General features: G+C 33.3%; 50 protein-coding genes, 1 riboswitch and 1 other annotated feature. Of the genes, 42 read left to right on the top strand and 8 right to left on the bottom strand.

Annotated features, from left to right (window positions below; translation table 11 throughout):
* Positions 1-216: 216 nt before the first annotated feature.
* A complete protein-coding gene (gene pdxR / locus ACVBFA_RS09595) occupies positions 217-1,581 on the bottom strand; it encodes a MocR-like pyridoxine biosynthesis transcription factor PdxR (RefSeq protein WP_002475570.1) in 1,365 nt (454 codons plus the stop codon).
* A 96-nt stretch (positions 1,582-1,677) separates the two neighbouring features.
* On the opposite strand from pdxR, the gene pdxS reads away from it, so the two are divergent.
* Together pdxS and pdxT are read left to right on the top strand one after the other, a co-directional pair.
* Positions 1,678-2,565, top strand: a complete 888-nt coding sequence (gene pdxS, locus ACVBFA_RS09590) for a pyridoxal 5'-phosphate synthase lyase subunit PdxS (RefSeq protein WP_001830030.1) — start codon at positions 1,678-1,680, stop codon at positions 2,563-2,565.
* 2 nt (positions 2,566-2,567) lie between these two features.
* Positions 2,568-3,125: a pyridoxal 5'-phosphate synthase glutaminase subunit PdxT gene (pdxT, locus tag ACVBFA_RS09585; protein ID WP_032603020.1), complete on the top strand. Its 558-nt coding sequence runs from the start codon at positions 2,568-2,570 to the stop codon at positions 3,123-3,125.
* Positions 3,126-3,700: 575 nt separating this feature from the next.
* On the opposite strand, the gene ACVBFA_RS09580 is transcribed toward pdxT, so the two are convergent.
* Complete coding sequence (locus tag ACVBFA_RS09580; RefSeq protein WP_126122428.1) at positions 3,701-4,915, bottom strand: NupC/NupG family nucleoside CNT transporter; 1,215 nt, start codon at positions 4,913-4,915, stop codon at positions 3,701-3,703.
* A 157-nt stretch (positions 4,916-5,072) separates the two neighbouring features.
* Between ACVBFA_RS09580 and ACVBFA_RS09575 the strand changes: the two genes are divergently transcribed.
* The 28 genes from ACVBFA_RS09575 to tuf all read left to right on the top strand — a co-directional run bounded on the left by ACVBFA_RS09575 (position 5,073) and on the right by tuf (position 36,852).
* A complete protein-coding gene (locus ACVBFA_RS09575) occupies positions 5,073-5,534 on the top strand; it encodes a CtsR family transcriptional regulator (protein ID WP_001832288.1) in 462 nt (153 codons plus the stop codon).
* Positions 5,535-5,554: 20 nt separating this feature from the next.
* A complete protein-coding gene (locus ACVBFA_RS09570; protein ID WP_002475503.1) occupies positions 5,555-6,118 on the top strand; it encodes a UvrB/UvrC motif-containing protein in 564 nt (187 codons plus the stop codon).
* A complete protein-coding gene (locus ACVBFA_RS09565) occupies positions 6,108-7,115 on the top strand; it encodes a protein arginine kinase (RefSeq protein WP_080033635.1) in 1,008 nt (335 codons plus the stop codon). The genes ACVBFA_RS09570 and ACVBFA_RS09565 overlap by 11 nt, the downstream gene beginning before the upstream one ends.
* A 13-nt stretch (positions 7,116-7,128) precedes the next feature.
* Positions 7,129-9,582, top strand: a complete 2,454-nt coding sequence (locus ACVBFA_RS09560) for an ATP-dependent Clp protease ATP-binding subunit (RefSeq protein ID WP_126122429.1) — start codon at positions 7,129-7,131, stop codon at positions 9,580-9,582.
* A gap of 708 nt (positions 9,583-10,290) precedes the next feature.
* The gene (gene radA, locus ACVBFA_RS09555; protein ID WP_002458651.1) at positions 10,291-11,664 is read left to right on the top strand and encodes a DNA repair protein RadA; all 1,374 of its coding nucleotides are present in this window, start codon (positions 10,291-10,293) and stop codon (positions 11,662-11,664) included.
* Positions 11,665-11,717: 53 nt separating this feature from the next.
* The gene (locus ACVBFA_RS09550; protein ID WP_002486699.1) at positions 11,718-12,776 is read left to right on the top strand and encodes a PIN/TRAM domain-containing protein; all 1,059 of its coding nucleotides are present in this window, start codon (positions 11,718-11,720) and stop codon (positions 12,774-12,776) included.
* A gap of 410 nt (positions 12,777-13,186) precedes the next feature.
* Entirely contained in the window at positions 13,187-14,641 is a 1,455-nt protein-coding gene (gene gltX, locus ACVBFA_RS09545) for a glutamate--tRNA ligase (RefSeq protein ID WP_038813067.1), read from the top strand.
* Positions 14,642-15,049: 408 nt separating this feature from the next.
* Positions 15,050-15,679: a serine O-acetyltransferase gene (gene cysE / locus ACVBFA_RS09540; protein WP_172952487.1), complete on the top strand. Its 630-nt coding sequence runs from the start codon at positions 15,050-15,052 to the stop codon at positions 15,677-15,679.
* The gene (gene cysS / locus ACVBFA_RS09535; RefSeq protein WP_002486692.1) at positions 15,663-17,063 is read left to right on the top strand and encodes a cysteine--tRNA ligase; all 1,401 of its coding nucleotides are present in this window, start codon (positions 15,663-15,665) and stop codon (positions 17,061-17,063) included. The genes cysE and cysS overlap by 17 nt, the downstream gene beginning before the upstream one ends.
* Positions 17,064-17,067: 4 nt before the next feature.
* Positions 17,068-17,454 (top strand): Mini-ribonuclease 3, encoded by a 387-nt coding sequence (locus ACVBFA_RS09530; protein WP_002486691.1) that lies wholly within the window; start codon positions 17,068-17,070, stop codon positions 17,452-17,454.
* Between the two features lie 7 nt (positions 17,455-17,461).
* Positions 17,462-18,211, top strand: a complete 750-nt coding sequence (gene rlmB / locus ACVBFA_RS09525; RefSeq protein WP_002458646.1) for a 23S rRNA (guanosine(2251)-2'-O)-methyltransferase RlmB — start codon at positions 17,462-17,464, stop codon at positions 18,209-18,211.
* Positions 18,208-18,735, top strand: a complete 528-nt coding sequence (locus ACVBFA_RS09520) for an NYN domain-containing protein (protein WP_126122430.1) — start codon at positions 18,208-18,210, stop codon at positions 18,733-18,735. Before rlmB ends, ACVBFA_RS09520 begins: the two co-directional genes overlap by 4 nt.
* 69 nt (positions 18,736-18,804) lie before the next feature.
* The gene (locus tag ACVBFA_RS09515; protein ID WP_126122431.1) at positions 18,805-19,380 is read left to right on the top strand and encodes a sigma-70 family RNA polymerase sigma factor; all 576 of its coding nucleotides are present in this window, start codon (positions 18,805-18,807) and stop codon (positions 19,378-19,380) included.
* 123 nt (positions 19,381-19,503) lie between these two features.
* A complete protein-coding gene (gene rpmG / locus ACVBFA_RS09510) occupies positions 19,504-19,647 on the top strand; it encodes a 50S ribosomal protein L33 (protein ID WP_001832285.1) in 144 nt (47 codons plus the stop codon).
* A gap of 62 nt (positions 19,648-19,709) precedes the next feature.
* The gene (gene secE / locus ACVBFA_RS09505) at positions 19,710-19,892 is read left to right on the top strand and encodes a preprotein translocase subunit SecE (RefSeq protein ID WP_002438679.1); all 183 of its coding nucleotides are present in this window, start codon (positions 19,710-19,712) and stop codon (positions 19,890-19,892) included.
* A 10-nt stretch (positions 19,893-19,902) separates the two neighbouring features.
* Entirely contained in the window at positions 19,903-20,451 is a 549-nt protein-coding gene (gene nusG / locus ACVBFA_RS09500) for a transcription termination/antitermination protein NusG (protein ID WP_002458643.1), read from the top strand.
* A 330-nt stretch (positions 20,452-20,781) separates the two neighbouring features.
* A complete protein-coding gene (gene rplK, locus ACVBFA_RS09495; protein ID WP_001832298.1) occupies positions 20,782-21,204 on the top strand; it encodes a 50S ribosomal protein L11 in 423 nt (140 codons plus the stop codon).
* 213 nt (positions 21,205-21,417) lie between these two features.
* A complete protein-coding gene (gene rplA, locus ACVBFA_RS09490; RefSeq protein ID WP_001832314.1) occupies positions 21,418-22,113 on the top strand; it encodes a 50S ribosomal protein L1 in 696 nt (231 codons plus the stop codon).
* Between the two features lie 87 nt (positions 22,114-22,200).
* Positions 22,201-22,348, top strand: a sequence feature (ribosomal protein L10 leader region).
* Positions 22,349-22,387: 39 nt separating this feature from the next.
* The gene (rplJ, locus tag ACVBFA_RS09485; protein WP_001832306.1) at positions 22,388-22,888 is read left to right on the top strand and encodes a 50S ribosomal protein L10; all 501 of its coding nucleotides are present in this window, start codon (positions 22,388-22,390) and stop codon (positions 22,886-22,888) included.
* A 37-nt stretch (positions 22,889-22,925) separates the two neighbouring features.
* Complete coding sequence (gene rplL, locus ACVBFA_RS09480; protein ID WP_001832283.1) at positions 22,926-23,294, top strand: 50S ribosomal protein L7/L12; 369 nt, start codon at positions 22,926-22,928, stop codon at positions 23,292-23,294.
* 191 nt (positions 23,295-23,485) lie between these two features.
* A complete protein-coding gene (locus ACVBFA_RS09475) occupies positions 23,486-24,094 on the top strand; it encodes a class I SAM-dependent methyltransferase (protein WP_126122435.1) in 609 nt (202 codons plus the stop codon).
* A 215-nt stretch (positions 24,095-24,309) separates the two neighbouring features.
* A complete protein-coding gene (gene rpoB, locus ACVBFA_RS09470; RefSeq protein WP_237638984.1) occupies positions 24,310-27,861 on the top strand; it encodes a DNA-directed RNA polymerase subunit beta in 3,552 nt (1,183 codons plus the stop codon).
* A 158-nt stretch (positions 27,862-28,019) separates the two neighbouring features.
* A complete protein-coding gene (gene rpoC / locus ACVBFA_RS09465) occupies positions 28,020-31,616 on the top strand; it encodes a DNA-directed RNA polymerase subunit beta' (protein WP_002445736.1) in 3,597 nt (1,198 codons plus the stop codon).
* Positions 31,617-31,942: 326 nt separating this feature from the next.
* Positions 31,943-32,203 carry a ribosomal L7Ae/L30e/S12e/Gadd45 family protein gene (locus tag ACVBFA_RS09460; RefSeq protein ID WP_002475490.1) on the top strand — a complete coding sequence of 87 codons (261 nt, stop codon included), beginning with the start codon at positions 31,943-31,945 and terminating at the stop codon, positions 32,201-32,203.
* A 90-nt stretch (positions 32,204-32,293) separates the two neighbouring features.
* Positions 32,294-32,707 (top strand): 30S ribosomal protein S12, encoded by a 414-nt coding sequence (gene rpsL, locus ACVBFA_RS09455; protein ID WP_001833079.1) that lies wholly within the window; start codon positions 32,294-32,296, stop codon positions 32,705-32,707.
* Positions 32,708-32,777: 70 nt separating this feature from the next.
* On the top strand, positions 32,778-33,248 hold the full coding sequence (gene rpsG / locus ACVBFA_RS09450) for a 30S ribosomal protein S7 (protein ID WP_001137495.1): 471 nt from the start codon (positions 32,778-32,780) through the stop codon (positions 33,246-33,248).
* Between the two features lie 119 nt (positions 33,249-33,367).
* Positions 33,368-35,449, top strand: coding sequence for an elongation factor G (fusA, locus tag ACVBFA_RS09445; RefSeq protein ID WP_001832287.1), 2,082 nt, complete (start codon positions 33,368-33,370; stop codon positions 35,447-35,449).
* Positions 35,450-35,667: 218 nt separating this feature from the next.
* Positions 35,668-36,852 carry an elongation factor Tu gene (gene tuf / locus ACVBFA_RS09440; RefSeq protein WP_001832289.1) on the top strand — a complete coding sequence of 395 codons (1,185 nt, stop codon included), beginning with the start codon at positions 35,668-35,670 and terminating at the stop codon, positions 36,850-36,852.
* 124 nt (positions 36,853-36,976) lie between these two features.
* Here the strand turns inward: tuf and ACVBFA_RS09435 are convergent, their stop codons facing one another.
* The gene (locus tag ACVBFA_RS09435) at positions 36,977-38,146 is read right to left on the bottom strand and encodes a M20 family metallopeptidase (protein ID WP_002494717.1); all 1,170 of its coding nucleotides are present in this window, start codon (positions 38,144-38,146) and stop codon (positions 36,977-36,979) included.
* A gap of 576 nt (positions 38,147-38,722) precedes the next feature.
* Between ACVBFA_RS09435 and ACVBFA_RS09430 the strand changes: the two genes are divergently transcribed.
* Positions 38,723-39,232, top strand: coding sequence for a GNAT family N-acetyltransferase (locus tag ACVBFA_RS09430; RefSeq protein ID WP_126122432.1), 510 nt, complete (start codon positions 38,723-38,725; stop codon positions 39,230-39,232).
* Between the two features lie 254 nt (positions 39,233-39,486).
* Positions 39,487-40,437 (top strand): ornithine cyclodeaminase family protein, encoded by a 951-nt coding sequence (locus tag ACVBFA_RS09425; RefSeq protein ID WP_126122433.1) that lies wholly within the window; start codon positions 39,487-39,489, stop codon positions 40,435-40,437.
* A gap of 87 nt (positions 40,438-40,524) precedes the next feature.
* Here ACVBFA_RS09425 and ACVBFA_RS09420 read toward each other — a convergent pair whose 3' ends face one another.
* Positions 40,525-40,734 (bottom strand): hypothetical protein, encoded by a 210-nt coding sequence (locus tag ACVBFA_RS09420; RefSeq protein WP_002475516.1) that lies wholly within the window; start codon positions 40,732-40,734, stop codon positions 40,525-40,527.
* A 260-nt stretch (positions 40,735-40,994) separates the two neighbouring features.
* Here ACVBFA_RS09420 and ACVBFA_RS09415 point away from each other — a divergent pair, with 260 nt between their 5' ends.
* The 6 genes from ACVBFA_RS09415 to ACVBFA_RS09390 all read left to right on the top strand — a co-directional run bounded on the left by ACVBFA_RS09415 (position 40,995) and on the right by ACVBFA_RS09390 (position 48,274).
* Positions 40,995-41,951 carry an NAD-dependent epimerase/dehydratase family protein gene (locus ACVBFA_RS09415; RefSeq protein ID WP_002445742.1) on the top strand — a complete coding sequence of 319 codons (957 nt, stop codon included), beginning with the start codon at positions 40,995-40,997 and terminating at the stop codon, positions 41,949-41,951.
* 458 nt (positions 41,952-42,409) lie between these two features.
* Positions 42,410-43,486 carry a branched-chain amino acid aminotransferase gene (locus ACVBFA_RS09410; protein ID WP_002458636.1) on the top strand — a complete coding sequence of 359 codons (1,077 nt, stop codon included), beginning with the start codon at positions 42,410-42,412 and terminating at the stop codon, positions 43,484-43,486.
* A 271-nt stretch (positions 43,487-43,757) separates the two neighbouring features.
* On the top strand, positions 43,758-44,474 hold the full coding sequence (locus ACVBFA_RS09405) for an IspD/TarI family cytidylyltransferase (protein ID WP_126122434.1): 717 nt from the start codon (positions 43,758-43,760) through the stop codon (positions 44,472-44,474).
* A complete protein-coding gene (locus tag ACVBFA_RS09400; protein WP_002445745.1) occupies positions 44,467-45,498 on the top strand; it encodes an alcohol dehydrogenase catalytic domain-containing protein in 1,032 nt (343 codons plus the stop codon). Before ACVBFA_RS09405 ends, ACVBFA_RS09400 begins: the two co-directional genes overlap by 8 nt.
* Before the next feature lie 16 nt (positions 45,499-45,514).
* Positions 45,515-47,209 carry a CDP-glycerol glycerophosphotransferase family protein gene (locus ACVBFA_RS09395; protein WP_447158816.1) on the top strand — a complete coding sequence of 565 codons (1,695 nt, stop codon included), beginning with the start codon at positions 45,515-45,517 and terminating at the stop codon, positions 47,207-47,209.
* A 369-nt stretch (positions 47,210-47,578) separates the two neighbouring features.
* Entirely contained in the window at positions 47,579-48,274 is a 696-nt protein-coding gene (locus tag ACVBFA_RS09390) for an HAD family hydrolase (protein ID WP_002491423.1), read from the top strand.
* A gap of 88 nt (positions 48,275-48,362) precedes the next feature.
* Here ACVBFA_RS09390 and ACVBFA_RS09385 read toward each other — a convergent pair whose 3' ends face one another.
* From ACVBFA_RS09385 to ACVBFA_RS09370, 4 genes are all read right to left on the bottom strand, one after another.
* Positions 48,363-49,667: an NtaA/DmoA family FMN-dependent monooxygenase gene (locus ACVBFA_RS09385; protein WP_002486817.1), complete on the bottom strand. Its 1,305-nt coding sequence runs from the start codon at positions 49,665-49,667 to the stop codon at positions 48,363-48,365.
* A gap of 48 nt (positions 49,668-49,715) precedes the next feature.
* The gene (locus tag ACVBFA_RS09380) at positions 49,716-50,468 is read right to left on the bottom strand and encodes a 3-oxoacyl-ACP reductase (protein WP_002486827.1); all 753 of its coding nucleotides are present in this window, start codon (positions 50,466-50,468) and stop codon (positions 49,716-49,718) included.
* A 100-nt stretch (positions 50,469-50,568) separates the two neighbouring features.
* Positions 50,569-50,668, bottom strand: a riboswitch (TPP riboswitch).
* A 154-nt stretch (positions 50,669-50,822) separates the two neighbouring features.
* A complete protein-coding gene (locus ACVBFA_RS09375; protein ID WP_002458630.1) occupies positions 50,823-51,485 on the bottom strand; it encodes a deoxynucleoside kinase in 663 nt (220 codons plus the stop codon).
* A complete protein-coding gene (locus ACVBFA_RS09370; RefSeq protein WP_002456016.1) occupies positions 51,478-52,095 on the bottom strand; it encodes a deoxynucleoside kinase in 618 nt (205 codons plus the stop codon). Before ACVBFA_RS09370 ends, ACVBFA_RS09375 begins: the two co-directional genes overlap by 8 nt.
* A gap of 66 nt (positions 52,096-52,161) precedes the next feature.
* Between ACVBFA_RS09370 and tadA the strand changes: the two genes are divergently transcribed.
* The 4 genes from tadA to sdrG all read left to right on the top strand — a co-directional run.
* The gene (tadA, locus tag ACVBFA_RS09365) at positions 52,162-52,668 is read left to right on the top strand and encodes a tRNA adenosine(34) deaminase TadA (RefSeq protein WP_447158815.1); all 507 of its coding nucleotides are present in this window, start codon (positions 52,162-52,164) and stop codon (positions 52,666-52,668) included.
* A gap of 167 nt (positions 52,669-52,835) precedes the next feature.
* Positions 52,836-53,714, top strand: coding sequence for a Cof-type HAD-IIB family hydrolase (locus ACVBFA_RS09360; protein WP_126122395.1), 879 nt, complete (start codon positions 52,836-52,838; stop codon positions 53,712-53,714).
* Positions 53,715-53,718: 4 nt separating this feature from the next.
* Positions 53,719-54,285 (top strand): NADPH-dependent FMN reductase, encoded by a 567-nt coding sequence (locus tag ACVBFA_RS09355; RefSeq protein ID WP_126122396.1) that lies wholly within the window; start codon positions 53,719-53,721, stop codon positions 54,283-54,285.
* Positions 54,286-54,727: 442 nt separating this feature from the next.
* Positions 54,728-57,373, top strand: a 2,646-nt coding sequence (sdrG, locus tag ACVBFA_RS09350; RefSeq protein ID WP_447158814.1) for an MSCRAMM family adhesin SdrG, incomplete at its 3' end; no start/stop codon positions are given.

Genomic DNA, 57,373 nt, shown 5'->3' with positions numbered 1-57,373 from the left:
TTAATCGAGACCGGAAGGTCTCTTTTTTTTTATATGAAAAGAGTTCTAAAAAAGAAAGTATTGATAAATAAATTAGCTACTTAATAACTTTTATAAGAGGTAATTTCATTTGTGGCTTATAAAGGTTAAGTAGCATATCTAACCTTAAATGCTTTAATTACTGTAATGTTTCGTAACAATAATTAAAGCATTTTAAAGTTTCTTAAAGTCTAGTATTTATATGACGAGTGAATGAATTAATGCATTAACATGGTCTTCTAATTCTTCTTTTTTTATCCCCCCAAATCCTAAAATAAATTTTGGATAAGCTTTAGAATAATTTTCGTAATGATAAGGTTTTAATTTTAAATTATTTTTTTTCGCATTTTTTAAACATTGTTTCATCGACAATCCATTATTAACAGTTATTGTAAAATGCATTCCAGTTAGTGCGCCTTCAATCTTTATTTGAGTATTGTATGGCTTTAATCGTTTTAAAATATAATCAAGTTTATCTCTATAAATCTTTCGCATTTTATTCAAATGTCTTTCAAATTTCCCACTTATCATGAATTGAGCAACCATGTGTTGAATGTGCACTGGCACTGTATTTCCCTCTTTATATTTTTGATTATTATATTTGTTCATTAAATTTTGTGGCAAAACAATATATGCAATCCTACAGCTTGGATATAAAGATTTTGAGAAAGTACTAATATAAATGACTTTTCCTTTTGTGTCTAAACTTTGTAATGCAGGTATGGGTTTGCCAAAATATCTAAATTCTGAATCATAATCATCTTCAATAATATATCTTTGCTTTGCTTGATGCGACCAATTGATTAATTGCGTTCTTTTTTTTAAATTGGTGACATAACCAGTTGGAAATTGATGAGAAGGTGTTATATATAAAATATTGTTATTTGTATGTAAAATAGGATCGATTTGTATTCCATTTTGTTCAACTGGTACCTGAATATAACTTATACCTTTTTTATCAAGCGTATGTTTAATTGGTGGATAACTTGGCTGTTCAATAATAAACTCTTCTTTTTTTAGTAAATTGGTTATCATATCGAGTAACTGGCTTGTTGATGATCCAATAATAACTTGATTTGGGTGACAAGTGACGCCACGACTATTAAATAAGTAATGTGAAATTTGTTGCCTTAAAATATATTCTCCTTGACGCTCACCTCGTTGTAATAGTGATAGCTGATGATCTTCAAAAACGTCTTTCGCATATTTTCTAAAAATATGCATAGGAAAACTTTCAGAATCAATTTCAGCTAAATTAAAAGCATATTTATATTGTCGTTGCTTCTTTTCTAAGTTATCAGTGTTTAATTGATTTGTTTGTCGATGTATCACTGGCAATGATTCTATATCGGAAACGAAGTATCCAGATCTAGGTTTCGAATAAATGAAACCTTCATCTACAAGTAATTGATATGCATGTTCTATTGTAGTGTGGCTAACAGATAAATAGTTACTTAACTGTCGTTTAGATGGAAATCTATCATTTGATTGATATTGACCTTCGATAATTTGATTTTTTAACTTTTCATATAACGATAAATAAAGTGGTTGATTTACTTTCAATTAACTGACCCCTATCTTTATGTACAAATTGAACCTTTTTAAATATCAGTTTATCTCGTAAAATATATTTAATCAATAAGAAAAGGGGTAAGTAGTATGTCTAAAATAGTAGGATCAGATCGAGTGAAAAGAGGAATGGCTGAAATGCAAAAAGGCGGTGTCATTATGGACGTCGTTAATGCAGAACAAGCGAAAATTGCTGAAGAAGCCGGAGCTGTTGCCGTAATGGCATTAGAGCGTGTACCATCAGATATTCGTGCTGCTGGTGGTGTTGCACGTATGGCAAATCCTAAAATAGTTGAAGAAGTTATGAATGCTGTTTCAATTCCTGTTATGGCTAAAGCCAGAATTGGTCATATTACAGAAGCGAGAGTTTTAGAATCGATGGGTGTTGACTATATAGATGAGTCTGAAGTACTAACACCTGCAGACGAAGAATATCATTTAAGAAAAGATCAATTTACAGTTCCTTTTGTGTGTGGCTGTCGTAACTTAGGTGAAGCAGCACGACGCATTGGTGAAGGTGCGGCGATGTTGCGTACGAAAGGTGAACCTGGTACTGGTAATATAGTTGAAGCTGTTCGTCATATGCGACGTGTTAATTCTGAAGTTAGCCGTTTAACAGTTATGAACGATGATGAAATTATGACATTTGCAAAAGATTTGGGTGCACCTTATGAAGTATTAAAACAAATTAAAGATAATGGACGTCTTCCTGTAGTTAATTTTGCAGCTGGTGGTGTTGCTACGCCTCAGGATGCAGCACTAATGATGGAATTAGGTGCAGATGGTGTATTTGTTGGTTCAGGTATATTTAAATCTGAAGATCCTGAAAAATTTGCTAAAGCTATCGTTCAAGCTACTACACATTATCAAGATTATGAGTTAATTGGAAAATTGGCAAGTGAGCTAGGTACGGCTATGAAAGGTCTAGATATTAATCAAATTTCACTAGAAGAAAGAATGCAAGAGCGTGGTTGGTAATGATTAAAATTGGTGTTTTAGCCTTACAAGGTGCTGTACGTGAACATATTCGTCATATTGAATTAAGTGGTTATGAAGGCATTGCTATAAAAAGAGTAGAGCAGCTAAATGAAATTGATGGTCTAATATTACCTGGTGGCGAGTCAACAACATTACGTCGTTTAATGGATTTATATGGATTTAAAGAAAAGTTACAACATTTAGATATGCCAATGTTTGGAACATGTGCTGGATTAATCGTTCTTGCAAAAAATGTTGAAAATGAGTCTGGTTATTTAAAGAAATTAGACATAACTGTTGAGCGTAATTCATTCGGTAGACAAGTCGATAGCTTTGAATCTGAACTTGATATTAAAGGGATAGCAAATGATATTGAGGGAGTATTTATTAGAGCACCTCATATTGCTAAAGTGGATAACGGAGTGGAAATACTTAGTAAAGTTGGAGATAAAATAGTAGCCGTCAAACAAGGACAATATCTCGGTGTTTCTTTCCATCCAGAACTAACTGATGATTATCGTATCACTAAGTATTTTATTGAACATATGATTAAACATTAATCATTTTGTAATATTTGATTTTCAAATTACTTTCTATCAAATTTAACAATTTATTTTGAAAGAAGTTTTATAAATTGTAGATTATTTTACTCTACGTATGCGATAACGATTGCTTGTTCTAATTATTTGTCAAAATTCTAATATTTAAATCATTTAAAACATACTAAGATTAGCTATGAAGAAATCTATGACGATAGATTTTTTCATAGCTATTTTTTATAGTTATAGAGAGAAGTAGACTGTCCAGACCCTTGGATTTTAAATCCGTATAAAAAACAAGTCAGCTTTACTCTCGCCTTTTGAAATTCGTTTGTAGTATGTTGGGTTCTTGAAACCGTGTATAGGAAAATGAAATGAGAAAGGTTAAGTAAAGTAATGCTTATTTTAATTATAAGTACTTGACTAATCGTAGGAAGAAGTCTGGGACAAACACTTGTCTCAGGCTTTTTCAATACATTGACAGATTGAGTGTCATTGAAGAAGCTCGGAATTTAGAAAAATGTATCTTTACGATTTGAATTAAAATAAAAGCAAGAGAAACAAAACGTTACTCTTGCTTAAATCTACGTATGTTATTAGATGAAGAATCCTGCAATAGCCGCTGATATAAACGAAACAAGTGTTGCACCAAATAATAATTTTATTCCGAAACGAGCAACAACGTCACCTTTTTCATCATTCAATGATTTAATAGCTCCTGAAATAATACCAATTGAACTAAAGTTTGCGAATGATACTAAGAAGACAGAGGTAATTCCTTTAGCATGTTCCGATAATCCAGTAGCTTTACCTAAATCTTGCATTGCTACAAATTCATTAGATAGTAATTTTGTAGCCATTACTGAACCAGATTGAACTGCATCTTGCCATGGTATTCCAGTTAAAAAAGCGAAAGGTGCAAAAATAAATCCAATAAGCGTTTGGAAGTTCCATTTAATAGCACCGCCAGACACAAAGCTTAAGATTCCACTCACCATTCCATTTAATAAAGCAATAATTGCAATATAACCTATTAGCATTGCGCCTACAATAACTGCCACTTTAAATCCATCTAGTATATACTCCCCAAGCATTTCAAAGAAAGATTGTTTTTTTGTTTCGTTCTCATCAATTAATAATTTGTCGTCTTCCTCATTGACTTTATAAGGATTAATGATAGATGCAATGATAAAACCACCAAACAAGTTAAGCACTACTGCAGTCACAACATATTTTGGTTCAATAAGTGTAAAATAAGCGCCTATAATTGATGCTGATACCGTTGACATCGCTGAAGCAGTTAATGTATATAAGCGTTGTTTAGGTATGTAAGGTAATTGTTTTTTTAATGAGATAAAGACTTCAGATTGTCCTAGAATTGCTGCTGCGACCGCATTGTAAGATTCTAAACGGCCCATTCCATTAATCTTTGAAATTAAAAATCCCAGTAAGTTAATAATTAGTGGCAGTATTCGTGTATATTGTAATATACCTATCAATGCTGAAATAAAAACAATAGGTAACAAAACGCTAAAGAAGAATGGTGGTTGTTTAGGATCAACAAATTTAAAGCCACCAAATACAAAATTGACACCGACCGCTGCTTTAGCTAATAAATAATTAAAACCATCTGAAATACTCCCAATAACTGAAATTCCCAAATTAGTTTTGAGTAATATAAATGCAAATATTAATTGAATTACTAATAGTAATCCAACATATCGCCAGCGAATATTTTTTCTGTCTGAACTAAATAAAACTGCTAGTGCTAAAAAGAAAATGATTCCTAATATCCCAATCACAATATGCATATTTTTTCATTCCTTTAAATTTTTTCTATTTTCTATCATACAACAAAATGAACACGCTAACATCATTAATTTGAAATTTTAAAATCAAATTGGTTGAAAAAGGTCAAAGATGGTCATATAATATAGTCAAAGAAGGTCAAAAAAAGAGGTGATATCTATGCACAATATGTCCGACATCATAGAACAATACATTAAGCGGTTATTTGAAGAAGCAGATGAAGATGTTGTAGAAATACAACGCGCTCATATTGCTCAACGTTTCGATTGTGTTCCTTCTCAACTTAACTATGTTATTAAGACACGTTTCACCAATGAACATGGTTATGAAATTGAAAGTAAACGTGGTGGCGGTGGCTACATTCGAATCACTAAAATTGAAAATAAAGATGCAACAGGTTATATTAATCACTTACTACAATTAATAGGTCCATCTATTTCTCAACAACAAGGGTATTATGTCATAGATGGTTTGTTAGATAAAGGTTTGATTAATGAAAGAGAAGCTAAAATGATACAGACCATTATCGATAGAGAAACTTTAAAAATGGATGTTGTTGCACGCGATATTATAAGAGCTAATATCTTAAAACGATTACTACCAGTTATTAATTATTACTAGGTTAGGTGAGGTGTTTAAAATTGCTTTGTGAAAATTGCCATTTTAATGAAGCGGAAGTTAAACTTACTGTTAAAGGTATAGATAGTACGCATGAAAAATGGGTATGTTCAGTATGTGCCCAAGGAGAAAATCCCTGGTTACATTCTAACGATGATAATACGTATCATACACACCAAGACGATATAGAAGAAGCATTTGTGGTGAAACAGATACTTCAACACCTTGCTGCAAAACATGGTATTAATTTTCATGAGATGGCATTTAAAGAAGAAAAAAGATGCCCAACATGTCAGATGACACTTAAGGATATTGCACATGTTGGTAAGTTTGGGTGTGCTGATTGTTATGCTACGTTTAAAGAAGACATCATTGATATAGTTCAACGTGTTCAAGGTGGTCAATTTGAGCATGTAGGAAAAACACCACAATCATCGTATAAGAAACTTGCAATAAAAAAGCAAATTGAAGAAAAATCAAAATATCTAAATAAATTGATAAATGATCAAGAGTTTGAAGAGGCAGCGATTGTTCGTGATGAAATTAAAGCTTTAAAAAGTGAAAGCGAGGTGTCTCATGATGAGTAATATCCATACTAATATTAGTGAGTGGATGAAGATGTCTGAGGAGACACCTGTTATTATTTCTTCTAGAATACGATTAGCTAGAAATCTTGAAAATCATGTCCATCCACTTATGTTCCCTTCAGAGCAAGAAGGATATCGAGTGATTAATGAAGTTCAAGATGCGCTTCCCAACTTAACTTTGAATCGATTAGATACGATGGATCAACAAAGTAAAATGAAATTGGTTGCGAAACATCTTGTAAGTCCTGAACTAGTGAAACAACCTGCTTCAGCAGTAATGTTAAATGATGATGAATCGGTAAGTGTCATGATAAACGAAGAAGATCATATACGAATACAGGCTCTAGGAACTGATTTATCGCTAAAGGATTTATATCAACGTGCTTCTAAAATCGATGATGAATTAGATAAAGCGTTAGACATTAGTTATGATGAGCATTTAGGATATTTAACTACCTGTCCTACTAATATTGGTACAGGAATGCGTGCAAGTGTGATGTTACATTTACCTGGACTCTCCATTATGAAAAGAATGAACAGAATTGCACAAACAATTAACCGTTTTGGATTTACAATTCGAGGTATATACGGAGAAGGGTCACAAGTATATGGTCATATTTATCAGGTTTCAAATCAACTTACATTAGGAAAAACAGAAGAAGACATCATCGATAGCTTAACTGAAGTCGTAAATCAAATTATAAATGAAGAAAAGCAAATAAGAGAAAGACTTGATAAACACAATCCTGTAGAGACACTAGATAGAGTTTATCGATCATTAGGTGTACTACAAAACAGTAGAATTATTTCTATGGAAGAAGCCTCATATCGTTTAAGCGAAGTGAAACTAGGTATTGATTTGAATTATATTTTGCTTGAAAATTTTAAATTTAATGAATTAATGGTAGCAATACAGTCGCCATTTTTAATAGATGACGAAGATAATAGAACAGTAAATGAAAAAAGAGCTGATTTATTAAGAGAGCATATAAAATAGGAGGTATTTATACATGTTATTTGGTAGATTGACAGAGCGTGCACAACGTGTGTTGGCACATGCACAAGAAGAAGCAATTCGTTTGAACCATTCTAATATTGGAACAGAACATCTTTTGCTTGGTTTAATGAAAGAGCCAGAAGGTATAGCTGCAAAGGTATTAGAAAGTTTTAATATTACTGAAGATAAAGTCATCGAAGAAGTTGAAAAACTTATCGGTCACGGTCAAGAGCAAATGGGCACACTACATTATACACCGAGAGCAAAAAAAGTAATTGAACTGTCTATGGATGAAGCTCGAAAGCTACATCATAACTTTGTAGGAACAGAGCATATTCTATTAGGTTTAATTAGAGAAAATGAAGGTGTTGCAGCACGTGTGTTTGCAAACCTAGATTTAAATATTACTAAAGCACGTGCCCAAGTTGTAAAAGCTTTAGGAAGTCCAGAAATGAGTAATAAAAATGCGCAAGCTAATAAGTCTAATAACACGCCTACTTTAGATGGATTAGCTAGAGATTTAACTGTTATTGCTAAAGATGGAACGTTAGATCCAGTTGTAGGACGAGATAAAGAGATTACTCGTGTAATTGAAGTTTTAAGTCGTCGTACTAAAAATAATCCTGTGCTAATTGGTGAACCCGGTGTTGGTAAAACAGCAATTGCTGAGGGACTTGCGCAAGCAATTGTTAAAAATGAAGTACCAGAAAATTTAAAAGACAAACGTGTAATGTCATTAGATATGGGTACAGTCGTAGCTGGCACTAAATATCGTGGTGAATTTGAAGAAAGATTGAAAAAAGTAATGGAGGAAATTCATCAAGCTGGTAATGTTATTCTATTTATCGATGAACTTCATACTTTAGTTGGTGCTGGTGGCGCAGAAGGAGCAATTGATGCATCTAATATTTTAAAACCTGCTTTAGCTCGCGGAGAATTGCAATGTATAGGTGCCACAACATTAGATGAATATCGTAAAAATATAGAAAAAGACGCTGCACTAGAACGTCGTTTCCAACCAATTCAAGTGGATGAACCTACAGTTGAAGACACGATTGAAATCTTAAAAGGATTACGTGACCGTTATGAGGCTCATCACAGAATTAATATTTCAGATGAAGCTTTAGAAGCGGCTGCTAAATTGAGTGATCGCTATGTTTCAGATCGTTTCTTGCCCGATAAAGCCATTGACTTAATTGATGAGGCAAGTTCAAAAGTTAGACTTAAAAGTCATACAACTCCAAGTAATTTAAAAGAGATTGAACAAGAAATTGATAAAGTAAAAAATGAAAAAGATGCTGCAGTTCATGCCCAAGAATTTGAAAATGCCGCTAATTTAAGAGATAAGCAATCTAAACTTGAAAAGCAATATGAAGATGCTAAAAATGAATGGAAAAATGCACAAGGTGGTTTAGATACTGCCTTATCTGAAGAAAATATCGCTGAAGTAATAGCTGGTTGGACGGGTATTCCTCTAACTAAAATTAATGAAACTGAATCAGATCGTTTATTGAATCTTGAAGATACACTTCATAAACGTGTCATTGGACAAAACGATGCTGTGAATTCAATTAGTAAAGCTGTTCGAAGAGCTCGTGCTGGTCTTAAAGATCCAAAACGTCCAATCGGTAGTTTTATTTTCTTAGGACCTACAGGTGTCGGTAAAACTGAATTAGCACGTGCTTTAGCTGAATCTATGTTTGGTGAAGATGATGCAATGATTCGCGTAGATATGAGTGAATTTATGGAGAAACATGCTGTCAGTCGATTAGTTGGTGCACCTCCAGGATATGTAGGACATGATGACGGCGGTCAATTGACTGAAAAAGTTAGACGTAAACCATACTCTGTCATTTTATTTGATGAAATTGAGAAAGCACATCCTGACGTTTTTAATATTCTTCTACAAGTTTTAGATGATGGTCATTTAACAGATACTAAAGGTCGTACTGTGGACTTCCGTAATACTGTGATTATTATGACTTCTAATGTGGGAGCTCAAGAATTACAAGACCAACGCTTTGCTGGTTTCGGAGGTGCTTCAGAAGGTAGTGACTACGAAACTGTCAGAAAAACAATGATGAAAGAATTAAAAAATTCATTCCGACCAGAATTTTTAAACCGTGTTGATGACATTATTGTCTTCCATAAACTTACAAAAGATGAATTAAAAGAAATTGTTACAATGATGGTAAATAAACTTACACACCGTCTTTCAGAGCAAAATATTAATATTGTTGTTACTGATAAAGCGAAAGAAAAAATTGCAGAAGAAGGATATGATCCTGAATATGGTGCTAGACCACTCATTAGAGCAATTCAAAAAACGGTTGAAGATAATTTAAGTGAATTGATTTTAGATGGAAATAAAATTGAAGGTAAAGAAGTAACAATTGATCATGATGGTAAAGAATTTAAGTATGATATTCATGAAAGTACAACCAAAAAAGAAACAACAGAATCATAATTAAATTTTTATAACTTTAATTTCACATATTGAATTACTACAATTATAACGTTAAATATTAAATTAAAAAGAGTGAGATAGAAAGCTTAAGTAATTCGCTGTCTCACTTGGCAATGAGGACTAGAGTTGAAAATTGAGATTAGACTAAGTACAACTCGGTTGTCAATTGCCAATAAATAAAATGCCTGGGACAATCGTTGTCTCAGGCATTTTATTTACTAAGATAAGTAACACAGAATGAGGGAAATCAATTTAAAATTTTTAATGATGTACTTAACAATATTTGTTAATCATAATATTTTAGTTCATTACTAAATAATGAATCGCTTTTAATCATTGGTTCACATATTAAATGAAAACAGTATTATGAGATTTTTCATAGGTTATTGTTTTATTTCTTATTAATTATCGATGACATGATTATCTTTATAATATTGCTTTTTTATAAAATTAATAGACCGCTAAATCAAAGGTTCCTAGTTTTTATTTAAAAATTCACTTATATTTTTGCTGAATCATCATTAAGGTAATTGCCAGAATGTATAAACAGATAAGCATATGATAAATGTTATAGGTTCATTATAGAAATATTATGAAAGGGTTATAGACTTATAAGTGTGTTATCAACATCATTATTTATTTTTAATTTGTCAGATTCAACTTGTCAGTTTAAAATAGATTTGTTCATATTAAATCGGAGGTGTCTCAATGGCCAAGAAAAAAGTAATATTCGAATGTATGGCATGTGGCTATCAATCTCCTAAGTGGATGGGTAAGTGCCCTAACTGCGGCGCGTGGAATCAAATGGAAGAAATAGTAGAAAAGGTTGCTCATCCTAAACATGGTGTAAAAACAAAAGAAACAGCAGGTAAGGTACAAAAGTTAAATAGTGTTAAGCATGAAGCTACCCCTAGACTACTTACAGAATCAAAGGAATTTAACCGCGTTTTAGGTGGAGGTATTGTAAGTGGTTCATTAGTACTAATAGGTGGAGACCCAGGTATTGGTAAGTCGACTTTATTGCTACAAATTTGTGCTGCGCTGTCACAAAATAAGAATGTTTTATATATTACTGGTGAGGAATCTATTAATCAAACTAAGTTGCGCGCTGATCGTTTGGAAGAAGATTCTAGTCATCTTAATGTTTTAGCCGAAACTGATTTAGAAGTGATACATCAAACTGTAAAAGAAGAGAGACCTGACTTACTTGTTGTTGATTCGATTCAAACAATCTATCATCCGGAAATTAGTTCTGCACCTGGATCGGTATCACAAGTAAGAGAGAGTACACAAAGTTTAATGAACATTGCTAAACAGATGAATATTGCCACATTTATTGTGGGACACGTAACAAAAGAAGGACAAATCGCCGGACCAAGATTATTGGAACATATGGTTGATACAGTTCTTTATTTTGAAGGAGACGAGCATCACGCTTATCGTATCCTTAGAGCAGTAAAAAATAGATTTGGTTCTACAAATGAGATGGGGATTTTCGAAATGAAGCAAAGTGGATTAAAAGGTGTACTTAATCCTTCTGAAATGTTTTTAGAGGAACGTTCTACAAATGTTCCGGGCTCTACAATCGTCCCCACTATGGAAGGAACAAGACCACTACTCATTGAAGTCCAAGCGCTTGTTACACCAACTACATTTAATAATCCTAGACGAATGGCTACAGGTATAGATCATAATCGATTAAGTTTACTTATGGCGGTTCTAGAAAAAAAGGAAAACTATTTACTCCAACAACAAGATGCCTATATTAAAGTAGCAGGTGGCGTCAAATTAACAGAACCTGCTGTTGATTTAAGTATTATTGTTGCGACAGCATCAAGTTTTAAAGATCAAGCTGTTGATGGATTAGATTGTTTTGTGGGTGAAGTTGGATTAACAGGTGAAGTACGCAGAGTATCTCGCATAGAGCAACGTGTTCAAGAAGCGGCCAAACTAGGGTTTAAAAGAGCTATTATTCCACAGACAAATATTGGAGGTTGGACATTCCCAGAAGGCATCCAAGTCGTTGGTGTTTCATCAGTACATGAAGCTTTAAAATATGCATTACATTCAAAACCGAGATAAGCCGTATTATTAAGCCATACTACGATATAACATCAATGGAAGGAGGATATAAGTTGAATATAACAAAAGCAATTGTTGTAGCAATCTATATCATTGTTGGTGCAGCTCTTGGTGTTATAATTATACCTGAAGTTGTTAAAGATCTTGGCATTCATCACCATGCGGTTATCACTAATTATTATGTAGATAGTTTCATAGGCATTATTATATTTTTTATTATATTTGGATTATTCATTAATAAAGTAACATATGCTTTTAAACAATTTGAACAATTAATCATGAGACGCAGTGCGGTAGAAATATTATTTGCTACAATTGGTTTAATTATTGGTTTATTTATTTCAGTGATGGTTTCTTTTATCTTAGAAATGATAGGTAATTCCATATTAAATCACTTTGTACCTATGATTATCACTATTATTTTATGTTATTTAGGCTTTCAATTTGGTCTGAAAAAAAGAGATGAAATGCTTATGTTTTTACCAGAGAATATGGCACGTTCGATGTCTAATAATACACGAAGAGCGACACCTAAGATTGTAGATACAAGTGCAATTATCGATGGAAGGATATTAGATATTATACGTTGCGGATTTATCGATGGTGATATATTAATACCACAAGGCGTTATAAATGAATTACAAGTTATAGCGGATGCTAAAGATAGCGTGAAACGTGAAAAAGGTCAAAGAGGATTAGATATTTTGAATCAACTTTATGATTTAGATTACCCTACACGCGTTATACATCCAACTCAATCCCATAGTGATATAGATACATTATTAATTAAATTAGCACAACAGTATCACGCACATGTGATTACGACTGATTTTAATTTAAATAAAGTATGTCATGTTCAAGGAATTACTGCACTCAACGTTAATGATTTATCGGAAGCAATCAAACCTAATGTACATCAAGGCGACCAGTTAAGTATTTTATTAACGAAGATAGGTAAAGAGCCAGGACAAGGCGTAGGATATTTAGATGATGGTACAATGGTGGTTGTTGATAACGCGAAGAGTTACATTGGTCAACAAGTTGATTTAGAGGTCGTAAGTTTGTTACAAACATCATCAGGAAGAATTGTTTTTGCGAAATTTGTTGACTGAAAATTTTATAGATTATCTTTGTTAGAATAAGGGTTTCATGTGAAACGTACCTTACGAATTTAGGTGCTATATTTAATTGAAATATTTCAAATTGGTTTTATTTAACAAGGTTATACATATTAAACATGTGACTTATCAAAGAGGCCTTTAAGTGCTACAATATTATTGAAATGTTAGGTGGATTAGAATATTCAATATTTAATCAAGTTATTCATCAAGGTATACTTTAGCGTATCCTTATCGTTTGAATAACTTTTTTAAAATTAAACGACTTACAATAAACTACTGCATTTATTTGCATATTTTGTTAGTGGTCATAGTTATCATTTTATTGATGTATAATTTGCAAAGTATTTTAATTAATATTTGGCTATTTATTATCCACACAATTAATAGTAGGAGTGAAAATAATGAGTGAACGTATCAGAGTAAGATATGCGCCAAGTCCAACAGGATATTTGCATATTGGTAATGCAAGAACAGCATTATTCAATTATTTATTTGCTAAACATTATAATGGTGATTTTGTTGTTCGCATAGAAGATACAGATAGTAAACGTAATTTAAAAGATGGTGAATCTTCACAATTCGATAATCTAAAATGGTTAGGTTTGGATTGGGATGAATCCGTCGATAAAGATAAAGGTTTTGGACCTTATCGTCAATCTGAACGTGCAGAAATCTATAATCCACTAATTCAACAGCTATTAGAGGAAGACAAAGCATATAAATGTTATATGACTGAAGAAGAGTTAGAAGCAGAGCGTGAAGCTCAAATTGCCCGTGGAGAGATGCCAAGATATGGTGGACAACATGCGCACTTAACAGAAGAACAGCGTCAACAGTACGAAGCGGAAGGGCGTAAACCATCAATTCGTTTCCGTGTGCCTAAAGATCAAACATATACGTTCAATGACATGGTTAAAGGAGAAATTTCCTTTGAATCTGACAATATCGGAGACTGGGTAATTGTAAAAAAAGATGGTGTTCCGACTTATAATTTTGCAGTTGCCGTAGATGATCATTATATGCAAATATCAGATGTTATACGTGGTGATGACCATGTTTCGAATACACCTAAGCAGTTAATGATATATGAAGCATTTGGATGGGAAGCACCTCGTTTTGGTCATATGTCACTCATTGTTAATGAAGAGCGTAAAAAGTTAAGCAAGCGGGATGGTCAAATCCTACAATTTATCGAGCAATATCGTGATTTAGGATATCTTCCAGAAGCATTATTTAACTTTATTACATTATTAGGTTGGTCACCTGAAGGTGAAGAGGAAATCTTTTCTAAAGAAGAATTTATAAAGATTTTTGATGAAAAACGCTTGTCTAAGTCTCCAGCTATGTTCGATAGACAAAAACTTGCTTGGGTTAACAACCAGTATATGAAAACAAAAGATACAGAAACAGTATTTGAACTTGCATTACCTCATTTAATCAAGGCTAATCTTATACCTGAAAACCCATCAGAAAAGGATAGAGAATGGGGACGTAAATTAATAGCGTTGTATCAAAAAGAAATGAGTTACGCTGGTGAAATTGTTCCATTATCAGAAATGTTCTTCCATGAAATGCCGGAACTAGGAAAAGATGAACAAGAGGTATTACAAGGAGAACAAGTGCCAGAACTAATGAACCACTTATATGGTAAATTAGAATCTTTAGAATCATTTGAGGCAACTGAAATTAAAAAAATGATTAAAGAAGTTCAAAAAGAAACTGGTATTAAAGGTAAACAATTATTTATGCCTATTCGTGTTGCTGTTACTGGACAAATGCATGGTCCTGAATTACCTAACACAATTGAAGTATTAGGCAAAGATAAAGTATTGTCACGCTTAAAAAAACTTGTTTAAATAAATAGGATTAGTTATTTATTTAATAAATATTAAGTCATAAAGTGTTTACGACTTGAAATTTTACAAGTGACAACATATGATTATAAATATAAAATGATTCAAAGGATTAGTAGTTAAATGTTTATGTGTCAGAGAGTGTGCGGGAGCTGTGAGCACATCATAAATATTAATGAATGCACCTTTGTTAATAAAAATAAATAATTGAGATGAGAATAGTAATAAATCAAATATGAGTATTGCTATTAAATGAAGAGTGGAACCGTGCGAGAGCGCCTCTAGCAACAAATGTTAGAGGTGCTCTTTTCATATTTTTAAACTATGCTATCAGTGATATTCCGTGTAGTGATTTAAACGTGTTGAAATTAATTTGATTAGACTAAGGGGGAGACGTTCGTGTTAAAAAGAATGAGAGACGATATAAAGATGGTGTTTGAACAGGATCCTGCAGCGCGATCGACTTTAGAAGTAATAACTACTTACGCTGGATTACATGCAGTTTGGAGTCACTTAATTGCCCATAAATTATATAAAAATAGACGTTATGTAGCAGCCAGAATGATTTCTCAATTATCACGTTTTTTCACCGGAATCGAAATACATCCAGGTGCAAAAATTGGTAAGCGTTTATTTATCGACCATGGCATGGGTGTAGTTATTGGAGAAACATGTACAATTGGTGATAATGTCACTATTTATCAAGGAGTTACTTTAGGTGGTACAGGTAAAGAAAAAGGAAAGCGCCATCCTGATATTGGTGATAATGTGTTGATAGCAGCTGGATCTAAGATATTAGGTAATATAAAAATTGAATCAAATGTGAATATTGGAGCTAATTCTGTAGTATTACAGTCAGTTCCTAGTTATACAACTGTAGTAGGTATACCAGGTCACATTGTTAAACAAGAAGGTAGACGTATTGGTAAAACATTTGATCACCGTAACTTACCTGATCCACTTTTTGAACAAATTAAACACTTAGAAAGACAACTTGAAAAAGCTAAGAATGGAGAGATTCAAGATGATTACATTATATAATACCTTAACACGTCGGAAAGAGACGTTTGAGCCCATTGAACCAGGTAAGGTCAAAATGTATGTATGTGGGCCGACAGTTTACAATTATATTCATATTGGAAATGCACGACCAGCTATTAATTATGATGTAGTCAGAAGATATTTCGAATATAAGGGATATGAGGTCATTTATGTTTCTAATTTCACAGACGTTGATGATAAACTCATTAATCGCTCTAAAGAACTCAATGAAAGTGTTCCTGAAATTGCTGAAAAGTATATTAAAGCTTTTTATGAGGACGTTGGTGCTTTGAATGTGAAAAAGGCTACATCTAATCCGCGTGTGATGCACCATATGGGTGAAATTATTGATTTTATCAAGGAATTAGTAGATGAAGGTTATGCATATGAAAGTGACGGTGATGTCTATTTTAGAACACGTCAATTTGATGGATATGGTAAGTTAAGTCATCAATCATTAGATGATTTGAAAGTTGGCGCTCGTATTGAAGCTGGAGAACAAAAAGAAGATGCGTTAGATTTTACTTTATGGAAGAAAGCTAAGCCAGGGGAAATTAGTTGGAATAGTCCGTTTGGTAAAGGTAGACCAGGTTGGCACATTGAATGTTCGGTAATGGCTTATCATGAACTAGGACCTACAATAGATATTCACGCAGGTGGTTCAGATTTACAATTTCCGCATCATGAAAATGAAATTGCTCAATCAGAGGCTCATAATCATGCTCCTTTCGCAAATTATTGGATGCATAATGGTTTTATTAATATTGATAATGAGAAAATGAGTAAGTCTCTAGGAAATTTCATTTTAGTTCACGATATCATTAAAGAAGTCGATCCAGACGTATTACGATTCTTTATGATTAGTGTGCATTATCGTAGCCCAATAAACTACAATTTAGAATTAGTAGGTGCGGCGCGAAGTGGTCTTGAACGTATACGTAATAGCTACAAGTTAATTGAGGAAAGAGAAGAAATTGCTACAGATTTGGAAGAACAATCAGAATATATACAACAAATAGATAAAATACTAAATCAATTTGAAACAGTAATGGATGATGACTTTAATACTGCTAATGCAGTAACTGCATGGTATGACTTAGCTAAACTTGCAAATAAATATGTATTAGAAAACACAACTTCAACAAAAGTTTTAAATAGATTTAAAGAAGTGTATAGCATTTTTAGTGACGTTCTTGGTGTACCACTTAAGAGTAAAGAAACAGAAGAGTTACTAGATGAAGACATTGAACAATTGATTGAGGAGCGTAATGAAGCACGTAAAAATAAAGATTTCGCTCGAGCAGATGAAATTAGAGATATGTTAAAAGCACGTCATATCATTTTAGAAGATACCCCACAAGGTGTAAGATTTAAACGTGGCTAAACATATGAATGTAAAACTTCTTAATCCTTTAACATTGGCATATATGGGTGATGCAGTACTTGATCAACATGTGCGTGAATATATCGTGCTAAAATTACAAAGTAAACCTCATCGTTTGCACCAAGTATCGAAAAGTTACGTTTCAGCGAAAAGTCAAGCTGAGACTTTAGAGTATTTGTTAGAGATTGACTGGTTTACAGAGGAAGAGCTAAGTGTTTTAAAACGAGGACGTAACGCTAAAAGTTATACAAAAGCTAAAAATACTGACATTCAAACTTATCGCAAAAGTTCAGCGTTAGAAGCTGTTATCGGATTTTTATATTTAGACCATCAATCAGAACGATTAGAAAACTTATTAGAAACAATTGTTAGGATAGTGGATGAAAGGTAGTGTGAATGTGGAAGATATAGTGATAGTAGGCAGACACGCAGTTAAAGAAGCAATTATATCAGGTCACGCCATAAATAAGATTTTGATTCAAGATGGTATAAAAAAGCAACAAATTAACGACATTTTAAAAAATGCAAAATCACAAAAATTAATTGTACAAACGGTACCAAAATCTAAATTAGATTTTTTAGCAAATGCACCTCACCAGGGTGTGGCTGCTTTAGTAGCCCCATATGAATATGCAAACTTCGATGAATTTTTACAAAAACAAAAGAAAAAAGACCGTTATTCAACTGTTATCATTTTAGATGGTTTAGAAGATCCGCATAATCTTGGCTCTATATTAAGAACAGCAGATGCTTCTGGTGTTGATGCGGTTATTATACCTAAAAGACGATCAGTTGCGTTAACACAGACCGTTGCCAAAGCTTCTACAGGAGCGATTCAGCATGTTCCGGTCATAAGAGTTACTAATCTTTCGAAAACTATCGATGAATTAAAAGACAGCGGCTTTTGGATTGCGGGTACAGAAGCTAGTAATGCAACGGATTATAGAGATTTACAAGCAGATATGTCACTAGGTATTGTTATAGGTAGTGAGGGGCAAGGTATGAGCCGTTTAGTGAGTGATAAGTGTGATTTTCATATTAAGATTCCAATGGTTGGACATGTCAATAGCTTGAACGCTTCTGTGGCTGCAAGTTTAATGATGTATGAAGTATATCGTAAACGTCATCAGTTAGAGGAAAAGTCATGAAGAAAAGATACTTAATTATAGATGGCTACAATATGATTGGCCAATCCTCAACACTTAGCACTGTTGCTAAAGAGAATTTAGAAGAAGCTAGAGAGCAATTATTAGACACAATTGCCAACTACAATGCATTAATAGCAGATGAAATTGTCTGTGTATTTGATGCCTATGAACAGTCAGGGATAGAAAGGGAATACTTCTATCATGGCGTCAAAACAATCTTTACTAAAGAAAAAGAAACTGCAGATAGTTTTATAGAACGCTACGTGTATGAACTATATAATAAACACACGACACACATTACCGTTGTAACAAGTGATATGAGTGAACAACATGCTATTTTTGGTTCAGGTGCATATCGTATTTCTTCAAGAGAAATGTGGCGTGAATTAAAAGAAAATGAGGTTGTTGTTAACAAGTCACTTGATGATTTTAGCGAAAAGAAACCAAGAATTAGAATTCCGTTATCTAATGAGATACTTGAAGAATTTGAAAAGATTAGACGTGGCAATCAGAATAAAGACTAATTTTGTTCTGTTGTGATTTTAGATAGATTTCATATAAACTAATTTCAACTTACTCGAAAGGTTAGATATATGAATCTGAATAAACAGCAACAAGAATATACAGCAATGCGTCTATCGCAAACAGAAAATAAATGTTCTGAAGAACTATTTGAGTCTTTAATAGAAGAACTAAAGCCACTGATTTACAAAAAAATAAGGTGTATCTCCCATAATAAGTATGACATTGAGGACATGTATCAAGAGATTGTTATTAAATTCTACCGTGCCTTGCATAAATTCGACCATCAACAAGGTGTACCAATAGAACACTATATTTACTTCTTAATTCGTTCGGTTAAATATGACTATCTTAGAAAAGTAAGAGCGAATTATAAACGTCAACCGCTACTTGTTAATGAATATATTGTTGAATATAATGCTACTTTGGCATTAAACGATATAGAAAGATCGATAATTAGAAAAGAATTAACATTAGCTTTTAAAAGAAGCGAAGACAAACTCAGTCGAATGGAAAGACGTATTATTCGATTACTACTTAATGATTACAAGCCAAAAGAGATTGCCATGGTTTTAAATTTAGAATCCAAAGTTGTTTATAATGCGATTCAACGTAGTAAATGGAAACTTAAAAGAAGTTTTAAATAAGAAAATAATATGTAAATAGTATACTGTATAGTGAGGAAATTATAGCGTGGCGTATAAGTTTGACATTTAATACAATACTTATGTATAGTATATTGGTATTATAATGAGTAAAGGTGAATAATTGTGAAGAAAGTACCTTTGAATTGTGAGAATTGTGGCAATCGGAATTACAATGTTCCTAAAAAAGAAGGCTCAGCAACGAGACTTACTTTAAAAAAATACTGTCCAAGATGTAACGCGCATACAGTTCATAAAGAATCAAAATAAGATGGTATCAATTAATTGAATATGACTTTCATTAGAAAGTCATAGAGTGTGGAGGTCTTATGATGGCTAAAAAAGAAAGTTTCTTTAAAGGCGTTAAGTCAGAAATGGAAAAGACGAGTTGGCCAACTAAGGAAGAATTATTTAAATATACAATAATAGTTGTATCTACAGTGATATTCTTCTTAGTCTTTTTCTATGCCTTAGACATAGGAATTAATGCATTAAAACAATTATTTTTAGGTTAGGAGTGAAGACATGTCTGAAGAAGTAGGCGCTAAGCGTTGGTATGCTGTACATACCTATTCTGGATATGAAAATAAAGTTAAAAAGAATTTAGAAAAAAGAGTAGAATCTATGAATATGACTGAACAAATTTTCAGAGTTGTCATACCAGAAGAGGAAGAAACTCAAGTTAAGGACGGGAAAGCTAAAAAGCTTGTGAAGAAAACATTTCCTGGATATGTGTTAGTTGAGTTAATCATGACAGATGAGTCGTGGTATGTAGTTAGAAATACTCCTGGAGTTACAGGATTTGTCGGATCTGCAGGTGCAGGCTCAAAACCTAACCCACTACTTCCTGAAGAAGTACGCTTCATTCTTAAGCAAATGGGTCTTAAAGAGAAAACAATAGATGTTGAACTCGATGTTGGAGAACAAGTTCGTATCCAATCAGGTCCTTTTGCTAATCAAGTTGGAGAAGTACAAGAGATTGAAGCGGATAAATTCAAGCTTACTGTACTTGTGGATATGTTTGGTCGTGAAACACCTGTAGAAGTTGAATTTGACCAAATTGAAAAATTATAAAACCATTTTGTTTAAATTTATTCAAAACACATTTGAATAGATTAAAAAAGATATTCATTAAAAGAAAATAGAATTGTAGGTTAGAAAAGTATATTCCTTTATTTATAAGTGATGGATGTACATTAACAAACGATATGAATGTATAAAATAAAACAAATAATAATAGCGTAGTTAGTAAAGATGAAATTTTACTATTGATTTTTTATCAATATGAGTGTTAAAATAATGTGGTCGCGCTTTTATAGCGCTCATTTCGTCACGAAATGTTTAAGAGTGGGAGGGCAAAACTAAGCCCTGTGACCACATCACGATATCAAGGAGGTGCACATCGTGGCTAAAAAAGTAGAAAAAGTAGTTAAATTGCAAATTCCTGCAGGTAAAGCGAATCCAGCACCACCAGTTGGTCCAGCATTAGGTCAAGCAGGTGTGAACATTATGGGATTCTGTAAAGAATTCAATGCTCGTACGCAAGAACAAGCAGGTTTAATCATTCCGGTAGAAATCAGTGTTTATGAAGACCGTTCATTTACATTCATTACAAAAACTCCGCCGGCTCCAGTACTACTTAAAAAAGCAGCTGGTGTTGAAAAAGGTTCTGGTGAACCTAATAAAACTAAAGTTGCAACAGTAACTAAAGATCAAGTACGCGAAATTGCTCAAACAAAAATGCAAGACTTAAATGCTGCAGACGAAGAAGCGGCAATGCGTATTATTGAAGGTACTGCACGTAGCATGGGTATCACTGTACAATAATAAAGCAAAACTTTTTAAATTAATTTGAAATAAACTTAATTTAGACGATAAAAAGCAGGTAACAGATAGGTATACAATGAATATTGTCTATTGGTTTGCTAACATTGCAAAGTAGTGATGTTAACGTTCATCTCTGTTATCTGCTCTTAACTTGCAAGGCGCAAGTGAATGTGGGAGGAAATTCCGCTAAAACCACTAAAGGAGGAACTATAAATGGCTAAAAAAGGTAAAAAGTATCAAGAAGCAGCTAGTAAAGTTGACCGCACTCAATATTATAGTGTTGAAGAAGCAATCAAATTAGCTAAAGAAACTAGCGTTGCTAATTTCGACGCTTCTGTTGAAGTTGCATTCCGTTTAGGAATTGATACACGTAAAAATGACCAACAAATCCGTGGTGCAGTAGTATTACCACACGGTACTGGTAAATCGCAACGTGTACTCGTTTTCGCTAAAGGCGATAAAATCACTGAAGCTGAAGAAGCAGGTGCAGATTATGTAGGTGAAGCAGACTACGTACAAAAAATCCAACAAGGTTGGTTTGATTTCGACGTAGTTGTAGCTACACCTGACATGATGGGTGAAGTTGGTAAACTTGGTCGAGTATTAGGACCTAAAGGTTTAATGCCTAACCCTAAAACTGGCACTGTAACAATGGATGTTAAAAAAGCAGTTGAAGAAATCAAAGCAGGTAAGGTAGAATATCGTGCTGAAAAAGCAGGTATTGTACATGCGTCAATTGGTAAAGTGTCATTCGATGAAGAAAAATTAGTTGATAACTTCAGAACTTTACAAGATGTATTAGCGAAAGCTAAACCAGCTTCTGCTAAGGGTACTTACTTCAAATCTGTTGCTGTTACAACAACAATGGGTCCTGGAGTGAAAGTCGATACTTCATCTTTCAAACTATAAATTTTAAATAGAAAACAAATTGCAGGCTAACTATCAATTTTAGTCTGTAATTTTTTGTTGACTTTTTATACTAAAGCAGTTATATTAATACTTGTGATTATTTTACCTAAGACAGTAGGAGTTATTAATAACTTAAAACAATATCCTACCGAGGCTAAAATTGACTTGAACGTGATGATTAATGATCTTTCAAGCACTTTTTGCCGTGGGTAGAAAGTGCTTTTTTTATTGTGATTAAAAAAAGCACCCAATAAATTTAAATGGAGGTGTCTGAATGTCTGCTATCATTGAAGCAAAAAAACAACAAGTCGATACTATCGCTGAACAACTTAAAAATTCAGTTTCAACAGTTATCGTTGACTACCGTGGTTTAACTGTAGCAGAAGTTACTGAATTACGTTCACAATTACGTGAAGCTGGTGTTGAGTATAAAGTATACAAAAACACTATGGTTCGTCGTGCTGCTGAACAAGCAGGTATCGAAGGCTTGGATGAATTCTTAACAGGTCCTACAGCAATCGCAACTTCTACTGAAGATGTTGTTGCACCAGCAAAAGTTATTGCAGGATTTGCAAAAGAACATGAAGCTTTAGAAGTTAAAACAGGCGTTATGGAAGGTAACGTTATCTCTGCTGAAGAAGTTAAAACAGTTGGTTCATTACCTTCACACGATGGTCTTGTATCTATGCTTTTATCTGTATTACAAGCACCTGTACGCAACTTCGCTTATGCAGTTAAAGCTGTTGGAGAACAAAAAGAAGAAAGCGCTGAATAATTGCGCATAAAAATTAAATTAATGGAGGAAATATAAAATGGCTAATCAAGAACAAATCATTGAAGCAATTAAAGAAATGTCAGTATTAGAATTAAACGATTTAGTAAAAGCAATTGAAGAAGAATTTGGTGTAACTGCAGCAGCTCCAGTAGCAGCAGCAGGTGCAGCTGGTGGCGGAGATGCTGCAGCTGAAAAAACTGAATTTGATGTTGAATTAACTTCAGCTGGATCTTCAAAAATTAAAGTTGTTAAAGCAGTTAAAGAAGCAACTGGCTTAGGATTGAAAGATGCTAAAGAATTAGTAGACGGAGCTCCTAAAGTAATTAAAGAAGCTATGCCTAAAGAAGATGCTGAAAAACTTAAAGAACAATTAGAAGAAGTTGGAGCTAGCGTAGAATTAAAATAGTTTCTACTTTCTAATTAAATAGTTAGGTTGAAAATGTATGTTTAACCTATTTAATATAGATTTCAATGCAAATGCAACCTGAATTCTTTGAGAAGTTAAAACCCCGTTATTCTAATAACGGGGTTTTTCAATTAATTAATACAAGCATACTAAATGCTTTTGGATTGAATGATAAAAATAGAGGTGAAGAAATGAGTCATTATTACGATGAGCAACCTGATGTTAAAAGTAACCCAAAAAGAATTAATTATCAAATAAAAAATGTGCAACTAGAACTTACTACTGACGCTGGAGTGTTTTCAAAAGATAGTGTGGATTTTGGATCAGACTTACTAATTAAAACATTTTTAAAAGAACATCCTCCAGGTCCAAGTAAAACCATTGCGGATGTAGGATGTGGATATGGTCCTATCGGTTTAGCAATAGGAAAAGCATCTCCACACCATCAGATTACAATGTTGGATATTAACAATAGAGCCTTGGCGTTGGCAGAAATGAATAAGACGAAAAATCAAGTGGATAATGTAACAATTATGGAAAGTAATTGTTTATCTGCTGTCAATCATCAGTGCTTTGATTACATTTTAACTAATCCCCCTATTAGAGCTGGTAAGGACATTGTTCATCGAATCTTTGAACAAGCGTTTGACAGACTCAAGACTACAGGTGAACTTTATGTCGTCATTCAAAAAAAGCAAGGTATGCCTTCAGCTAAAAAGAAAATAGAAGAACTATTTGGCAATGTAGAAATTATAGCTAAGAGTAAAGGATATTATATTTTGAAAAGTATAAAAGGTTGATTTCGAAATGGTATTCTGATATAGTTATAAAATGTAAAAATTTATGTTCAATAAGTGTGTACTTTTACGTAAAATGGATAAATTAATTAAGTGTAAATAGAAATCGAAAATGGTGTCATCATATGTGTTGCCGTTTTCTTTTTGTCTTTTATATTAATTATTATATTCAATTGAAAAGTAAGGGTGAACACACAATTTTTGAGGGGTGAATCTGTTTGGCAGGTCAAGTTGTCCAATATGGAAGACATCGTAAACGTAGAAATTACGCGAGAATTTCAGAAGTATTAGAATTACCAAACTTAATAGAAATTCAAACAAAATCTTATGATTGGTTCCTTAAAGAAGGTTTATTAGAAATGTTCAGAGATATTTCTCCAATTGAAGATTTCACTGGCAACCTATCTTTAGAATTTGTAGATTACAGATTAGGTGAACCTAAATATGATTTAGAAGAATCAAAAAACCGTGACGCTACTTATGCTGCACCTCTTCGTGTGAAAGTGCGTCTTATTATTAAAGAAACTGGTGAAGTTAAAGAACAAGAAGTCTTCATGGGTGATTTTCCACTGATGACAGATACAGGTACGTTCGTAATTAATGGTGCTGAACGTGTTATCGTATCTCAATTAGTTCGCTCACCATCCGTGTATTTTAATGAGAAAATCGATAAAAATGGACGTGAAAACTATGATGCAACAATCATTCCTAACCGTGGTGCTTGGTTAGAGTATGAGACGGATGCTAAAGATGTTGTATATGTTCGTATCGATAGAACACGTAAATTACCATTGACTGTATTACTACGTGCGCTAGGTTTCTCAACTGATCAAGAAATTGTTGACTTATTAGGAGACAGCGAGTATTTACGTAATACATTAGAAAAAGATGGGACAGAAAATACAGAACAAGCTTTATTAGAGATTTATGAACGTTTACGTCCTGGCGAACCACCAACAGTAGAAAATGCTAAAAGTTTATTATATTCTCGTTTCTTCGACCCTAAACGCTATGATTTGGCTAGTGTAGGTCGTTATAAAGCGAACAAAAAATTACACCTAAAACATCGTTTGTTCAATCAAAAATTAGCAGAGCCAATTGTTAACAGTGAAACTGGTGAAATTGTCGTTGACGAAGGAACAGTTTTAGATCGTCGTAAACTTGACGAAATCATGGACGTATTAGAAACAAACGCTAATAGCGAAGTATTTGAACTTGAAGGTAGCGTAATTGACGAACCTGTAGAAATCCAATCTATTAAAGTATATGTGCCTAACGATGAAGAAGGTCGTACGACTACTGTCATTGGTAATGCACTACCTGATTCTGAAGTTAAATGTATTACTCCAGCAGATATTGTTGCCTCAATGAGTTATTTCTTCAACTTATTGAATGGCATTGGTTATACAGATGATATTGATCATTTAGGTAATCGTCGTTTACGTTCTGTCGGTGAGCTATTACAAAATCAATTCCGTATCGGTTTATCAAGAATGGAACGTGTTGTTCGTGAAAGAATGTCAATACAAGATACAGATTCTATTACGCCACAACAACTGATTAATATCAGACCAGTTATTGCATCAATCAAAGAATTTTTTGGTAGTTCACAATTATCTCAATTCATGGACCAAGCTAACCCGTTAGCAGAGTTAACGCACAAACGTCGTTTATCTGCTTTAGGGCCTGGTGGATTAACACGTGAACGTGCTCAAATGGAAGTGCGTGACGTTCACTACTCTCACTATGGGCGTATGTGTCCAATTGAAACACCTGAGGGTCCTAATATTGGTTTAATAAACTCATTGTCAAGTTATGCTAGAGTGAATGAATTTGGTTTTATTGAAACGCCATATCGTAAAGTGGATTTAGATACAAACTCAATCACCAATCAAATAGATTATTTGACAGCTGATGAAGAGGATAGCTATGTTGTTGCACAGGCTAATTCTAGACTTGATGAAAATGGACGTTTCTTAGATGATGAAGTTGTTTGTCGTTTCCGTGGTAATAACACTGTTATGGCTAAAGAGAAAATGGATTACATGGACGTTTCACCAAAACAAGTTGTTTCAGCAGCAACAGCATGTATTCCATTCTTAGAAAATGACGACTCTAACCGTGCGTTAATGGGAGCAAACATGCAACGTCAAGCAGTGCCTTTAATGAATCCTGAAGCTCCATTTGTGGGTACAGGTATGGAACATGTAGCCGCAAGAGACTCTGGTGCTGCAATCACTGCTAAGCATAGAGGGCGCGTTGAACATGTTGAATCTAATGAAATTTTAGTTCGTCGTTTAGTTGAAGAAAATGGAACTGAGCATGAAGGTGAATTAGATCGTTATCCTTTAGCGAAATTCAAGCGTTCAAACTCTGGTACTTGTTATAACCAACGTCCGATTGTATCAATTGGTGATGTTGTTGAATATAATGAGATTTTAGCGGACGGTCCTTCAATGGAATTAGGAGAAATGGCATTAGGACGAAATGTAGTTGTTGGTTTCATGACATGGGACGGTTACAACTATGAGGATGCTGTAATTATGAGTGAACGACTAGTTAAAGATGATGTATATACATCTATTCATATTGAAGAGTATGAGTCAGAAGCTCGTGATACGAAATTAGGACCTGAGGAAATCACACGTGATATTCCAAACGTATCTGAAAGTGCACTTAAGAACTTAGATGATCGTGGTATCGTTTACGTTGGTGCAGAGGTTAAAGACGGTGACATCTTAGTAGGTAAAGTAACGCCTAAAGGTGTAACAGAATTAACAGCTGAAGAGAGATTATTACACGCTATCTTTGGTGAAAAAGCACGTGAGGTTCGTGATACATCATTACGTGTACCTCATGGTGCTGGCGGTATCGTTTTAGATGTTAAAGTCTTTAATCGTGAAGAAGGAGACGATACTTTATCTCCTGGAGTTAACCAATTAGTACGTGTATATATTGTCCAAAAACGTAAAATACATGTTGGTGACAAAATGTGTGGTCGTCACGGTAACAAAGGTGTTATTTCTAAGATTGTTCCAGAAGAAGATATGCCATATTTACCAGATGGTCGACCAATCGACATTATGTTAAACCCATTAGGTGTACCATCACGTATGAACATTGGACAAGTATTAGAATTACATTTAGGTATGGCAGCTAAAAACTTAGGAATCCACGTTGCTTCTCCAGTGTTTGATGGTGCCAACGATGATGACGTTTGGTCAACTATCGAAGAAGCTGGAATGGCGCGTGATGGTAAAACTGTCCTATACGATGGACGAACTGGTGAACCTTTCGATAATCGTATTTCAGTTGGTGTCATGTATATGCTTAAACTTGCACACATGGTAGATGATAAGTTACATGCACGTTCTACTGGACCATACTCACTTGTTACACAACAACCATTAGGTGGTAAAGCACAATTTGGTGGTCAACGTTTCGGTGAGATGGAGGTATGGGCACTTGAAGCTTATGGTGCTGCTTATACTTTACAAGAAATCTTAACTTATAAATCTGATGATACTGTAGGTCGTGTTAAAACTTACGAGTCTATAGTTAAAGGTGAGAATATTTCTAGACCTAGTGTTCCAGAATCATTCCGAGTATTGATGAAAGAACTACAAAGTTTAGGTCTAGATGTTAAAGTGATGGATGAGCATGATAATGAAATCGAAATGGCCGATGTTGATGACGAAGATGCAGCAGAACGCAAAGTAGATTTACAACAAAAGAGTGCTCCAGAATCACAAAAAGAAACTACCGATTAATAAGCACTTAAGATAACTGAAACCATAGAGGTATGAAATGCTAGTCATTTCAACCTCTTTAAGGTATTTAATTTCAATAAATGTAATCAATCAAATAGCACAGCTAATCTAAATTGAAGGAGGTAGGCTCCTTGATTGATGTAAATAATTTCCATTATATGAAAATAGGATTGGCTTCACCTGAAAAAATTCGCTCTTGGTCTTATGGTGAAGTTAAGAAACCTGAAACAATAAATTACCGTACACTTAAGCCTGAAAAAGATGGTCTATTCTGTGAAAGAATTTTCGGACCTACTAAAGATTGGGAATGTAGTTGTGGTAAGTACAAACGTGTACGCTACAAAGGTATGGTATGTGATAGATGTGGCGTTGAAGTAACGAAATCAAAAGTGCGTCGTGAAAGAATGGGTCATATTGAATTAGCAGCACCCGTATCTCACATTTGGTATTTCAAAGGAATTCCAAGTCGTATGGGGCTATTATTAGATATGTCTCCTAGAGCATTAGAAGAAGTAATATACTTCGCTTCATATGTTGTAGTTGATCCAGGACCAACTGGACTTGAAAAGAAAACATTATTATCTGAAGCTGAATTCAGAGAATATTATGATAAATACCCAAATCAATTTGTTGCCAAAATGGGTGCAGAAGGTATAAAAGACCTATTAGAAGAAATTGATTTAGATGAAGAATTAAAAGAGTTACGTGATGAGCTTGAATCTGCAACAGGTCAAAGATTAACACGTGCGATTAAACGTTTAGAGGTAGTTGAGTCATTTAGAAATTCTGGGAATAATCCTTCTTGGATGATTTTAGATGTATTACCTATTATACCACCTGAAATTCGTCCGATGGTTCAATTAGACGGTGGACGTTTCGCTACAAGTGATTTAAATGACTTGTATCGTCGTGTTATCAATCGTAACAACCGTTTAAAACGTTTATTAGACCTTGGAGCACCAGGCATCATTGTTCAAAATGAAAAACGTATGTTACAAGAAGCAGTCGATGCTTTAATTGACAATGGTCGTCGTGGTCGCCCTGTAACGGGACCAGGTAACCGTCCATTGAAATCTCTTTCACATATGCTTAAAGGTAAGCAAGGACGTTTCCGTCAAAACTTACTAGGTAAACGTGTTGACTATTCAGGGCGTTCAGTTATCGCAGTTGGACCAAGCTTGAAAATGTATCAATGTGGTTTACCAAAAGAAATGGCGCTTGAATTATTTAAACCATTCGTTATGAAAGAGTTAGTTCAACGTGAGATTGCTACAAACATTAAAAATGCTAAAAGTAAAATTGAACGTATGGACGATGAAGTTTGGGATGTGCTTGAAGATGTTATAACTGAACATCCAGTACTATTAAACCGTGCTCCAACACTACACAGACTAGGTATTCAGGCATTTGAACCTACTCTAGTAGAAGGTCGTGCAATTCGCCTTCACCCTCTTGTTACAACTGCTTATAATGCAGACTTTGATGGTGACCAAATGGCTGTTCACGTTCCATTATCAAAAGAAGCTCAAGCTGAAGCACGTATGCTTATGCTTGCAGCACAAAACATCCTAAACCCTAAAGATGGTAAGCCAGTTGTAACACCATCACAAGATATGGTTTTAGGTAACTATTACCTAACATTAGAGCGAAAAGATGCCGTGAATACTGGTGCAATCTTTAACGATACTAATGAGGTTTTAAAAGCTTATGCAAATGGTTATGTACATCTACACACTCGTATTGGTGTTCATGCTAATTCATTTAATAATCCAACGTTTACTGATGAGCAAAATAGCAAAATTTTAGCTACTTCAGTAGGTAAAATTATTTTCAATGAAATTATTCCTGATTCATTTGCATACATTAATGAACCAAGTCAAGCTAATCTAGAAAGAACGACACCTGATAAATACTTTGTTGATCCTACGCAATTAGGTGAAGGTGGACTAAAAGAATACTTTGATAATACAGAACTTATTGAACCTTTCAACAAAAAGTTCTTAGGAAATATTATCGCAGAAGTATTCAATAGATTTAGCATTACTGATACTTCAATGATGCTTGATAGAATGAAAGATTTAGGATTCAAATTCTCATCTAAAGCTGGTATTACTGTTGGTGTTTCTGACATTGTTGTACTTCCAGATAAACAAGACATTTTAGATGAACATGAAAAATTAGTTGAACGTGTGACTAAACAATATAATCGTGGTTTAATCACTGAAGACGAGCGTTACAATGCTGTTGTAGAAATTTGGACTGACGCAAAAGACCAAATTCAAGGCGAATTAATGCAGTCTCTTGAAAAAACTAACCCAATATTCATGATGAGTGATTCTGGTGCCCGTGGTAATGCATCAAACTTCACTCAATTAGCTGGTATGCGTGGATTAATGGCAGCACCATCTGGTAAGATTATAGAATTACCAATCACATCTTCATTCCGTGAAGGTTTAACGGTATTAGAATACTTTATTTCTACACATGGTGCGCGTAAAGGTCTTGCCGATACAGCACTTAAAACAGCTGACTCTGGTTACCTTACTCGTCGTCTTGTTGATGTAGCACAAGATGTTATCGTTCGTGAAGAAGATTGTGGTACAGATCGTGGTTTATTAGTTTCTGATATAAAAGAAGGAACTGAAATGATTGAACCATTTATAGAACGTATCGAAGGTCGTTATTCTAAAGAAACAATTCGACATCCTGAAACAGACGAAGTAATTATTCGCCCAGACGAATTAATTACACCAGATATTGCAAAACAAATCACTGATGCAGGTATTGAGCAAATGTATATACGCTCAGCATTTACATGTAACACACGTCATGGTGTATGTGAAAAATGTTATGGTAAAAACCTTGCTACTGGTGAAAAAGTTGAAGTGGGTGAAGCAGTTGGTACAATTGCCGCTCAATCTATCGGTGAACCAGGTACCCAACTTACAATGCGTACATTCCACACTGGTGGTGTAGCAGGAAGTGACATCACTCAAGGTCTTCCTCGTATCCAAGAAATCTTTGAGGCACGTAATCCAAAAGGTCAAGCTGTGATTACTGAAATCGAAGGTGTAGTTGATGATATTAAATTAGCAAAAGATCGCCAACAAGAAATAATTGTTAAAGGTGCTAATGAAACTAGATCTTATCTAGCATCAGGTACTTCAAGACTTAAAGTTGAAATAGGTCAATCTGTTGAACGTGGTGAAGTTCTAACAGAAGGTTCAATTGAACCTAAAAACTATTTATCTGTAGCAGGCCTAAATGCAACTGAAAGTTACTTATTAAAAGAAGTACAAAAAGTTTACCGTATGCAAGGTGTTGAAATTGACGACAAACACGTTGAAGTTATGGTAAGACAAATGTTACGTAAAGTTCGCATCATTGAAGCTGGTGACACTAAATTATTACCAGGTTCACTAGTTGATATTCATAACTTTACTGACGCTAACAGAGATGCATTCAAACATCGTAAACGTCCAGCTACAGCTAAACCAGTATTACTTGGTATTACTAAAGCTTCTCTGGAAACTGAAAGCTTCTTATCAGCAGCTTCATTCCAAGAAACAACACGTGTGCTTACTGATGCAGCTATTAAAGGTAAACGTGATGATTTACTTGGTCTTAAAGAGAATGTTATTATCGGTAAGTTAATTCCTGCTGGTACTGGTATGAGACGTTATAGTGATATTCAATACGATAAAGCTACTGCACCAGTAACAGAAACAAGTGAAGAAGTTGAAACGATAGAATAAAGAGTCTAATTAGACTTTGATTTATGACATTGTCGCAAATCATTCATTAGGCCGAAAATTATGAGCCATAAAATTCTAGTACAGAGATTTTCATACGAAAATATTTGTGCCAGAAATATCATTCAAGAGTGGGACGATGAGTTTAGTTTATTATGTCCCACTCTCTTCTTTTTTGCTATAAATTATAGATGTTGTAATAATTAACATGAAATTTTGAAGGGGTTTATATTTTATTTATAAATGCAAATATAAGTTGTTGACTATTAGTAACAAATAATGTTAATATATTAAAGGTTGATGCAAGCAGAACTTTGGAGGATATGTAGATGTCTAATGAAAAAGTTGCACGCTTTAACAAACAACAATATGTAGTTGGTCTTAAAGAAACGCTTAAAGCGTTAAAGAAAGATCAAGTTACATCATTGATTATTGCTCAAGACGTTGAAGTTCATTTACTAACTCGCGTGTTAAGCTATATCAATCATAAAAACATACCAGTCTCATTTTTTTCTAGCCAACATGCGTTAGGAAAATATGTAGGTATTAATGTTAATGCGACAATAGTTGCATTAATAAGTGAGAATTAGTAAGTGTTTTACTTACTAAATTTTATTTAACCTTAAAATGAACCACCTGGATGTGTGGGATTAAAAAACGAAGAGAGGAGGACATATTCAATGCCAACTATTAACCAATTAGTACGTAAACCAAGAAAAAGCAAAACGAAACAATCAGATTCACCAGCTTTAAACAGAGGTTTCAATAGTAAAAAGAAACAATTTACTAACTTAAACTCACCTCAAAAACGTGGTGTATGTACTCGTGTAGGTACAATGACACCTAAAAAACCTAACTCTGCGTTACGTAAATATGCACGTGTGCGTTTATCAAATAACATTGAAGTTAACGCATACATTCCTGGTATCGGACACAACTTACAAGAACACAGTGTTGTACTTGTTCGTGGTGGACGAGTGAAAGACTTACCTGGTGTGCGTTACCATATCGTACGTGGTGCACTTGATACTTCAGGTGTTGATGGACGTAGACAAGGACGTTCATTATACGGAACTAAAAAACCAAAAAATTAAGTTTAAGATTACGTAAATTTTAAATATATCTTTTAATAATATACTATAATAGGAAGGGAGGATTTAGATTATGCCTCGTAAAGGATCAGTACCTAAAAGAGATGTATTACCAGATCCAATTCATAACTCTAAGTTAGTTACTAAACTAATTAACAAAATTATGTTAGACGGTAAACGTGGAACAGCTCAAAGAATTCTTTATTCTGCATTTGATCTTGTTGAACAACGTAGTGGTCGTGATGCATTAGAAGTGTTCGAAGAAGCAATTAATAATATTATGCCAGTATTAGAAGTTAAAGCTCGTCGTGTAGGTGGTTCTAACTACCAAGTACCAGTTGAGGTGCGCCCAGAACGTCGTACTACTCTTGGATTACGTTGGTTAGTAAACTATGCGCGTCTTCGTGGTGAAAAAACTATGGAAGATCGTTTAGCTAACGAAATCTTAGATGCTGCAAATAATACAGGTGGTGCAGTCAAAAAACGTGAAGACACTCACAAAATGGCTGAAGCGAACAAAGCATTTGCTCACTACCGCTGGTAAGATTAAAGCTATTACCCTGAGTGTGTTCCGTTATGTGGTTTACCAATAAATGGCTCATGCTTAGGGCATCGCCATATCTATAGTACTTATTCAGTAAATACTGGAAGGAGAAAAAATACATGGCAAGAGACTTTTCTTTGAAAAATACTCGTAATATCGGTATCATGGCTCACATTGATGCTGGTAAGACAACTACGACTGAACGTATTCTTTACTACACAGGTCGTATCCATAAAATTGGTGAAACACATGAAGGTGCTTCACAAATGGACTGGATGGAACAAGAGCAAGACCGTGGTATTACTATCACATCTGCGGCTACAACTGCACAATGGCAAGGTCACCGTGTAAACATCATCGATACTCCTGGACACGTAGACTTCACAGTTGAAGTTGAACGTTCATTACGTGTACTTGATGGTGCCGTTACTGTACTTGATGCACAATCAGGGGTAGAACCTCAAACTGAAACAGTTTGGCGTCAAGCAACAACTTATGGTGTACCTCGTATTGTTTTTGTAAACAAAATGGACAAATTAGGTGCGAACTTTGAATATTCAGTAAGCACTTTACATGATCGTTTACAAGCAAATGCAGCACCTATCCAATTACCTATTGGTGCAGAAGATGAATTTGAAGCAATCATTGACTTAGTAGAAATGAAATGCTTTAAATATACAAACGACCTAGGTACAGAAATCGATGAAATCGAAATCCCAGAAGACCATAAAGAAAGAGCGGAAGAAGCTCGCGCTCAATTAATTGAAGCTGTTGCTGAAAACAACGACGATTTAATGGAGAAATATCTTGGGGATGAAGAGATTTCAGTTGATGAATTAAAAGATGCTATCCGCCAAGCTACTACTGACGTAGAATTCTACCCAGTACTTTGTGGTACAGCGTTCAAAAACAAAGGTGTTCAATTAATGCTTAACGCAGTAATTGATTATTTACCTTCACCATTAGATGTTAAACCAATTATTGGTCATCGTGCGAACAACCCTGATGAAGAAGTTGTTGCTAAACCAGATGATTCAGCAGAATTTGCTGCTTTAGCATTTAAAGTTATGACTGACCCTTATGTTGGTAAATTAACATTCTTCCGTGTATACTCTGGAACATTGTCTTCAGGGTCATATGTGAAGAACTCTTCTAAAGATAAACGTGAGCGTGTTGGACGTTTATTACAAATGCACGCGAACTCACGTCAAGAAATTGACACTGTTTACTCAGGTGAAATTGCAGCTGCAGTAGGCCTTAAAGAAACAGGTACTGGTGATACTTTATGTGGAGAGAAAAATGACATTATCTTGGAATCAATGGAATTCCCAGAACCAGTTATCCACTTATCAGTTGAACCAAAATCTAAAGCTGATCAAGATAAAATGACTCAAGCTTTAGTTAAATTACAAGAAGAAGACCCAACATTCCATGCACACACAGATGAAGAAACTGGACAAGTTATCATCGGTGGTATGGGTGAATTACACTTAGATATTTTAGTTGACCGTATGAAGAAAGAATTCAACGTTGAATGTAACGTAGGTGCTCCAATGGTTTCTTATCGTGAAACATTTAAACAACCTGCACAAGTTCAAGGTAAATTCTCACGTCAATCTGGTGGTCGTGGTCAATATGGTGATGTTCACATTGAATTCACTCCTAACGAAACAGGTGGCGGTTTCGAATTCGAAAACGCTATTGTTGGTGGTGTAGTTCCTCGTGAATACATTCCATCAGTTGAACAAGGTCTTAAAGATGCTATGGAAAATGGTGTCTTAGCTGGTTATCCATTAATTGATGTTAAAGCTAAATTATTTGATGGTTCTTATCATGATGTCGATTCATCTGAAATGGCCTTCAAAATTGCTGCTTCATTAGCGCTTAAAGAAGCTGCTAAAAAATGTGATCCAGTTATCTTAGAACCAATGATGAAAGTTACTATCGAAATGCCTGAAGAGTATATGGGTGATATCATGGGTGACGTAACTGCTCGTCGTGGACGTGTAGACGGTATGGAACCACGTGGTAATGCTCAAGTTGTTAACGCATATGTACCACTTTCAGAAATGTTTGGTTATGCAACTTCATTACGTTCTAACACGCAAGGTCGCGGTACTTACACAATGTACTTTGACCACTATGCAGAAGTTCCTAAATCAATTGCTGAAGAAATCATCAAGAAAAATAAAGGTGAATAATATAACTTGTTAAGACTAGCTAAGCTAGGTTAAAATACAGGTTGAGCTTATTTATAAGCTGACATTTTTATGATTTGATTTTTAGGGGTAAATGCATTATAAAAGAATTATAAATTCTTTTATGCTATACTCAATCAATTTTCTTCTCATGATGGTGAGAAACTATCATGAGAGATAAATTTGAAATAACTTTTATTAAGAATAGGAGAGATTTAATAATGGCAAAAGAAAAATTTGATCGCTCAAAAGAACATGCCAATATTGGTACTATCGGTCACGTTGACCATGGTAAAACAACTTTAACAGCTGCTATCGCAACTGTATTAGCTAAAAATGGTGACACTGTTGCACAATCATACGATATGATTGACAACGCTCCAGAAGAAAAAGAACGTGGTATTACAATCAATACTGCACATATCGAATACCAAACTGACAAACGTCACTATGCTCACGTTGACTGCCCAGGACACGCTGACTATGTTAAAAACATGATCACTGGTGCAGCTCAAATGGACGGCGGTATCTTAGTTGTATCTGCTGCTGACGGTCCAATGCCACAAACTCGTGAACACATCTTATTATCACGTAACGTTGGTGTACCAGCATTAGTTGTATTCTTAAACAAAGTTGACATGGTAGACGACGAAGAATTATTAGAATTAGTTGAAATGGAAGTTCGTGACTTATTAAGCGAATATGACTTCCCAGGTGACGATGTACCTGTAATCGCTGGTTCTGCATTAAAAGCATTAGAAGGCGATGCTGAATACGAACAAAAAATCTTAGACTTAATGCAAGCAGTTGATGATTACATTCCAACTCCAGAACGTGATTCTGACAAACCATTCATGATGCCAGTTGAGGACGTATTCTCAATCACTGGTCGTGGTACTGTTGCTACAGGCCGTGTTGAACGTGGTCAAATCAAAGTTGGTGAAGAAGTTGAAATCATCGGTATGCATGAAACTTCTAAAACAACTGTTACTGGTGTAGAAATGTTCCGTAAGTTATTAGACTACGCTGAAGCTGGTGACAACATCGGTGCTTTATTACGTGGTGTTGCACGTGAAGATGTACAACGTGGTCAAGTATTAGCTGCTCCTGGTTCTATTACACCACACACAAAATTCAAAGCTGAAGTATACGTATTATCTAAAGATGAAGGTGGACGTCACACTCCATTCTTCACTAACTATCGCCCACAATTCTATTTCCGTACTACTGACGTAACTGGTGTTGTAAACTTACCAGAAGGTACAGAAATGGTTATGCCTGGCGACAACGTTGAAATGACAGTTGAATTAATCGCTCCAATCGCTATCGAAGACGGAACTCGTTTCTCAATTCGTGAAGGTGGACGTACTGTTGGATCAGGCGTTGTAACTGAAATCTTTGAATAATATATTATTCATCAAAAAAGACTCCCATTAGGGAGTCTTTTTTGTTATATATCTGAATATAATTCATTCATTGTTCATTATGCTATTTTATTTAAATGATTTAATATACTTAGTTATCCTCTTATTAAAAAACATTTTCAATTTCTAATATTTTTAAAAATTCACTGGCTGCATATTTTAATGAAGATTCATCAATGTCAAAATGAGGATTATGATGGGGTGCAGTAATGCCTTTGTCTTTATTACCACAACCAGTTAAGAAGAATGCACCAGGTCGTACTTTAAGATAATGTGAAAAATCCTCACCAATCATCATTAAGTCTGACTCATTAAATCTTAAATGTAAATCATTAGCAGCTTGTTTGACTACATCATATGATTGTTGATGATTGTGTACTGGTAAATAACCTTTAATGTATTCCAATTCATAAGTAATATCGTTTGATAAAGATAAACCTTGTAAGAGCTTATCCATTTTATTTTGAACATGACTTTGTAATTTTGTGTCAAAAGTACGTACAGTCCCTTTACAAAAAGCTGTATCTGGAATAACACTATCTGTTGATCCTGCTTGAATCATTCCGAAAGTAAGAACAGCTTCCTTTACTGGATCAATTGTTCGAGAAATAATTTTTTGGGCACTTAAAATAAACTCAGCCATAATGACAATAGGGTCGATTGTTTCGTGTGGTTTCGCACCATGACCCCCCTTTCCATATATAGTTACACTAAATTCATCTGGTGAAGCCATTATTGCTCCAGGCCTAGAATAGATTGTCCCAGACGGATAACCACTCCATAAGTGTGTGCCATAAATTTTATCGACGTTCTGTAGACAGCCATCATCAATCATTTCTTGAGAACCACCTGGCATAATTTCCTCACCATACTGGAATATAAAAACAACATTACCTTTCAATAAATGACGATGTTCGTGAACAATTTCAGCTACTCCAAGTAAAATAGCTGTATGGCCATCATGTCCACAAGCATGCATGCACCCTTTATTTTTTGAACGATAGGGTACATCATTTAATTCTTGAACAGGTAATGCATCGAAATCTGCTCGCAATGCAATCGTTGGGCCATTTGAATCAGATCCTTTAAAAGTTGCTTTTATTCCATTACGTCCAACTGGTGTTTCTATTGTGCATGCTAATTGGCTCAATTGATTTACAATAAAATCATGCGTACGTTTTTCCTCAAAAGAAAGTTCTGGGTATTGATGCAAATATCGTCGTAATTGCACCATTCTCTTTTCTTTATTACTTGCTAATTGAAACCAATCAAACACATGTATCACTTCTTCCATCTTAATTATTGATATTAGTATATCATTATTATTTTAGCTTAAATAGACTTTGTTTTGTTAATACGATATCTAACATTTTTTCACACTATCTCATAACATTTGGAAACATTTAAATGATTAAATATAAAGGGATAGCCCTCATAAAAATACAACATAAATCATAAAACCACACTTAAATTAATAAGAATAAATCATCCATAAAGTTTTTGTTATCAACTGTTACAATAAAAGATAATGTTTATGTAAAAGTATTCAAAAATATGTAGAATACTAAAATACTAGGAAGTGATGTGAATTAGTCGTATTTCTAAGAATTTAATTGGTATGAGACATTTTAATATAATATGAACATCTTGCTAAAGGAATATTAGAATTAGTAATTATAGCTTATTAGAAGTGAGAAAAAATTAAAAAATAAGAAAAATTATTATAAAATAATAACTTAACTTATCTGTAAAAATGTAAAATTATTATGAGATAGTTTGTTATAATTTTTGATGTTCATACTTAATCACATTAAAATAGAGTTATCAATAATATAAGATATGGGGTATTTAAGTGGAAGAAATCAGACCAATAACCTATCAAGATAAAGAGGCATACTATTATTATATTCAAGAGTGGTATGAAAATGAGGAAAAAGTGATACCAGGGAATACAGATATTGCCAATTATAGTTCATTTAACAATATGGTTGATCGGCTTAATTGTAGTGAAGTTGATGAGGGCTTTGTACCGACTACAACACTATTTTATTTTAAAGATTCAATTATTATAGGTGCTGTTGATATCAGACATCAATTAAATGATAAACTATCTAATATTGGTGGTCATGTGGGATACGGTGTAGCTAAATCTTATAGAGGCAAGGGTTACGCTACTATCCTTTTAGAAAAGGCTTTAGATGAACTTAAGACATTAAATGTAGAGGTCGTACTTATGACATGTAATCCACTTAATTTTGCTTCTCAAACAGTGATGAAAAAATGTGGTGGATATCAAATTGAATCCTATATTAAAAAAAATGGTAAACCTGTTCATCGATATCATATACCTAATACAAAATAATCATGATTATTAAGAAGATATTGTGATAAAGCTAAATATATGATTTTTATTTTTAAAATGATTAGAAAAATAGAGCTTTTTAAAGTCAATATTATTTGAGATGGGAGCTTAGACTTTTAAGTTTATTTATAGCAAAAGAATTTTAATAGAGAATTATGATTTAACAACATCTTGTTATATTACACTTTGTGAAAAAGTTAATCATCTAAATAATCCTATTATAATATATTAAACGCGTAGGAGGATTCATAATAATGAAATATATAGATGAGCAAACACAAGCTCAATTATTAAACATGAATGAAGTCATTTTAGAAGTAGAAAAAGCTTTGCAAGCTTTTTCAGAGAATAAGACGATAACACCATTAAGATATGTTTTGCCATTTAATGAGCAAAATCGTTATTTAGTGATGCCAGCATTATCCGATGAATTAAATATCGTTGGACTTAAAACAGTCTCATTTGCACCTGAAAATTCAAAAAAAGAGAAAGCGACTATTACTGGATCGGTTATTTTAAGTGACTATGAAACAGGAGAAACATTGTCTATATTAGATGGTGGTTTTCTTACTAAAGTAAGAACAGGTGCAATTTCAGGTGTAGCTACTAAATATCTAGCAAAAGAAAACGCTAAAACACTTAGTGTAATAGGGGCAGGTGTACAAGCTGAAGGTCTGATTGAAGCGATACTTGCTGTTAGGGATATTGAAAACATTCACATCGCTAGTAGAACGTTTGAAAAAGCAGAAAATTTTGCTCAAAATATACGAAATCGATTTAATATTAAAGTGAGTGTATTTAAATCGGCAGATGAAGCGATAGACAGTGCAGATATTGTAGTTACAGCAACAAATGCAAGTCAGCCCGTTTATACCCATTCTTTACATCCAGGCGTGCATTTAAATGCAGTCGGATCCTTTAAACCAGATATGCAAGAAATACCTTCAGAAACAATGCTTGTTGCTAATAAAATTGTTGTTGAATCTATGGAAGCAGCTTTAGAAGAAACAGGTGATTTAAAAATTCCTCAATCAGAAGGAATATTAACTAAAAATATGCTACATAGTGAATTAGGCGACATTATTTCTGGTGAAAAAGCTGGTCGCGAAACTGAAAAAGAAGTGACAGTCTTTAAATCGGTCGGTCTAGCAATTGTGGATATCATTGTGGCACAATATTTTTATAAAAAATTAATACAATCTTAGGTTAAATTAATGTTAGTAAAAATAGAGCAGGTAGACTCGTAACTGCTCTATTTATTTTTTATCTGACGATAGGGAAATTACTTTTATCTAAGATTGATGTTTATAATTAGTTATACATTTGAACAAGGCAACTACAAATAACATGATAAAAATAATTAAACTGATACTTGATAATAGCAAAGGTGCAACTTGATGTTTATAAATAAGTACATTGATATCTACAATTATAAAAATAACGAAAATAATCATAGATATAATTAAATTTGATTGATGACGTATGTATGAGCTTCTTTTCATCTACAATACAAATCCTCTCTATCATTCAATTCTTTTAGTATGTATTTTATCGTATGTTACTAACAAAGTTCAAATCCACCTTTTTAGTCGTCAGTCACTGTACCCTCAGACAAACGTCAGACTAACGCACGCGTGACTTTACAAATAAAGGGCATATTTTATAAAGAAATTACCGTCATATTATTATATTTTATTTAAGTAAAAGGATTGTTCATTATACAAAGGCTGTGTTTTATATTTTAATATAAGGAGATTAGTTTATGAAAAAAATAATAATCACTGGAGCACTCGGTCAAATTGGTACTGAATTAGTTATTAAGTGTAGAGAAAGATATGGAACTGAAAATGTATTAGCTACTGATATAAGAAAGCCAGAACCACACTCTCCAGTTAAAGACGGTCCTTTTGAAATCTTAGATGTTACAGATAGAAATCGTTTATTTGAAACAGTGAGATATTTCAATGCCGATACACTTATGCATATGGCCGCACTGCTTTCTGCTACAGCGGAAAAGAAACCACTAGTTGCCTGGGATTTGAATATGGGGGGACTTATAAATACACTCGAAGCAGCAAGAAGGTATCAATTAAAATTTTTTACGCCAAGTTCAATAGGAGCTTTTGGTATTTCGACACCTAAAGTAAATACACCTCAATTAACAATACAACAACCAACGACTATGTATGGTATAAACAAAGTAACTGGGGAATTATTATGTCAGTATTATTATGTCAAATTTGGAGTGGATACACGTAGCGTTAGATTTCCTGGGTTAATTTCACATGTTAAAGAACCTGGCGGTGGCACAACGGATTATGCAGTTGATATGTATTTTAAGGCAGTTAAAAAAGGACATTATACAAGCTATATTAATCGTTACACTTATATGGATATGATGTACATGGAAGACGCTATTGATGCGATTATCAAATTAATGGAAGAAGACAGTGTTAAATTAAAAACAAGAAATGGCTATAACTTAAGTGCAATGAGTATTGAACCTGAAATGTTAAAACAAGCTATACAAGTATACTATCCAGATTTTACCTTAGACTATGACATTGATTTAGAGCGTCAAGATATTGCATTAAGTTGGCCAGATAGTATAGATACGAGCTGTGCTGAGGATGAGTGGGGATTTGATCCTAAATATGATTTACCAACTATGACTAAAGTGATGTTAGAGGCAATTGAGAAAAAACAAAAAGAATGCTGAGCCCATACGTACTTTTTAAAGTATATAGCTATCTTTTAAAACTTTAATAAAAGATACTACTTCAAAATATTGAATGACAAGAGAAGTTCGAATCAGTTTGTCGAGTAACTACATTGCACAAATTGTCCGATTTATATATCCCCTCATACAGATATTTTTTTAGATTCAAATGGTCAAAGTGAATGATAGGATGTAGGGTAAAGAAAACTCTATCTTAGTTCCAAGTTTACTTTTAAAGAAGCTAATTTTCGATTAGAACACAAATTTAATTACGGAAAAATTAAGTGTTGATAATAACATAACTTGTAACTTAATAAATGTAGTGTTTTACTTATACTGTATACATAATAAAGTGAATATCTATTTTGAATATTTAGAAAATTCATTGAATAGTAGAATCACGATTGATATAATTTAGTGTATCTATTTAATTGGAATTATATTAGGAGGCAACAGTCATGTCAGAAAAAATAAAATTCGAAAAAAGAGAGTCTTTAAAAGAAAAGCCTGATACAGCAAACTTGGGATTTGGACAATATTTCACAGACTATATGCTAAGTGTTGATTATGACGCTGATCAAGGATGGCATGATATGAAGATTGTGCCGTACGCACCATTTGAAATTTCACCAGCAGCGCAAGGGTTACATTATGGGCAAGCAGTTTTTGAAGGCCTTAAAGCTTATAAACATAATGGCGAAGTTGTATTATTCCGTCCAGACCAAAATTTCAAACGTATTAATAATTCTTTAGCACGTTTAGAAATGCCAGAAGTTGATGAAGCAGCATTATTAGAAGGATTAAAGCAGCTTATCGATGTTGAACGAGATTGGGTACCTGAAGGCGAAGGTCAGTCGTTATATATTCGTCCTTTTGTATTTGCTACTGAAGGTATTTTGGGTGTACGTTCTTCACATCAATATAAATTACTAATTATTTTATCTCCGTCAGGGGCTTATTATGGTGGTGACACATTAAAGTCAACTAAAATTTATGTCGAAGATGAATATGTACGTGCAGTACGTGGAGGTGTAGGTTTCGCTAAAGTTGCAGGTAACTATGCAGCTAGCTTACTTGCACAAACAAACGCTAATAAATTAGGTTATGACCAAGTATTATGGCTTGATGGTGTTGAACAAAAATATGTTGAAGAAGTTGGTAGTATGAATATTTTCTTCGTAGAAAATGGCAAAGTAGTTACGCCAGCATTAAACGGTAGTATCTTGCCTGGTATTACTAGAAAGTCAATTATTCAATTAGCTGAAGATTTAGGTTATGAAGTTGAAGAGAGAAGAGTTTCTATAGAAGAGCTATTTAACGCATATGATAAAGGTGAACTTACAGAAGTATTTGGTTCAGGTACAGCAGCTGTTATCTCTCCTGTAGGTACACTTCGCTATGAAGATAGAGAAATTGTTATTAATAACAATGAACCTGGTAAAATCACTCAAAAATTATATGACACATATACTGGTATTCAAAGTGGCAAATTGGAAGATAAATACGGATGGAGAGTAGAAGTTCCTAAGTATTAACAATAGAGTTTTCAATTATTTATTAAATAGCATCTATAGTATATTTATTATTTGGCAGATTGATTTTTTAAATTTCGATCTGCTTTTTTAAAATCCGTTTATATAAAAATATTTTTTAATTAATTAATCACTTCATATTTTTGTTGTGTGTGGTAAAATACAATTGATATAAAATGAATATAAATCAATTAAATTTAGACAGAGAAACTTTTTTAACATATGTTTTTTCTGTCTTTTTTTATTTACACAACTAAGAATAAGGAGAGATAAAATGATTTATGCGGGTATATTAGCAGGTGGTATTGGTTCTAGAATGGGAAATGTTCCATTACCCAAACAATTTTTATTATTACAAGGAAAACCTATTATTATTCATACAGTAGAAAAATTTTTAATGTATAAGGACTTTGATGAAATCATTATTGCCACGCCTCAAAAGTGGATCAATTATATGCTCGATTTGCTAAACAATTATCGATTAGACGATAAGAAAATAAAAGTAATACAAGGCGGCGACGACAGAAATCACACTATAATGAATATTATAGAAAGCATTGAGCAACATAAAAAATTAAATGATGAAGATATAATCGTTACCCATGATGCAGTTAGACCATTTCTAACAAATCGAATTATTAGAGAGAATGTGGAATATGCTAGTCAATATGGCGCTGTAGATACGGTTGTTAATGCTGTTGATACTATCATTTCTTCAAATGATGCACAATTTATTTCTGAGATTCCAATTAGAAGTGAGATGTATCAAGGACAGACGCCTCAAACTTTTAAAATAAAAGAGTTAAAGGATAGCTATTTATCGTTAACTCAATCTCAAAAGGAAATATTAACTGACGCGTGTAAAATACTCGTAGAATTGGGTAAGCCAGTAAAATTAGTCAAAGGAGAGTTATTTAACATAAAAATTACAACACCATATGATTTAAAAGTTGCGAATTCAATTATTACTGGAGCTGTTGATAATGATTAATCAAGTATATCAATTAGTAAGTCCAAGACAATTTGAAGCAACATTTAAAACTATTGATTTACATAATCATAATAGCAAAGTTATTGTTCGACCCTTATATTTGTCAATTTGTGCAGCCGATTTGAGATATTATTGTGGAAATAGAGATAGCAAAATCTTATCTAAGAAATTACCTATGTCATTGATTCATGAAAGTGTAGGTGAAATTGTATACGACTCTGAACATCGACTGAAAAATGGAACTAAAGTTGTTATGATTCCCAATACACCGTCTAAATCGCATAATATCATTGCAGAAAATTATTTAACTTCTAGTCATTTTAAGTCAAGTGGTTATGATGGTTTTATGCAAGATTATATAGTCATGAAACCTGATAGAGTAGTCACTTTACCACAAGAAATTGATTTGAGTGTAGCGTCGTATACTGAATTAGTTACAGTTAGTGTTCATGCAATAGATCGTTTTAAAGCAAAAGCAATACCACAATTTGAATCATTGGGGATATGGGGGGACGGTAATTTAGGATATATCACTGCAGTTTTACTAAAAAAACTATATCCTACTACTAAAATTATAGTTTTTGGAAAAACATTATATAAATTAAGCCGTTTTTCATTTGTAGATGAAATCATTCAAATTGACAATATTCCTCAACATATCAAAATTGATCATGCATTTGAATGTGTGGGTGGTAAAGGAAGTCAGCAGGCTATTGAACAAATTATCAATATTATTAATCCTGAAGGGAGTATCGCTTTATTAGGAGTGAGCGAACTGTCTATACAAGTGAATACAAGAATGGTTTTAGAAAAAGGTTTAACTATAATTGGTAGTAGCAGAAGTGGTTTAAAGGATTTTGAAAAAACTATTGAATTGTATCGTAAATATCCTGAAGTTCTTAATCAATTAGCATTACTTAAAGGTAAAGAATTTGAAATAAATACCATAGAAGACCTCATTACAGCGTTCGAATATGATATTTCTAACGCATGGGGAAAAACAGTTTTAAAATGGAATATTTAAAGAAAAGGAAACAACTATGACAAAGCAAAATATATTTATAGATGACATATATTGGGAACGTGTACAACTCTTCGTCAAAGGACATTTTGAAGGAGTAAAACCTACAAGAAATTTCCTTCTCAGAAACCTAACAGAAACAAAGCTATTAAATGCTAATCATGTTAATATTCAAGGATCAACTTTTGAGGCAAGATTTAATATTGCTATTTTAGAAAAAGGCAATTTTTTAAGTACAGGTAATTATATATTAATCAACCGACAAGAAGATGAATACGTCTGCCAAATTAATCCAAAATTTTTGAATGATAAAAAAAAGCAAATGACTTTAGAGGAGTTAAGAGATTACGACTCACTTGAGACCCAATCGTTACAAAAAAGTTATTTATTAAAAAAATATGGTAAGAGTTTTCAAAGATATAATAACAAAGAGATTAAATCTTACGTCATTGTTCCGGCAATTTCCCAAGAAATTAATGAGTTTATTTTTAAAGTTCAATATAAATCTGAAATAAAGAAAATAAGTAAACTTAAGCATTTATCATTCATATTACATAAAACTTTGAAGAAAATTAGTTTCAATGTGAGAGATAAAATCTATTTGTCGATATTTAACATTTCCAAAACAGTATATAAGAATAATAAAAATCATGTTTTGTTTACATCAGATTCTAGAGCAAATATGTCAGGAAATTTTAAATTTATATACGAAGAAATGCTTAAACAACAATTGGACAAAACACTTGTCATTCATTCCATTTTTAAACCTAATATAGCAAATAGGAGATCGTTTGTTGATAAATTAAAATTCCCATATTTTTTAGGAAAATCTAAATATATTTTGGTTGATGATTATCATCCGATGATATATAAACTTCAATTTAGAGAAAACCAAGAAATAGTTCAAGTATGGCATGCCGTGGGTGCTTTCAAGACTGTAGGATTTAGTAGAACTGGGAAAAAGGGAGGACCTTTCATAGACTCTATTGGCCATAGGAATTATAGTAAAGCTTATGTTTCGTCAAATAATGATATTCTTTACTATGCTGAAGCTTTTGGAATTGAAGAACATAAGGTTATTCCAACAGGTGTTCCACGTACGGATGTCTTGTTCTATGAATCTTATAAAACACGCATTAAACAAAGTTTAGAAACAAAATTACCAATTATAAAAAATAAAAAAGTCATTCTTTTTGCACCTACATTTAGAGGAAGTGGACATCGCACAGCACACTATCCTTTCTTTAAAATTAATTTTGCAAGATTAGCTAGTTATTGTGAAAAACATCAAGCTACTGTTTTGTTTAAAATGCATCCTTTTGTTAGAAATAAATTAAATATCCCAGCAATTTATAATAAATATTTTTTAGATATTTCAAATTACCGCGAAGTAAATGATGTATTGTTCATTACGGATATTTTAATCTCTGATTATTCTTCTTTAATCTATGAATTTTCAGTTTTTAAAAAACCAATGCTTTTTTATGCTTTTGATTTGGAAGATTATATTTACACGAGAGATTTTTATGAACCTTATGAAACCTTTGTTCCTGGTAAAATAGTGAAAACTTTTGATGAACTTATTTTAGCGTTAGAAAATAATGATTTTGAATTTGAAAAGGTAAAACCGTTTTTAAATAAGAATTTTAAATATAAAGATGGTAAATCGAGTGAACGATTAGTTAAAGATTTATTTAACAAATTTTTTCAGTAAAAGAATTTAAAGGTTCTAATTTATGCTAATTGTAACAATAAATAAATAACAAGTTAGAAAATTTATATCATAGTGAAACAACTCTAAATCTAGTTATGTCTAGTAAATTTTCAAAGTATAGTTAAGTCATTTCGTTTTTAGCAAGTTCTAGATTAGTGATGTACAATACGTATTATGAATAGAGTCTTTTAAAGTATGTATTAATTAATAAAAGTACCTAAAGAAAAATAGCCATTTTTAATTTTGAACCCAATTTTAGTTTTTATACTTAAATAAAGTTCAGTTTCCTATAATTGTCATGCAATCTATAATATAATAGTTGATGTAACTATAATTAATATAAAAATCATTTTCAGGAGAGAATTAAAAGTGGAATGGATATTATTTGATAAAGATGGTACATTGATTGAGTTTGACAGTAGTTGGGAAAAAATTGGCGTACGTCTCGTTGATCAACTTTTAGAAACCTTTCCAGTACATGATAAGGAAGCGGCACATCGCCAATTAGGCATTATCGATAAAAAAATTAAGCCAGATTCTGTTATGGGATCGGGTTCATTAGGTGAAATTATAGAGTCTTTTAATGGTGTAACAGGTAAAGAAACATCAGATTGGACAAAGGATACGAGTCAGGAACTCATTGATTCAAGAGTGCCTGAAAACAATTGGATTGATGGTGTACAAGAAACTATTCAAGCTCTTAGAAATGAAGGATATCACATAGGTATAGTAACAAGTGATACTAAAAAAGGAGTCGATCAATTTCTGGAGGAAACGCAAACTAGAAATCTCTTTGATTTAGTAATTTCTACAGAGACACACGCAGAAGAAAAGCCACATCCTAAAGTTTTAGATCCACTATTTAATGCTTTTGATGTTGAACCAGAAAAGGTAGCAATAGTAGGAGATACGGCCAACGATATGAAAACCGCGATTAATGCAAATTTAGGATTAGCTATCGGTGTGCTAACAGGCGTGGCTAAAAAAGAGGAACTCTACGACGCAGATGTCATCATTAATAGTGCAAAAGATGTTAAACAAGTTATAGAGCAATACGGAAAATAAAATTTTAAAATTGAGTAAGACGTAGATGTGTGAGTCGATTCGCACGTCTACGTCCTTTTTCTTTTAATAATACAAAAAAACATCGGTTTTATGAGTCGAGATTTAATAATGTACGTAGTGTAGATTGATTATAAGAATTTTTAAATAAAGCACGACGTTGTAGTTCTGGTATAATGTATTTTACAAAATCTTCAAGGCTATGGGGTAATGAAGGTGGCATCAGATTAAAGCCGTCTGCAACGCCTTCATTAAACCACTGCTCCATCTCATCCACTATCTCCTCAGGTGTACCTATAAGAGTAAGATGACCACCACCGGCACTTAAGTAACCTAATAATTCTCTTACAGTCGGTTGTTTATCTTTTATAATGGCTAAAACTGTTTCATATCGACCAATCGGACCTTTGAAATTTTTAACAGGAGGTAAGGGAGGAACTGGTTCATCTAATTCCCAATCTGAACAATCTTGTTGAACAAAAAAACTGAGTTGCTTTAAAGCATCTTCAATGGGTAATTTTTGATCAAGTTCTGCTTTTTTTGATAATGCTTTTTCATGGGTTTCACCTACATAAGTTACTAAACCAGGGAAAATTTTAATTTTTCTATCTGGATGTTGAGTTTTAGAAATAGCATCAGACAATTTCTTTTTATAACTACGTGCTTGCTTGATATCCCATGAAACAGAGTAAACAGCATCAGCATATTTTGCTGCTAATGCAATACCTTCTTTTGACGCACCGGCTTGCATTGATACTGGTTTACCTTGAGGACTTTGTGGTGTTGTATGTGGTCCTCGTACTTGAAAATAGTCTCCCTCATGATAAAAAGGTTTAATATCTTTAGACTCAATAATTTTGTTGTTGTTTTTATCTGGTACATAAGATGCAGTTGACCAAGAAGTGAATAGCTGATTCATTACCGATGCAAATTCATCTGCTTTTTTGTAGCGCTCATGTCTTTCTGGTAAGTATTGAAGACTGTGATTTTGGGCTTCAATATCTGTCATGGATGTGACTAAATTCCAACCCACACGGCCATGAGATAAGTAGTCTAGACTTAATAATTGACGAGAAGCGGTGAATGGATTTGAAAATGTACTCGATATTGTTGGCACTAATCCTATATGTGATGTAACTTGTGCAATAGCTGATAAGTTAATTATAGGATCAAACCAAAAAGCGGGCATAGTAGTATTATCACTTGCATTAAAGGCTTGATTATCTGCAAAAAAGACGATATCCAAAAGACCTTTTTCAGCTATTTGAGCTAAATGCTGATAATAAGATATGTTGCCGATATCCTCAATATTAGAATCTTTCATACGCCATGCCGCTTGATGATGACCACATCCGTACAGTAACACACCTATGTTAAGAAAGTGATTATTTGTCATATGAACACCTCATTAATTATTATCTTTTTGTAAAAAATACACAAACAATTAGTTCATTGTTAAACCACCGTCAACGGTAATATTTTGACCTGTTACGCCACGTGCTTCATCTGAAGCGAGATATACGACCATATTGGCTACATCTTGAGGTGATGTTACTTTTCTAAGAGGTGTAGTTTGAGCAATTAAATCAAATACTTCAGGTGTAGTGACTGCACTTGCATCAGTCGTTTTGAGTAATCCTCCAGAAACAACATTTGCTGTAATACCATATTGTCCAAGTTCTGCAGCAATATTACGAGTAAAGCCAATGAGACCTGCCTTTGCTGTTGTATACTCATGATAAGGTACGACTGGATTTTGATACAAATTGGTTCCAATGCTAACAATGCATCCACTTTGTTGTTCTATAAATTGTGGTATGACGCTTTGAGTCACATTAAATGCTCCTTTTAAAGTACCATTAAGTTGTTGTTGATAATCTTCCCAAGTTAAATCTTTAAACGATTTTTGCTGATTTGGATCAAATTTAAAATCAACAAGTGCATTATTAATGACTATATCTATTTTTCCAAAATGTTGTGTGGCAGTTTGAATCATTCGATTCACATCGTTTCTATCCGTCACATCAGCTTGAATAGCTATAGCCCTACTTTGATTATAATTTCTAATTAATTTTTCAGCTTTATCCTTATTTTGTTTGTAATTAACAACAACATTGTAGCCTTTTTCTAGTAAAGTTATTGCAATTTTAGCGCCTAATCCACGACTACTTCCTGTGATAATTGCAGTTTTTTTCATCTTCATGCCCCCAATATTTTTATTTGTATAAGAAAAAATGCACAACCTTCATGAGAAAAGTTGTGCATCCAAATCAATATATAAAGACAGAATGATAATTAGATGAGATTCAACACTTTCCTCCGCTAGTATAAGCTAGTTCAGGTTCAAAGGGTTTGGATGATATCCATCTCAGTTAAAAAACACCCCTAGTGCATATAATTCACTTATAGTATAAACATAGAATTTTTATAAAATATTGTCAACATTCTTAATAATAGCTATATCTGTTATTTTAATATTTGAGTAAAAGGTATATGAAATAACTTGTGAAAGTATACAAATATAAGCTCTAATTTTCTACAATTAGATATATTATCTCGTATCCACTTGTCGGTATGCTTTAATAACTTGAGCAATTTTATCAATGACTGGATCAAGGGAGTCTACGTCTTCGTGTATGTCATATTCATTAATATTAAGTCGAACAACAGGACATGCATTAAAATTGTTAATCCAATTTTCATACCGTTTAAATAGTTTTTTCCAATATTCTGGATCTGTATTGATTTCCATGTCACGTCCCCGCTGTTGAATACGATCAATTACTTCATCATAATCACATTCTAGATAAATCAGAACATCAGGCTTTGGAAAATAAGGTGTCATAACCATTGCATTAAATAATTCGTAATACGTGTGGTAGTCGTCAGCACTCATTGTTCCTTGTTCTTCGTGCATTTTTGCAAAAATATCCACATCTTCATAAATTGAACGATCTTGAACGAATCCGCCACCATACTCAAACATGCGTTTTTGTTCCTTAAAACGTTCAGCAAGAAAGTAAATTTGAAGATGAAAGCTCCAACGTTCAAAATTATGATAAAATTTATCTAAATAAGGATTATGGTCTACATTCTCAAAGGAAGTTTTAAAATTTAACTTGTCAGCAAGTGCTTGTGTTAACGTAGATTTACCAACCCCTACAGTGCCAGCAATGGTTATTACTGCATTTTGAGGAATACCATAATTATTCATCTTTATTTTCTCCAATCATAGGTTTTACTAAATTTAAAATATTTTGGTAATCGTAATCATTTTTAACGAAATCTTGTTGAGATGTATCAATTCGAATGACATTTGCACCGTCATTCTTTAATGATTCATAATAAGCAAGATAATCTTTTTTTAAAGTAAGTAAATAGTCATCTTCTATTTGAGATTCAAAGCTACGATTACGTTGTGCAATTCTAGATTTTAATACATCTAAATCAGCATCTAAAAAGATAATTGTATTTGGCATTTCGATATCTTCAGTTAAAATATCAAAAATACGACTGAATTTATCAAATTCTTTAGCATCTAAAGTATTTTTAGCAAAAATTTTATTTTTATGAATATGATAATCGCTAACTATACCTTGATTTAGCGACTCAATATCTCTAATCTGTTTATATCTGTTACATAAAAAGAACATTTCAGTTTGAAAACTCCACTTTTCTATATCATCATAAAAATCAGATAGAAATGGATTTTCATCAACAATTTCCTTCTCTTCATAAAAACCAAACGTCTTGCTTAAACGGTGAGCAAGAGAGGATTTACCAACACCTATAGGTCCTTCGATTGCAATAAATGGTTTATTCATAATCACTTCTCCAAATGTTAAGATAGACAATGAGTATTGTACCATAAGTGAGGTATTCCAACACATATGAAAAAAAATCATGATTACATGCGCTTAGCAATTAAAGAAGCACACAAAGCCAAAGCATTAGGAGAAGTTCCAATCGGAGCAGTTATTGTTAAAGAGGATCAAGTCATTGCACTTGCACATAATTTAAGGGAAACATTGCAGCAACCTACTGCCCACGCAGAGCACATAGCGATAGAACGGGCGTCAGAAGTTGTCGGCAGTTGGAGATTAGAAGAATGTACGTTGTATGTTACATTAGAGCCCTGTGTCATGTGTGCGGGCACTATTATTATGAGCCGTATTCCAAAGGTTGTGTACGGTGCTACTGATCCCAAAGGAGGATGTTCAGGAAGTCTTATGAATTTATTAGAACAACCGCAGTTTAATCATAGGGCAATCGTAGAAAAAGGAATTTTAGAAGAAGAGTGTGCAGAACTATTGAGAAGTTTTTTTAAGGAAATACGTGAAAAGAAAAAAGCAGAAAAACAGGGGAAGATACAAAAGGATATAAATTTGTTAAAATGATGTCGTACATAAATAAACGTATTTTTGAAGTCCAGTAAATCGTTAAAGATTGTGTGATAACATATAACAATGATGAAGTTAAGACACATGCTACACACATTAATTTTAAATCAATTAAAAAAATTCATATAGCATCACTTTAAAATAAGTGGAAACGAGGTCAACTAATGATAAAGCTAATAGCAACTGATATGGATGGAACATTACTTAACGCTGGTCATGAAATCACCACTATGAATCAAGAAGCGATAAAATTTGCGCAAGCGAACGGCATTACAGTAGTTATTGCAACTGGCAGAGCGTTTTACGAGGCACAAACACCTGTGGCTGAAACAGACTTAAAAGTACCTTACATATGTTTGAATGGTGCAGAAGTTCGTGATGAATCATTTAATATAACGAGTACATCGCATCTTAATCATGATTTAGTACACAAAATTACGACAGCACTTAAAAATAATCATATTTATTATCAAATTTACACAAACCGTGGCATATATACAGAAGATCCTAAACGTGATTTAGCAATCTATATAGATATTGCAGAACGTGCGGGTCAAAAAGCAGATGTAGCCAAGATACGAAATAATATACAAAAACGCATAGATAACGGTACTTTAAAAGTTGTAGATAATTATGATTCAATTGAAGATATTCCTGGAGAACTTATTATGAAGGTGTTAGCTTTTGATGCAGATTTAAGTAAAATCGACAAAGTGGGTCAAGCGTTAGCATCATCACCAAATTTAGCAGTATCCTCATCATCAAGAGGTAATCTAGAAATCACTCATTCAGACGCTCAAAAAGGCATTGCCTTATCAGCTATTGCTCATCAATTGGGTATAAATTTAACAGATGTGGTAGCAATAGGAGATAATTTAAATGATATTTCGATGCTAGAACGTGTAGGTTATCCAGTAGCAATGAATAATGCTACAGATGAAGTTAAACATATTGCTAAATATGTCACAGACACCAATGAAAATAGTGGAGTTGGAAAAGCAATCATGAAAATATTAAAAGAAGAAAATAATTTAGAGGTGTAAAATAATGAAAGGTTTAATTATTATAGGGAGTGCTCAAGTAGGGTCTCATACGAACGCTTTATCAAAATATTTAAAAGGTCAACTCGGCGAACATGATGTTGAGGTGGAAATCTTTGACCTAGCTGAGAAACCCATTCATCAATTGGATTTTGCTGGTACAACACAAGCAGTTGATGAAATTAAAAACAATGTCAAATCTTTACAGAGTAAAGCAATGGAAGCAGATTTCTTAATTTTAGGAACGCCAAATTATCATGGATCGTTTTCAGGTATTCTTAAAAATGCACTTGACCACCTTAATATGGACCATTTCAAAATGAAACCCGTGGGACTCATTTGTAACAGTGGAGGAATAGTAAGTTCAGAGCCATTATCACACTTGAGAATCATCGTACGTAGTTTACTTGGCATTGCTGTACCAACGCAAATTGCTACACATGACTCTGATTATGCTAAATTAGAAGATGGTACCTTATACTTAGAAGATAATGAATTTCAACTACGTGCAAAATTGTTCGTTGATCAAATTGTATCTTTCGTAACAAATAGTCCATATGAACACTTAAAATAATCATATTTTATGATTTGTTTTTATCAAACAATATCTTTAAATTAGCTCCCTTTGATGTTTTTAGTAAACATTAGAGGGAGTCTTTATATTTATCTCTTTAATAAAACATATACATTATTCCTGATATTTAACTTTAAAATATTCCATAAAACACTGTTACAGAAACGTGCATAATACTAATATGAAATACAATGGTTATTTATATTTTTATCATTTGAAATAGTTTGGTCACAATTTGTTTGATGAATATAGTAATAATTTCAATAGTTCATGTTATTAGAATTTTAAGAAATGTAGAGCAAATTAATTAACTATTTATTAAATGTTTGTTAACATGTTTAAAAAATATTGCAAAAAAGACTTATATACTATATTGTATTTTACTCTAGAAATGATTTTTACTTGAAAATTACATTGAAATAGTCAAAGATAAGGAGTTTTTATGATTAATAAAAAAAATAATTTACTAACTAAAAAGAAACCTATAGCAAATAAATCCAATAAATATGCAATTAGAAAATTCACAGTAGGTACAGCGTCTATTGTAATAGGTGCAACATTATTGTTTGGTTTAGGTCATAATGAGGCCAAAGCTGAGGAGAATACAGTACAAGACGTTAAAGATTCGAATACGGATGATGAATTATCAGATAGCAATGATCAGTCTAGTAATGAAGAAAAGAATGATGTAATCAATAATAGTCAGTCAATAAACACTGACGATGATAACCAAATAAATAAAAAAGAAGAAACGAATAGCAACGATGCCATAGAAAATCGCTCTAAAGATATAACACAGTCAACAACAAATGTAGATGAAAACGAAGCAACATTTTTACAAAAGACCCCTCAAGATAATACTCATATTAAAGAAGAAAAGGTAAAAGAACCCTCATCAGTCGAATCCTCAAATTCATCAATGGATACTGCCCAACAACCATCTCACACAACAATAAATAGAGAAGCATCTGTTCAAACAAGTGATAATGAAGAAAATTCACGCGTATCAGATTTTGCTAACTCTAAGATAAAAGAGAGTAACACTGAATCCAATAAAGAAGAGAATACTATAGAGCAACCTAACAAAGTAAGAGAAGATTCAATAACAAGTCAACCGTCTAGCTATAAAAATATAGATGAAAAAATTTCAAATCAAGATGAGTTATTAAATTTACCAATAAATGAATATGAAAATAAGGTTAGACCGTTATCTACAACATCTGCCCAACCATCGAGTAAGCGTGTAACCGTAAATCAATTAGCGGCAGAACAAGGTTCGAATGTTAATCATTTAATTAAAGTTACTGATCAAAGTATTACAGAAGGATATGATGATAGTGATGGTATTATTAAAGCACATGATGCTGAAAACTTAATCTATGATGTAACTTTTGAAGTAGATGATAAGGTGAAATCTGGTGATACGATGACAGTGAATATAGATAAGAATACAGTTCCATCAGATTTAACCGATAGTTTTGCAATACCAAAAATAAAAGATAATTCTGGAGAAATCATCGCTACAGGTACTTATGACAACACAAATAAACAAATTACCTACACTTTTACAGATTATGTAGATAAGTATGAAAATATTAAAGCGCACCTTAAATTAACATCATACATTGATAAATCAAAGGTTCCAAATAATAACACTAAGTTAGATTTAGAATATAAGACAGCCCTTTCATCAGTAAATAAAACAATTACGGTTGAATATCAAAAACCTAACGAAAATCGGACTGCTAACCTTCAAAGTATGTTCACAAACATAGATACGAAAAACCATACAGTTGAGCAAACGATTTATATTAACCCTCTTCGTTATTCAGCCAAAGAAACAAATGTAAATATTTCAGGGAATGGTGATGAAGGTTCAACAATTATCGACGATAGTACAATCATTAAAGTTTATAAGGTTGGAGATAATCAAAATTTACCAGATAGTAACAGAATTTATGATTACAGTGAATATGAAGATGTCACAAATGATGATTATGCCCAATTAGGAAATAATAATGACGTGAATATTAATTTTGGTAATATAGATTCACCATATATTATTAAAGTTATTAGTAAATATGACCCTAATAAGGACGATTACACGACGATACAGCAAACTGTGACAATGCAAACGACTATAAATGAGTATACTGGTGAGTTTAGAACAGCATCCTATGATAATACAATTGCTTTCTCTACAAGTTCAGGTCAAGGACAAGGTGACTTGCCTCCTGAAAAAACTTATAAAATCGGAGATTACGTATGGGAAGATGTAGATAAAGATGGTATTCAAAATACAAATGATAATGAAAAACCGCTTAGTAATGTATTGGTAACTTTGACGTATCCTGATGGAACTTCAAAATCAGTCAGAACAGATGAAGAGGGGAAATATCAATTTGATGGGTTAAAAAACGGATTGACTTATAAAATTACATTCGAAACACCGGAAGGATATACGCCGACGCTTAAACATTCAGGAACAAATCCTGCACTAGACTCAGAAGGCAATTCTGTATGGGTAACTATTAACGGACAAGACGATATGACTATTGATAGCGGATTTTATCAAACACCTAAATATAGCTTAGGGAACTATGTATGGTATGACACTAATAAAGATGGTATTCAAGGTGATGATGAAAAAGGAATCTCTGGAGTAAAAGTGACGTTAAAAGATGAAAACGGGAATATCATTAGTACAACAACAACTGATGAAAATGGAAAGTATCAATTCGATAATTTAAATAGTGGTAATTATATTGTTCATTTTGATAAACCTTCAGGTATGACTCAAACAACAACAGATTCTGGTGATGATGACGAACAGGATGCTGATGGGGAAGAAGTCCATGTAACAATTACTGATCATGATGACTTTAGTATAGATAATGGATACTATGATGACGAATCGGATTCAGACTCAGACAGTGACTCAGATTCCGATAGTGATTCAGATTCAGATAGCGACTCAGACTCAGATAGCGACTCAGACTCAGATAGCGACTCAGACTCAGATAGCGACTCAGATTCAGATAGCGATTCCGACTCAGACAGCGACTCAGATTCAGACAGTGACTCAGAC

It is taken from the genome of Staphylococcus sp. MSU001, from assembly GCF_052976705.1.
The sequence above is the reverse complement of the archived record's forward strand: the minus strand, read 5'-3'. Positions and strand labels throughout refer to the sequence as shown.

Bases quoted from the DNA above. Each gene is read 5' to 3' on its own strand.
- pdxS (WP_001830030.1), top strand. From the start codon at position 1,678: ATGTCTAAAATAGTAGGATCAGATCGAGTGAAAAGAGGAATGGCTGAA.
- ACVBFA_RS09580 (WP_126122428.1), bottom strand. From the start codon at position 4,915: ATGCATATTGTGATTGGGATATTAGGAATCATTTTCTTTTTAGCACTA.
- ACVBFA_RS09575 (WP_001832288.1), top strand. From the start codon at position 5,073: ATGCACAATATGTCCGACATCATAGAACAATACATTAAGCGGTTATTT.
- ACVBFA_RS09565 (WP_080033635.1), top strand. From the start codon at position 6,108: ATGATGAGTAATATCCATACTAATATTAGTGAGTGGATGAAGATGTCT.
- ACVBFA_RS09560 (WP_126122429.1), top strand. From the start codon at position 7,129: ATGTTATTTGGTAGATTGACAGAGCGTGCACAACGTGTGTTGGCACAT.
- radA (WP_002458651.1), top strand. From the start codon at position 10,291: ATGGCCAAGAAAAAAGTAATATTCGAATGTATGGCATGTGGCTATCAA.
- gltX (WP_038813067.1), top strand. From the start codon at position 13,187: ATGAGTGAACGTATCAGAGTAAGATATGCGCCAAGTCCAACAGGATAT.
- cysE (WP_172952487.1), top strand. From the start codon at position 15,050: ATGAGAGACGATATAAAGATGGTGTTTGAACAGGATCCTGCAGCGCGA.
- cysS (WP_002486692.1), top strand. From the start codon at position 15,663: ATGATTACATTATATAATACCTTAACACGTCGGAAAGAGACGTTTGAG.
- ACVBFA_RS09530 (WP_002486691.1), top strand. From the start codon at position 17,068: ATGAATGTAAAACTTCTTAATCCTTTAACATTGGCATATATGGGTGAT.
- ACVBFA_RS09520 (WP_126122430.1), top strand. From the start codon at position 18,208: ATGAAGAAAAGATACTTAATTATAGATGGCTACAATATGATTGGCCAA.
- ACVBFA_RS09515 (WP_126122431.1), top strand. From the start codon at position 18,805: ATGAATCTGAATAAACAGCAACAAGAATATACAGCAATGCGTCTATCG.
- secE (WP_002438679.1), top strand. From the start codon at position 19,710: ATGGCTAAAAAAGAAAGTTTCTTTAAAGGCGTTAAGTCAGAAATGGAA.
- nusG (WP_002458643.1), top strand. From the start codon at position 19,903: ATGTCTGAAGAAGTAGGCGCTAAGCGTTGGTATGCTGTACATACCTAT.
- rplA (WP_001832314.1), top strand. From the start codon at position 21,418: ATGGCTAAAAAAGGTAAAAAGTATCAAGAAGCAGCTAGTAAAGTTGAC.
- rplJ (WP_001832306.1), top strand. From the start codon at position 22,388: ATGTCTGCTATCATTGAAGCAAAAAAACAACAAGTCGATACTATCGCT.
- rplL (WP_001832283.1), top strand. From the start codon at position 22,926: ATGGCTAATCAAGAACAAATCATTGAAGCAATTAAAGAAATGTCAGTA.
- ACVBFA_RS09475 (WP_126122435.1), top strand. From the start codon at position 23,486: ATGAGTCATTATTACGATGAGCAACCTGATGTTAAAAGTAACCCAAAA.
- rpoC (WP_002445736.1), top strand. From the start codon at position 28,020: ATGAAAATAGGATTGGCTTCACCTGAAAAAATTCGCTCTTGGTCTTAT.
- ACVBFA_RS09460 (WP_002475490.1), top strand. From the start codon at position 31,943: ATGTCTAATGAAAAAGTTGCACGCTTTAACAAACAACAATATGTAGTT.
- rpsL (WP_001833079.1), top strand. From the start codon at position 32,294: ATGCCAACTATTAACCAATTAGTACGTAAACCAAGAAAAAGCAAAACG.
- rpsG (WP_001137495.1), top strand. From the start codon at position 32,778: ATGCCTCGTAAAGGATCAGTACCTAAAAGAGATGTATTACCAGATCCA.
- fusA (WP_001832287.1), top strand. From the start codon at position 33,368: ATGGCAAGAGACTTTTCTTTGAAAAATACTCGTAATATCGGTATCATG.
- tuf (WP_001832289.1), top strand. From the start codon at position 35,668: ATGGCAAAAGAAAAATTTGATCGCTCAAAAGAACATGCCAATATTGGT.
- ACVBFA_RS09425 (WP_126122433.1), top strand. From the start codon at position 39,487: ATGAAATATATAGATGAGCAAACACAAGCTCAATTATTAAACATGAAT.
- ACVBFA_RS09420 (WP_002475516.1), bottom strand. From the start codon at position 40,734: ATGAAAAGAAGCTCATACATACGTCATCAATCAAATTTAATTATATCT.
- ACVBFA_RS09415 (WP_002445742.1), top strand. From the start codon at position 40,995: ATGAAAAAAATAATAATCACTGGAGCACTCGGTCAAATTGGTACTGAA.
- ACVBFA_RS09410 (WP_002458636.1), top strand. From the start codon at position 42,410: ATGTCAGAAAAAATAAAATTCGAAAAAAGAGAGTCTTTAAAAGAAAAG.
- ACVBFA_RS09405 (WP_126122434.1), top strand. From the start codon at position 43,758: ATGATTTATGCGGGTATATTAGCAGGTGGTATTGGTTCTAGAATGGGA.
- ACVBFA_RS09400 (WP_002445745.1), top strand. From the start codon at position 44,467: ATGATTAATCAAGTATATCAATTAGTAAGTCCAAGACAATTTGAAGCA.
- ACVBFA_RS09395 (WP_447158816.1), top strand. From the start codon at position 45,515: ATGACAAAGCAAAATATATTTATAGATGACATATATTGGGAACGTGTA.
- ACVBFA_RS09385 (WP_002486817.1), bottom strand. From the start codon at position 49,667: ATGACAAATAATCACTTTCTTAACATAGGTGTGTTACTGTACGGATGT.
- ACVBFA_RS09380 (WP_002486827.1), bottom strand. From the start codon at position 50,468: ATGAAAAAAACTGCAATTATCACAGGAAGTAGTCGTGGATTAGGCGCT.
- ACVBFA_RS09375 (WP_002458630.1), bottom strand. From the start codon at position 51,485: ATGAATAATTATGGTATTCCTCAAAATGCAGTAATAACCATTGCTGGC.
- ACVBFA_RS09370 (WP_002456016.1), bottom strand. From the start codon at position 52,095: ATGAATAAACCATTTATTGCAATCGAAGGACCTATAGGTGTTGGTAAA.
- tadA (WP_447158815.1), top strand. From the start codon at position 52,162: ATGAAAAAAAATCATGATTACATGCGCTTAGCAATTAAAGAAGCACAC.
- ACVBFA_RS09360 (WP_126122395.1), top strand. From the start codon at position 52,836: ATGATAAAGCTAATAGCAACTGATATGGATGGAACATTACTTAACGCT.
- ACVBFA_RS09355 (WP_126122396.1), top strand. From the start codon at position 53,719: ATGAAAGGTTTAATTATTATAGGGAGTGCTCAAGTAGGGTCTCATACG.